Source organism: Nocardia otitidiscaviarum, assembly GCF_007362295.1.
Classification (GTDB): Bacteria; Actinomycetota; Actinomycetes; order Mycobacteriales; family Mycobacteriaceae; genus Nocardia; species Nocardia otitidiscaviarum.
Genome location: NZ_CP041695.1, coordinates 1,434,867 through 1,492,537, shown reverse-complemented (window position 1 = coordinate 1,492,537; position 57,671 = coordinate 1,434,867). Strand labels below are relative to the sequence as shown.

Here is a 57,671-nt window from a genome sequence, read left to right as displayed (position 1 = left end):
TCCACCACGCCGATCACACTGAAGATGAGCGCGGCGAGCAGCACCACCCCGTTGACCAGCCGCCGCGGCTCCCGGACGACCAGGACAACGAATACCCCCAGCAGAGCGAGACCGAGCAGCAGCGCTATCACTCCGCCACGGTAACCGCGCCCGAGCTCGCCGCCCCGGCTCGGCGCGCCGCACTACGGAACGGTCACCGGGAATTCGCGCGGCCGCATACCCGGCAATATCGGAGCGTAAGCCGCATAGCGGACAACATATTCCAACTCGACCGAAGAAAACCGGAATCCGACCTAGGCTCGATTCCAGCAACCCCGAGTGTGCTGATCATTTGCTATGCGCTCGTACCGGGATCGGCTATCGTCGGGAAGGCCGGTCGGGAATCGTGTCGACCGGTAGCGGTCAGGAGGTGCTGTGGTCACGATCATCGGCGGCGGAATCGCCGGAACAGTCCTGGCTGGAGCGCTGGCCTGCCACGAACGGACGGCCCGGGTATTCGAGCGGCGCACGCCGGGCGGCGACGGGTCATTCCTTGTTCTGGACCGGCATGCTCATGATGTGCTGGCGGAACTCGAAGTACCGTCGGCCGCACTGATGGCGGCGTCGTATCCGGTCTCCGGGTTCCGCTTCCACTACCTGGCGCCGGGCCGGGGCGAACTGAACAGTCGCGGGCATCGGCTGTATCGGCGCCCCGAACTCATGCGCGCGCTCACCGAATTCGCCCGGGGCGCGGGCGCCGATCTGCATTTCGACACACCGGTCACCGATATCGATCCGACCAGCGGCACCGTGCGCAGCGGCAATCATGTCGTCGCCATCGACGATCTGGTGATCGCCGCCGACGGCGTCGACTCCGTGGGGCGCACCCGCCTGGAGCCCGAACGCACTCCCGAATACGCCGGGCAGGTCATCTTCTACGGCACCACGACCACACCCGTCCGCCTGTCGACCGAACCGTCGGTACTGCACTTCGACGGCCGCCTCGGCGCGGGCATCCTGCCGACCAGCAGTTTCGGACACCTCTGGAACGACGAGGCCGCCTTCTGGTTCGCGCGCCTGACCCGACCGCCGATACCTCAGCGGGAGACCGGATTCCATCCGGTCTCGGTCTGGGCCGAGCACATTCGCGCCGCCGCACCCGATACCGACATCATCGACCAACTGCTCGATCACACCGAGACCCTGCACGTCTCCAATGCTCGAACGGTCCCCTTCGACACCGCGAAGCCGCCGCAGCCGCCACTGATCCTGTGCGGTGACGCCGACCACGCCATCACCCCTGCCGCCGGGCGCGGAGCCTGCGAGGCCATCGACGATGCGGACGCACTGCATCGCGCCATCCTCACCGGGTCGGATCCGGCCGCGGCCATGGTCGTGCGGCGGCGGCGCATCGCGGCCGAGCGGGAAGAGGCGCAGCGGCTGTACGCACGGGCGCGCTCGTAGGGAGCAGGGCGTACGTTCTCCCGGTGGAGAGGAGTCGGTCGTGCGGGTACTGGTGACGGGGGCCGAAGGCTATGTCGGGCGGGCGGTCGTCGCGGCATTGCGGAGCAGCGGATTCCAACCGGTCGCGATGGTACGCAGGCGGCCGACTGCCACCTCGGAAGCGGTGCGCGAGCTGCCGACGGAGTGCACGGATATCCGGATCGCCGAGCTGCTCGACGCGGCCGCGGTACGGGAGGCCGTGGAGAGCGTCGATGCCGTCTGCCATCTGGCCGGACTGGGGCGCGCCCGCGAGTCACTGACCGATCCGCTGCGATATTTCCGGGTCAACACCGGGGGAACGGTCACCCTGCTGGAGGCCATGGCCGATGCCGGTGTGCGCCGAATCGTGTTGGCCTCGACGGCTTCCATCTATGGGTCACCGGAGCTGCAGCCCATGGGCGAGGCACTGCCGGACGCGCCGCCGCACCCGTACGCGAGCAGTAAGCTGGCGGCCGAACTCGCCGTCGAAGCGCAGGCGAGCACCGGTCGGCTCGCGGCGGCCGTGCTACGGCTGTCGAATATCGCGGGCGGTGCGGATCCCGACCCGACCCGGCTGATTCCGCGCGCCCTCGCCGCCGCTCTCGACGGCACTCCCCTGACGATCAACGGCGACGGCACCGCGGTTCGCGACTACCTCCATGTGCGCGATGCCGCAACGGCTTTCGTAGCCGCGCTCGAGCATCTGCCGCTCCGGGGACCATCACGCCGCTACAACATCGGCAGCGGGAAAGGCTCGAGCGTTCTCGATGTGGCCGCCGCCGTCGAGCGCGTCACCGGACGCCGCGTCCCCCTGGTCCATGGCCCGGCCGTGCCCGAACCGCGCACGCTGATCATCGACCCCGGTCGCGCTGTCGGTGAAATCGACTGGGCACCACGTGCTTCCGATCTCGACACGCTCGTTCAGGACTGCTGGGAACAGCGTCGGAGGTAGGCCGCTGCCTCGTGTGGCCGCCACGGCGGCGCCGCTGGCTCTGTGGCCGCCACGGCGGCTCAGTGCCGCCGGCCGCCCCACAGCCGATGCCACCAGCGCGTCGGCGCATCGGTCCGGTCGCGGCCGGGTTCGTCGGAGTCGGCGCGGACGGCTCCGATGGCCGTTTCGGTCGCCGTCACCCGGTCGCTTCGCCATCGCGCGACCACCTCGTCCGCATCCACGGGCCGGATCGGCACGGCCGGTCCGACCGGCATCCGCAGCCACTCCACAATGCGCCGATTGAGTTCTCCGACCGTTTCGCGCACCTGGGCCTCCGAGTTCGCGTCGCGCACGCTCTCGTCGATCCGCTCGATATCCCGCCGCAGCAGCAGCGCGGGCGGCAGCAGCGCGTCCCCCGACACCCCCTCCCGTTTCAGATACCCGTGCAACCACCAGTTCTCGTCGACCGGCGTCCCCTCCCCCGGGATCGGCTTCCCCGCCCCTTCCAGATCGTCGAACTCACCGCGCTCGGTCGCCTCCCGAATCTGCCGATCGATCCAGGATTCGAACCCCATCCCCGCCGGTTTCCGCTCAACCATGCGAACCTCCCGCTCAGGCGCGCTGCATGCGCGCCCGCACCGCGGGCCGCCGCAACGGCGGCACGGTCTTGGGCGGCACCCGCCGCTCCGGCAGCGCGTCCAACAGTCGTTCGGTGGCCGCCGCGATCTCCGCCACCGCGGCGTCCACCGCCGCCCGATTGGTGTCGGACACGCTCGACAGCCCGCCGACCTTCCGCACGTATTGCAGCGCGGCGGCATTGATCTCCTCCGGCGTAGCCGCCGGTTCCAGCCCTCGCAGGGCGGTGATATTTCGGCACATAATCCGAGGCTAGCGCGCCGCACCGACACCCGGCAGCCCGTGATTCGAGCTGCTCGGTGCCGGTCGGCGCGGCCTTCGCTATTCGAGTGCGACCCGCGCACCCCCGGAGAACATCGAGTCATGGAACTCGATGGCAGTGATCCGGGAGCCGACCGGGATATCGAAGATGATCGTCTTCGATATCGTCAGGCCAGGGTTGAGTTCCTTGGGTCCGGAATCGATGGTCAATTCCGCCATCGTGTCATTGGTGAATTCCCGGCCCTGGTCGTCGATCGCCTTCTGGTTCTCACCGAAGTAGCTGCGCGGCTCGCCGCCGGTATTCGTGATATCGACATAGACGAGCAGGTATTCACCCTGGGCCGTCTCGGCCAGGTAACCCTCGCCGACCGTCGGTGTGCGCTCGGTGCCCGTCACCACGAATTCGAACTGCCCGTCCCGAACGGGCGAACCGGCGGGCGCGGCCGAGGTGCGGCGCTCCTCGCTCTTGGCCACTTCGTTGGCTGTTGTGCTGAAGAGTGCCACGCAGCCGCCGACTAGGGCGACGAAGGCCAGAAATACGGCGAGCAGCACCCACGGCCAGACCTTGCGTTTCCGCGGTGGCATCGGGTACGGCGCGCCAGCAGGCTGCTGTGCCGGGATAGGATAGCCCGGAGGCGGTGTGGTCATTGTTTCCCCACATGGTCGGGGCAGAAGGAGATCCTTCTGCGAAAATCTATACGGCGGGTTTGCCGTACCGGTGCTGAGACATCCGCCCGGACCGGAGCAGTCGTTATCCACGTCCGAGCGGCTGGCACGGGACGTCAGTGCAAACGACGCGGAATGGCGAATTCCTGGCTCAGGAAGTCAGCAGAGCTTTGTACAGAACACGATGTGTGACCGGTTTGCCCATTTGTGCGCCGACATACCGAAGACGAGATATGTAACGGGTCCTCGTCCACCGTCGAAACCCAGTGCACCGCAGTCTGAATTCGAAGGGTGAAACGGTGACGTCAGCAATGCTGTCCAAAGGTCAGAATCTGCCCCTGCCCGAGGATGTGGAACGCATCGATGTCGTCATCGGATGGACGGAATCGGAGATCGACGTCGACGCGTCGGCGCTATTGCTCGGCGCCGACCGGAAGGTACGCGGCGACGGCGACTTCATCTTCTACAACCAACCCGAATCGGCGGACGGCTCGGTACGCATGCTGGGCACGAGCGCGACCGAGGAGGGCGCGCAGACCCGCATCGCGATCGATCTGACCGCCGTGCCCGAGGACGTCCACACGGTGGCGCTGGCGGGCAGTCTCAGCACCGGCACCTTCGGCGATCTGGGCAAGATCGCGTTCCGCATTGTGGACGGCACCGGGCATCCGGTGGCGGAATACCTGTCGGGCGATGCCACATCGGAGTCGGCGTTCCTGTTCGGCGAGGTGTACCGCCGCGCCGACACCTGGAAGGTGCGCGCGGTGGGACAGGGTTGGGATTCCGGGCTCGCCGGTCTGGCAACGGATTTCGGCGTCACCATCGACGACGATCAGGAACCGGAAGCACCGGTCGACGCGGCGGCTCCCTCGGATGCGTGCGCGCCGTCCGGCGAAGCGGCCGCGCCATCCGACGGAGCGGTCACGCCGGAGGTCGGTTCCGCAGCCGCCGACACGGTCTCGAAGCCGACGCGACCCCGGGGCGTGCGCACCACCAAACGTGTCGCCAAGAAGGCCAAGCCGATCGAATTCCGGCTCGCCGAGAGCGATACCTGGCAACCGGCCCGACTGTTCTCGGTCGTCGGCGTGGGTGCGAGCGAGGAGCAGGAACGCCGCGCCACCTCCGCCCTGATCGCCACCATGCAGGCGGTTCGCCCCTTCGCCCGTGCGCTCTGCGCCCGGATGGGCGCTCCCGCAGGCGCTTTCGAAGGCTATGTCGAGGTGCAGTACGAGCGGGGTGATTCCAAGGTCATCCCCGACGCGGTTCTCAAGGTCGTGCGCGGCAACCGAGTGTGGACGGGCCTGCTGGAGGTGAAGACCGGCACCGGCAAACTCAAGCGTGACCAACTGGAGAGCTACCTCGATGTGGCACGCCGGAAGAAGTACGACGCGGTCGTGAGCCTGTCCAACGATGTCCCTGCGGGCCCCGGCGAACTGCCGGTCGAGGTGGACCGCCGCAAACTCGCCAAGGTGGACCTGCGGCATCTGTCCTGGGCCGAGATCGCCCACGAGGCGCGCATGCTGCTGTCCCACGGCGGCATCGACGACGAACTGCGAACCTGGATCCTCGGCGAATTCCTGCGCTACCTCGAACATCCCCGTTCCGGAGCCACCGAATTCACCGATATGGGCCGCCATTGGGTCGCCGTGCGCGACGCCGTCACCGCGGGCACCCTGCGCGCCGGCGACCAGAAGGCGCTGACCGTCGCCGAACGCTGGGTGTCCCTGTCCCGCCACCTCGCCCTGCGCCTGACCGCCGAACTCGGCGTGGCCGTCAAACATCAGCTGCCGCGTCGGCACCGCACCGATCCCGCCGCCCGCAACACCGCCGTCGCCGAACGCCTGGCATCCGACGGCACCTTCGAAGCGACCCTGCGCATCCCCGACACCGCGGGCGACCTGATCGTCGTCGCCGACATCCGCACCAACAAGATCCGCTGCCGCACCACCCTGAACGCCCCCAACGAGGGCACCGCCGGACGCCGCCTGTCCTGGCTGCTCAAACAACTCACCGACGCCCCCGGCCAAGTCCAGGTCGAAGCGGTGTTCTCCGAGAAGGGCATGGAGACCTGCGAACACCTCGACACCATCCGCGCGAACCCGAAGATCCTGACCGACGGCCGTGCCGGAGAGATCGTCTCCTTCTCCCTGGAACAAACCTTCCCTCTCGGCAACCGACGCTCCGGCACCGCGGCCAGTTTCATCACCAGCGTGACGACGGCGACCGACGCCTTCTACGGAGCGGTGGTGCAGCCGCTGCGGGGGTGGGTGCCCGCGGCCCCGAAGCAATCGGACCAGCCGCAGGGCGACGGGCCGGACCCGACGTGAGGCGCGCCGATGCCGCCGGTTCTCACCCCGGCGGTACGAGCGGCCGTCACGGCTTGGGCAGCGCGGCCTTGACAGGCTTGTCCTGGACGTAATCCGACAGGCACAGCAGGTCCGCCAACGACACCTGATCATCGTTCTTAGCGGGATCGTCCCCGAAGATCGCCTGAATGACCTGCAACTGAGCTGCCTTGTCCAGCTTTGTGAACTGCCCGCACGTAACGCTCAGCGGATCGTCCACCGGCGCGGGTGGCGCTGCCTGCGCGGACATCTTCGTGGTGGTCGTGGTTGTACTGGTCGCGGCGACAGCGGTGGATGTCGAAGTCGATGCGGACGCAGGCGTCGCCTCATCCGTTGAACAGCCCCCCACCACGATCACCGCGAGAACCATCGCGGACAGGGCACATGCCGAACGTGCTGTTTTCATGCGGCTCATCTTGCCCGAGGTGCGGGCGGCTTGCCGCCCCGGCCGGCAGGGCTCGACTGTCTCCGCGAGTACCGGATTCATGAATGCTGAAGAGTTGCTACAGCAGTACTACTACCCCTCGCCACGCGCCCTGACCAGCGCTGCAGCAATCCGTACCTACCGGCTATCCTTCGAGAGCCATGCTGAGAATGCCTGGAGAGGAGTCGCCGTGGCCATGTTCGAAGCTGATATCGAGCAGATCAACGGGCTTGCGCGCACTCTCGACGAGGTTGCCGCCACGATTGACGCGATAGACGTCCGCACCTCGGCGCAGTCAGTTGCCGCGGCATTGCCGGGAACTCCACTCGGTGCGGCCTGCGAGTTGGCAACCGAATACACCGAAGGTGCGTGGCTACGCGCCTCGCAGCGAATCGCGCAGATCTCGGCAGCGATGACACAGGTCGCGAATGACGTCGCGGCCACCGATGACGCGTTCCGCCGACGGTTGGAATCGATGAGTTTCCACACCGGGGGCCGCTGATGAGCGGATGGGCACTGACTCGGCTGAACGTCGTGAACTGGAATCCCGCCGCACTGTCGGAGTTGGCCAGCGTGGTCGCGAGCGGGAATGCAACCTACAACTACCAGGTCGACCGGATGCCTCGGCACTTCGCCGACATCGACGGTGCGTGGTCGGGGAAGGCGCATCTCGCCGCATACAACCGGGTCGGAGAAGATCACTGGCAAGCTCGCAAAATCGAGAACGAGGTGGCCGACCTGGTCGCTGTCCTGCACCAGGCCGCTGGGCGACTGTTCAACGAACGAGACGTCCTCTTGGGCAAGGTTGCCGACGCCGAGGACCCGCACGCTGCCGTCGCCGGTGAGGTGATCCGCGTCAGTGATCGATGGGAGGTCGACGTCACCTATCCACCGAGCACCACTGCCACCGATCGACGAGCGCGTGGCCGGTCAGCAGGGCCTGGTCAACGCCGCGTTCTACGGCCTGCACGATGCCGTGACCCAATTCGACCAAGCGATCCGAGGTGCTGCGCAGCAGGTCCGCGACGCAGGCAGCAATTTCGGCGACGCCATCGACGCACCGGTAGCACCCGGCACCACCATCCCGGCACCAGCCGGCTCCGATCCCCGAACCGTAGCCTCGGCGGCGGCGTTCACCCAGATGTTCGGCCGCCCACCAGTCACCGATGTCGATTGGGCGACCGCGGCGGTGCTCAACCCTTACAGCTATGACCCAAAGTATCGAGAGGTCCCTCCAGAAATTCGGGTCGTGCGGATCAATCCGGTAGAAGGCCAGGGGCTGGTCCGGACCTCGCACTTCATCGAACAGCGCGATGTCAGCAATCCGCAATGGAACAACCCTGGTGGTCGCGATCGAGGCGATGACCGCGGCGCCGATCCGAACTTCGATCCCGAACACGCCCGAGTCACCACGTACATCGACTACGACAACGGCATTGTCGTGATGCGGCAGAACCCCTCCGTCGTTCAGAACGCCGACGGTACTCCGGGCGAGGTCCGTGTCAGCGCTCCCGCAGGAGAGGTGTGGCAAGCCGATGATGGTTCGATACGTATCCGATACAGCGCGGGCAATCCCTTCGCACCGGGGTTGGCCGCGGACCCACCGATACTCGATGGCGACGGTACGACGGTCAACCTCGACGACCACAAAATGACCGTCAACGGCGACCTGGTCTTCACGCCCGGCCGCGACGGGGTCACGCTCGCGGGCACCCGCACCGATTACCCGTCACTGGAGGCCTACCAGGATCTGCCCTCCGGCGCGACGCGCACCATCGCCATCGATCCCGCGGCTACCGGCCGATCGTGGGGTCCGGCTGTCAACCTGCCCTTCCACCACGACATCGGTAATCCCGACACCGTGTTTCCCAGGTTCCACGACTGGAACTACGAATATGACGTGCCAGGAAATCCGACACAGTCGACACCGTTCGGACCCGTCGACACTCCACCTCACGTACCACTGCCGAAGGGAATGATCTGATGGGGCACAGCGCAACTGGTTCCGATCACCGGTACTGGACGGCGGCGACGTGGAGTGTCGCCGGGTGGTTCGTCGTGAACACACTGGTTCTGCTCATCGCCGGGCGGCTCATCGACTCCGAGGCCACGGAGATTCCATTGGGAGCCTTCGTCATTGCCGCAGCAGTGTCGGCGGGATACGCGGCAGTGCTGCGGTGGTGGGGATCGGGATCCGTTCGCGCCGTCGCCACAGCCGCCGTGGTAGCTGCATCTGCCTGGAGTGCGGCTGCGGTACTTATTGCGCTGCTCTACATTTCGGCAAAGTAGGACAGGGGCCGTCGCAATGGTGAATACCGATCGACCCAACTCGGGAGTGACTGCTTGGTTCGGCCCGGCGTCCGTGTCCGCAGCGACGATCACCTTGACGATCAACCTGTTCCCGGTGACGATCGTCCCCTCGCTCGTCTTCCTCCTCGCTTTCCTCTACGTCGCCGAACTCATCGCCGCGGCCATCCTCTGTTTGTCGGGCGGCCGTGCACGCCATACAGGAGCCGGCCTGCTCGTCGCCGTGATCGGCACACTGCTGTGCTTCGCGGCAGCAACGGTGATCAGTCAACTCTGGTGAGCTGAATGGATCGGCTTCGCCAACAACCAGTGGTGCGTCCGCCAGCACCAGTACCGCCAACGCTGTGGGACGACTTGGCCGGACTTCGACAGGACCGGTCGACGAAACATTCGGCGGTGAATTCTCGAGGCTTCTTGGTGCGGGTCCGATCAGTGGACCAAACGAATAAGGCCCCTGACCATGCCTACTGGTCAAGGGCCTATTCCTGCTCCCCCATCTGGACTCGAACCAGAAACCTGCCGATTAACAGTCGGCTGCTCTGCCAATTGAGCTATAGGGGATTGTTTCCCGGTCCGGCCTGGCGGGCCGAACGGATTGAAACTTTAGCGTACGTTCGCCGAAGTTCCCAAATCGCCCCTCTACCTGCGGACATGTGGTGGGTTGGGGGTGGGGTGCCGGATCGACAGGGGGTGGGGGGTTCGGGCAGGATGTAGGCGCGGACTGGCCTACGGGAGGAGCACTTCTCAATGCTGCGGTTGATCATCGGCGTCGCTGCCGGGTATGTGTTGGGCGCGAAGGCCGGGCGGGCTCGGTATGAGCAGATCAGCAAGACGGCGCGGGCGATCAATGAGAGTCCGGTCACGCGGAAGCTGGTGTTGGTGAGTCGGCAGAAGCTGGCGGACAAGTTGAGCACGCAGCCGAAGTTGGAGCCGATGGTGCCGCTGGACGAGCGCACCACCGTGATGGTGCCGCAGGATCAGCTGCGGCGCTGAGAGAGGGCTCGGCTGCGCCGTCGCGCCCTGGGCGGGAGCCGCGCCTCAGCTGCCGATGGCGAAGTCGTCGGAGTTGCCCATGGCCTGGGTGAGCAAGCTCTTGCGGTACTGCTCCAGGGCTACCAGGTCGCCGAAGAGCTCCATGTAGGCGTCGGTCTGCTCGGTGGAGGAGATGCGCTGGAGTTTGGACTTCAGCTGAGCGATCTGGCGGCCCACCCAGGCTTCCTGGGTGCGGGCCAGGACGCCGGTGATGACGCGGGGGACGTCGTCGGCGGATTTGACCGGGAGGGGTTCGGCGGCCAGTTCGGAGACCAGGGCGCGCAGCGTCAGGTCGGGGGTGTTGTCGGCGACCAGGGTGACCCATTCGGCGCCGCCGATGCCGCTGGAGACGCCCCCGGCGTCGGTGATGGCGGTGCGGACGGCGATGTAGGCGGGGTGGGTGAATGCCTCCGGGTCGAGAGTGTCGAAGAGCGGACCCGCCAGGGCCGGGTATTGCAGTGCGGCGGCCAGGGATTGGCGCTGCGGGAGCAGGGTCGGGTCGTTGGGGTTGGGGCGGGCGGCGGGATGCGCCGTGACCTCCTGCGCCGCTTCACGCCCCGGGATGCCGGGGCGCGCGCCGCCGCGGGCGATCTTGCGGGCCTCCTCGCCGACGCGGCGGACGACGAGCTGGATGTCGTCCCAGCCGACCCAGCCCGCGAGTTTGGTGGCGTACGCCTTGCGTAGGGCGTTGTCCTTGATCTGCGCGACCACGGGGACGGCGCGGCGCAGGGCGTCGACCTGCCCCTCGGGCGAATCCAGGTTGTGTTCGGCGAGCAGGCCGCGAATCACGAACTCGTACAGGGGAACCCGGCGGGCCACCAGGTCGCGGACCGCGCCGTCGCCGGAGCGCTGGCGCAGCTCGCACGGGTCCATGCCGTCGGGGGCCACGGCGATATAGGTCTGCCCGGCGAGCTTCTGGTCGCCGCTGAACGCCTTGAGGGCGGCGGCCTGCCCGGCCGCGTCGCCGTCGAAGGTGTAGATGATCTCGCCACGCCAGAAGTTGTCGTCCATGAGCAGGCGGCGCAGCACGGCGAGATGTTCGTCACCGAAGGCCGTACCACAGGATGCCACCGCGGTTTTGACGCCCGCCAAGTGCATGGCCATCACATCGGTGTAGCCCTCGACCACCACCGCCTGATGCCCCTTGGCGATGTCGCGTTTGGCCAGATCGAGGCCGAACAACACCTGAGACTTCTTGTACAGCACCGTTTCCGGGGTGTTGATGTACTTCGCGGTCATCTGGTCGTCGTCGTAGAGCCGACGTGCGCCGAAGCCGATCACATCGCCGCTGAGATTGCGGATGGGCCACAGCAGTCTGCGGTGGAAGCGGTCGATGGGGCCCTGGCGGCCCTGCTTGGACAGGCCCGCCGCCTCCAGCTCCTTGAACTCGAAGCCGCGGCGCAGCAGATGTTTGGTGAGCGCGTCCCAGCCGCCGGGAGCGTAGCCGCAGCCGAACTGGCGGGCGGCGGCCGCGTCGAAATTGCGGTCGGTGAGGTACTTGCGGGCGGCCTCGGCTCCGGGCTCGCCCAGCTGCGCCATGTAGAACTCGTGGGCGGCCTGATTGGCTGCCACCAGGCGGCTGCGGGTGCCGCGGTCGCGCTGGACCGAGGTGCCGCCGCCCTCGTAATTGATCTTGTAGCCGATCCGGTCGGCCAACTGTTCCACGGCCTCGACGAATCCGACGTGCTCGATCTTCTGCAGGAAGGCGAAGACGTCGCCGCCCTCACCGCAGCCGAAGCAGTGGAAGTGGCCGTGCTGCGGACGCACGTGGAACGACGGGGACTTCTCGTCGTGGAACGGGCACAGGCCCTTCATCGAGAGCGGACCGGCCGCCTTCAGGGCGACGTATTCGCCGACGACATCCTCGATCCGGACTCGTTCACGAATCGCTGCGATATCACGATCAGGGAGTCGTCCGGCCACGCCGCGAGTCTAGCCGCGTCACGGCGACACGCGAGACCCGGACGCACCCGGAGATCGGCCCCGGCCCCCGCACCTCGGGAAAGGGTGGGCCGCATGCCACCATCTAGCGGTGCTCAGCCTCTATCACGACGCCCGGACGCCGGTGCATGCCGTGCCCGCCGGAGCGAAGCTGATCGTTTTGGCGACCACGGGCACCACCCTGTTCTTCGTCACCTCGCCGGTGTGGCTGGCGGTGGCGCTGGGCGTCGTACTGGCCCTGTACGCGCTGGCACGAATTCCCTGGCGAGCGACCGGGCGGCAGGTGCTGGCCATCGCCCCCTTCCTGGTCCTGATCGCCATCGCCCAGCTGATGTTCACCGGCTGGGTGAGCGCCGTACTGGTGAGCGAACGGATCCTGGCGCTGGTGCTGCTGGCGAATCTGGTGACGCTCACCACGCGCACCTCGGCCATGATCGACACCATCGAACGGGCATTGGGTCCGCTGCGACCGGTCGGCGTGCGCCCCGAGCGGGTGGGCCTGCTGGTGGCCATGACCATCCGCTTCATTCCGGTCATCCGCGAACAGGCCGAGCTGGTGCGGGCGGCGCAACGGGCGCGCGGCGTCGAGCGCAGCACCGCCTTCCTCGTTCCACTACTCATCCGCACCCTGCGCATGGCGGACAATCTCGGTGAGGCCCTCGACGCCCGCGGGTTGCAGTAGCGCCGCGGCAAGCGAGACCGCCGTACCAGATCACACCCGCCCCTCCCCTACGATGCTCCGGTGCGTAGTAGGGATTTGGCGCAGGTGGCGCTGTTCACGGCGATCATGGTGGTGCTCGGGTTCTTCCCGCTCATCCAACTGCCGGGGGCCTTCGCGCCGTTCACCTCGCAAACCCTGGGCGTGATCCTGGCGGGATCGATCCTCGGCGCGAAGCGCGGCACCCTGGCCATGCTGTTGTTCGTCGTGCTGGTCCTGGTGGGCCTGCCGGTACTGCCGGGCGGACGCGGCGGACTGTCGGTGATCCTCGGTCCGACGGGCGGCTTCGTCCTCGCCTATCCGATCGGCGCGCTGGTCATCGGTCTGCTGACCGAGCGGCTGTGGCGGCGCTACAGCCTGCCCGTCGCGCTGGCGATCAACTTCTTCGGCGGGGCGATCGTGTTGTACGCCATCGGCATTCCGTGGATGGCCGTCGCGGCCGATATCCCGCTCGGCAAGGCCATCGTCACCTCCGCGGCCTTCCTCCCGGGTGATGCGGTGAAGACGGTGATCGGCTCACTGGCCGCCGTCGCCGTGCGTCGGGCCTACCCCCTCATCCCGGCCCGCGCATGATCGAACTCGAGGGTGTCGGCCATCATTTCGGTGAGCGCGACGTGCTGCGCGAGCTGAATCTGACGCTGAGCGAGCGCCGCATCGGCGTCATCGGCTCCAATGGCTCGGGCAAGTCCACCTTCGCCCGATTGCTCAACGGCTTGCAGATCCCGACCGAGGGCCGGGTGCGAGTGGACGGGCTGGATACCCGCAAGCGGGGCCGCGAGGTGCGCAAACGGGTCGGCTTCGTCTTCCAGGACCCCGATGTGCAGATCGTCATGCCGACCGTGGCCGAAGACCTGGCGTTCGGGTTGAAACACCACGGGCTGGCCAAGCCGGAGATCGCCGCCCGCGTCACCGAGGTGCTCGCCGAGTACGGATTGAGCGACTACCGCGACCACCCCGCCCATCTGCTCAGCGGCGGACAGAAACAGCTGCTCGCCATTGCCGCGGTACTCGCCGTGCGACCCGACCACGTCGTCTTCGACGAACCGACCACGCTGCTGGACCTGCGCAACAAGCGCCGCATCACGCGCTTGCTGCACACCCTGCCGCAGCGCGTGGTGGTGGTCTCCCACGATCTCGATCTGCTCGCCGACTTCGACCGTGTCCTGGTGTTCGACGGGGGCCGCGTCGTCGCCGACGGGTCGCCCGCCGACAGCGTCGCCCACTACCTCGCCATGCACCCGTAGCCGAATCCGCGCGTCAGCCGTGCGAGTTGGCGGCGAACCGTGGTGGCGCGGCCCGGAATTCGACGGTCGATTCGACCGCCATGGTGACGGCGACCCGGCCCTTGGCGGCATGCGGGGACCACAGCCGATGCGCGGCGGCGCGCACCTGCCCCGCGGTGGCGGCCTCGGCCGCACCGCCGACCGTCAGCAGTACCGAATTCTCCCGGGGCGGCACCTCCCACCAGTGTCCGGCGGAGTCCTCGATCAGCAGGCCGCACAGCAGGTCCGGCAGCAGGAAGGTCAGGAAGCCGGTGTCGCCGTGGACGGCGGTATCCGGTGTGCAGTGCCGGTCCGGCTCCGGGCAGGCGTGCACGAGCTGCGGGCGCACCGCCGTCACTCGACCGACCCAGCGGTCGAAGTGATCCTCCGGATATCCCAGAGCCGAGGCGAGCGCGGCGAGCAGATCCGGTGACAGTGCCGCGAGGCCGCGCGCCCAGTCCGAGACCGACTGGCGCAGCGGGGCGGTCACGACATCGTCGGGCAGGTGCGCGACATCGATCACCCCCGAGGCGGCCGCGTGCGCACAGAATTGCCTGGCCGCCGTGAGAACGTCGACGAGTGGGAGTTGCCGAATCTCGACGCCGATCAAATAACAGATACCGGTGTCCGCCAATGCGTCTCGGAGCCGGGTGCCGAAATCGGCCCGGTCCATTCGCAGGCCGGCCACATCGAGCGTTGGTACGCGGAATCTATCGCCCACGGCGATCAGCCCCCTCTGAATGCAGCGCACCCGAAAAAACCAACTGGAACGAATCATTCGCGGGGGAATGATTCCGGGTGGAGAATGACACAGCCGAATGACGCTCGCCAAATCCTCGTCCCACGATTCGGAACCTCATGGTCGCCCCTCCGCACCGAACCGGCGGCGACGGGCTTCCTCGCCGAGGGTCCGCCCGGGACGGGAATGGAAATCCATGGTCGCGCTCACCCGGGGCACCGGCCCCCGGCTCGGCGTCACCCGGTGCACCGACAGCCTGCCCGCGTGCAGCATCAGCGCACCGGGCAGGGTGGGCAGCACCCGCACCGAATGTCGGCGCGGACCGGCGATGAGCTGGGCCGGAAACGATTCCCCGGTCGCCCAGGGCAGCGGCACGTACTCGAACATGCCGCCGTACTCCGGGGCCAGGACATGCAGGGTGAGCGTGTAGTCCGCGGCATCGAAATGCCAGTTCTCGTCGGCGGGTTCGTGACCGTGCACCGTCACCGCCGCGCGGTCGTCCGCGGACCGGTACGCATGCTCGCCGACCACACCGGAGACGAAATCGAGCAGTGGTTCCCAGCGGTAGAGGAGTTTCAGTGGCGAGGATTCGGGTATTCGGTCGTAGGTCAGCGTGGTGACACCGACGGTCGAGTCCGCCACGGAATCGTCCGATTCCACGACCATCTCGGCTATTTCGATAATGGCTCCCCTTTTCAAGAAGTCGCGCAGCAGTACCGTGCCCGTGGATTCGAATTCCGCGCGCCACTGTGCCATCAGGGTTTTCAGGACCGCGGGGTCACGGCGGTCCAACGGATACCGATCCAGGTCGACGGCTGATTCGAGTCCCATCGGCATCGTGTCCCCTGCTCGCCGAATTACCGCCGCGGGAACGATTGGGCGCGACGGTCTCACCTTCCAGGGTGACATATCGTCCGGCGGCGGTTCGAGGTTTCGCGACCGGTTAGGGGTGCGCTAGGGGATCGCGGCCGCGACGCGCTCCAACCGGCTCTCGGTGTAGGACGCGATCTGATCCACGATGACGCGCACCCGGGCGGTGTCGTCGGCGGCGACCTCCCACCAGGGCAGCAGTACCGGATCCAGCCCGCGCGGCGCGGTGGCGAGCAGGTGGTCGGCGACCGACAGGATGCGTTCGCGCTGGTCACGCTGGCGGTCCTGGTGGCCACGGTCGGACATGACGTAGCGCAGGGCGACCGTCTTCAGCACGGCGACCTCGGCGGCGACGATCGGCGGCACCGCCAGGTCGGCGGCGTAGCGACACAGTCGGCGACCGCCCCACGCCTCCCGGGTGGCCTCCACCGCGGCGGTGGCGAAGCGGCCGACCAATTCACTGGTGAGGCGTTTGAGCGCCACCGAGGCCGCCAGCGACGCGTCGTAGTCGCAGGCGGCGGCCACCACCGGCAGCTCGGACAGGCGCTGCGCCGCGGCCACGAGCTCTTCCGGATCGAGTGAACGGTGCTGTGCCGCACCGAGTTCGGCGAGGGCGGCCTGCTCCACCGGATCGCCCAGGGCGCGCAGATCGATGCGGCCCGCGATCACACCGTCCTCCACGTCGTGGACGGAGTACGCCACATCGTCGGACCAGTCCATGATCTGGGACTCCAGGCACTGGCGGCGCTCCGGGGCATTCCGGCGCACCCACTCCAGCCGCTCCATGTCCACGTCGTACGCGCCGAACTTGCCGCCGGGAGCGGTTCTCCCCCACGGATACTTGATCACCGCGTCGAGGGCGGCGCGGGTGAGGTTCAGACCCGCGCTCACCCCGTGCTCGTCGACGACCTTCGGTTCCAGGCGGGTGAGAATCCGCAGGTTCTGGGCATTGCCCTCGAATCCACCGTAGGCGTCGGCGAACTGGTCGAGGGCGTGCTCACCATTGTGGCCGTAGGGCGGATGGCCGATATCGTGCGCCATTCCGGCCAGATCGACCAGATCCGGATCGCAGCCCAACCCGTCGGCGATACTGCGGCCGATCTGCGCGACCTCGAGCGAATGGGTGAGCCGGGTGCGCGGGGTGTCGCCCTCACGCGGACCCATGACCTGTGTCTTGTCCGCCAGTCGCCGCAACGCGGCGGAATGCAGCACACGCGCGCGGTCGCGAGAGAAATCGGTGCGGCGCGCCGGAGTCGACGACCAGCTGAGTCCGGCCGTCTTGGCGGATTCGGTGACCAGGCGGGCCCGGTCGTCGTCGGTGTACGGATCGGCGCTCATGGCTCACTGCTCCGCGGTGTACTCGAAATCGGCCGAGTAGTGCGTGATCCGGTACCAGATCAGGGCGAAGGTCTCCCGGAAGATGCCGTGCGCCTGCGACTCCCGGGTGTAGACGGCCGGACCGGTGCGCGTGGGTGCGGTCCACGCCTCCAGCCCCGCGTCGCGGGCCATGGTGCGGGTACGCAGCGAATGCCACGGATCGCTCACCAGCACCGTCGACGTCTTGTCCCGGGCCCGGAGGGCCTTGGCGACGGCCTCCACGCTCTGCAGGGTGTCCGAACCGGTTTCCACGGCCAGGATGCTGTCGGCCGGGACACCACGGGACTTCAGGTAGTTCTTGCCCGAGGCGGCCTCGGTGTAGTTGTCGCCCAGCTGTTTTCCGCCCACGGTGACGATCAGCGGGGCCACGCCGCGCTGGAACAGCCGATACGCCTGGTCCAAGCGCGCCTCGAAGACCGTGGACGGGGTGCCGTCGTATTGGGCCGCGCCCAGCACCACGATGGCGTCGGCCTTCGAGTAGTCGCTGATCCGGGCGACCTGCCAGACCCGCACGGCCGTCCCGCCGACCACGACCAGCCCGGCCAGCACCGCCCCCACCAGCAGCCGCGCGGTCCAGCGCCAGATGCCGCGCGCGCAGCCGCCTCGCTCGTCGGCGGCCGCCCGCCGCATCGGGTCGGGGTAGCCGCGCTGCTGGATATTCACCAACCGCGTCGCCGCCACTCGGGCAACTGCGGACGTTCCGCGCCGAGCGTGGTGTCGTCGCCGTGGCCCGGGTAGACGACCGTGTCGTCACCGAAACGGGCGAACAGCTTGGACTCGACATCGCCGAGCAGGGAGGTGAAATCCGCGGGGGTACCGGTCTTGCCGACACCGCCCGGGAAGAGCGAGTCACCGGTGAACAGATGGGTGCGCCCCGCGCCGTCGGTGAGGGCCAGCGCGACCGACCCGGGGGTGTGGCCGCGCAGATGGATCACCTCGAGGTCGAGTTCGCCGATGCGCACCGTCTCGCCGTCGGCGAGCAGCCGGTCCGGGGGCACGGGCAGGGCGGGGGCGTCGAGTTCATGGGCGGCGGTGGGGATCTCGGTGGCCGATGCCACCTCCTTCAGCGCCCACCAGTGGTCCGGGTGCTGATGCGTGGTGACGATCAACTCGACCCACCCGGGTGCCTCCTGCCCGATGAGTTCCAGCAGGCGTTCGGCTTCGTTGGCGGCGTCGATCAGCAGGGTCGCGCCGGTGGCGGTGCACCGCACCAGATAGACGTTGTTGTCCATCTGGCCGACCGACATCTTCACGATGCGCGCGCCCGGGACCTCCCGCTGCTGCGGATTGCTGCCGGGGGCGACATGGCCCGTATAGGGCGAATCGATCGTGATCACACTGCCGATGGTAGTCATGGCCGCCGACACGGGTGGTAGGAAGAAAACTCACGCACCCCTTCCCTGCGGATAGATTCGAGACCATGGCGCCACCGAAGCCACTGATCCTGGTCCTGACCGGCTTTCTGCTGGCCTTCACACTGCTGGCCGGCCAGCCCGCGGTGGCGCGCGCGGAGCAGCCGACGCGGCTGCCCGGGTACGTCACCGACACCGCGCGGGTGTTGAGCGACGCGCAGGAGGCCGAGGTCGCGGCGGCCGTGGAGGAGCTGTACGGCGCCGAACGCGAACGGCTGTGGGTCGTCTATGTGCGCGACTTCGCCGGAATGGACCCCCGGGAGTGGGGTGAGCGCACGGCGGCGGCCTCCAATCTCGGGGATCGGGATGTGCTGCTGTCCGTCGCCGTGGACGACCGCGCCTACGCGTTCACCGGCAGCCTTCCCCAGGATGTCGGCGAGAGCGACCTGGACCGCATGCTCACCGAAGACGTGGAACCCAGACTGCGCGCCGAGGACTGGGCCGGGGCCGCGGTGGCGACCGCGCACGGGCTGTCGGCGGCCATGAATCCGCCCGGGACCAACCCGCTGCCGCTGCTGATCGTCGCGGCGGTGGTGGTGCTGCTGGTGGCGGGGCTGTGGTGGTGGTCGCGGTCCCGGCGGGCCGAGCGGGAGCGGCGGGAACTGGAGCGGGTGCGGGAGATCGACCCGACCGACACCGCCGCGCTGACCGCACTGCCGCTGCCGACCCTCGACACGCGCTCGCGGGAACTGCTCGTGGACATCGACAACGCGATTCGCACCAGCACCGAGGAATTGCGTTTGGCCACTGACGAATTCGGCAACACCACCACCGCGCCCTTCGCCGCCGCACTGGAGGCCGCGAAACACGCATTGGCCACAGCGTTCTCGATCCGCCAGCAGCTCGACGACGCGATCCCGGAGTCCCCGGATCAGCGCCGCGGCATGCTGGTGGACCTCATCGCCACCTGCGGGCGCGCCGACCGGGAACTCGACGCCAAGGTCGACGAATTCGACGCCATGCGCAATCTGCTCATCAATGCCGGAGACCGGCTGGACGCGCTGACCCGGAGCCTGGTGGAGCTGACGGCGCGGATGCCGGGCGCGGAGACGACGCTGGACACGCTGGTGCGGGAGCATCCGGCATCGGTGATCGCGCCCATTCGCGACAATGTGAACATGGCGCGCGAGCGAATCGCGTTCGCGGAGCACAATATCGAGCAGGGACGGGCTGCGGCTGCCCGGCCGGTGGGTGAGCAGGGCGCCGCGGTCGGAGCCATCCGCGCCGCCGAATCGGCGGTGGACGCGGCGCGCACGCTGCTGGACGCCGTGGACACCGCCGCCACCGATATCGCCGCCGCGCGTTCCGGACTGGCCGCGATGGTGGCCGAGCTGCGGCGCGATCTCGCCACGGCCGAAACCCTCGGCGCCCACGGCGGAACCGAACTGCCCGCGGCGACCAGCGCGGCGCGCGACGCCCTGGAGGACGCCACCGCCAACGGCGACGCCAACCCGCTCGGAGTCTTCCAGCGGGCGGTGGCCGCGGACACCGCCCTGGACAAGGCGATCGCCGCCGCCACCGACCGCAAGCTGGCCGCCGACGATCTGGCGCGACGCCTCGATCAGGCCATGACGGCCGCGCGCGGACGCATCAATGCCGCGGCCGATTTCATCAGCACCCGGCGCGGCGGCGTGGACGCCGAACCCCGCACCCGATTGGCCGAGGCCCAACGCCATCTGGACCGGGCGCAGGAGCTCGCCACCACGAACCCCGGCGAGGCGCTGCAATCGGCCCAGCGCGCAGTGGAACTCGGGGCCAGCGCCCTGCACACCGCCGAGGCGAACGTGCGGTCCTGGCAGGCCAGCCACACACCCACCGGCGGCTCGCAGACCGGCGCGGTGCTGGGCGGCATTCTCATCGACGGCATGCTGCGCGGGATGGGCACCGGGTACCGGCGCGGCGGTGGGTTCGGCGGCGGATTCAGCCGTGGTGGCGGCCGCGGGATGGGGCCCGGGTCCTTCGGCGGGTCGCAGGGTTCGCGGCGCATCAGCCGCGGCGGGCGTTTCTGACGTCGGCTCCGACTTGCGGGCATGCGCACCGTTTCGCAACCGGAGATCGGAGACGCGGACTAGCGTGGGTTCATGACAGCCGAGCATGGTTACGCCAAGTTCGAGCACGGATTTCCGCTACCCGCACATGCCAGCCCGGCCGCGATCCGGTCCTGTCTGGATCCGGCGGATGTGCAGCGCTTCGATCGCGAATACTCCGACGCCCTCGACGTGGCGCGCGAAAGTCTCGACCTCACGGGATTGTTCGACACCCTGGCCACCTGGCGGCACACCGCCGATCGCGCGCTGCTGCCCGACGGCCGGGTGCCGGTGCGCTGCGTGCTGCTCTTCGGCGACGAGGCCCGTCTCGTCACCCCCTGGCATCTGGGCCGGGATCTGCTGCGCCTGCCCGCCTCGGTGATCGCCCGCGCCTGCGATATGCCCGCCAACGAACTACCGGGGCGCTACTTCACCGCCACCGGGGACCGCGACAACCTGCACGACTTCCGCTTGGTCAACGATCCGCGGCTGTGATCCGCCGCGGGCCGTCCGGCTCAGGCGTCGACCGTGACCCGGTGCAGACCGCCCGGGCCGAGCGGATACGGCGGGCGCACGTCGGCGTCCTGGACCTCGCCGGAGCGGCTGGTGACGCGGGCCTCCACGGTGTGCGGGCCGGGTGGGAGGTCGACAACGGTGCGCCAGCGCCGCCACGCGGCCGGGGCGAGTTCGGCGCCGAGTTCGACCGGGAGCCATTCGGTTTCGTCGATGCGGATCTCGACGCCCGCCACGCCGTGCGGCGGCGCCCAGGCGACGCCCGCGACGGTGCATTTGCCGGAACCGGGACTGCCGACCGAGGCGACGTCGATGCGGGCCTGCGGGCGCACCCACAGCGGCTCACTGGTCCAGCCGCGCTTCCACCAGTAGTCCAGGTGGCTGTCGTCGGTGAGTTCCAGTTCGGTGAGCCACTTCGCGCCGGTGTACTGACCGTACAGGCCGGGCACGAAAACCCGGGCCGGGAAACCGTGTTCGGGGCTGAGCGGTTCACCGTTCATGCCGATGACCAGGTACCCGGGCCACTCGCCCGTGCGCAGCGGAGCCAGCGGCAGCGAGATGGTGAATCCGTCGCTGGCGCGGGTGACCAGGCGGGTGGCGCCGGTTTCGGGCAGGGCGTGATCGAACAGCGTGGTCAGCGGCACCCCGAGCCAGCGGGCGTTCCCGGCGCGCCCGGCGGCGACGGTATTGTGCACGCACACCATGACCGCGTCGAATTCCTCGGCCTGCTCGGCCAATTCACGCAGCGACAGGCGCAGCGAGTGCGCGACCATACCGCTGATGGACAACCGCCAGTGTTCGGGATCGAGCCGGGGCGGGCGCGAATTCACGTCCGCCACATAGAACTTCGTGCTCGTGGTGATGAGCGGTGACAGACCGCGTTCGATGCCGAGGCCGTCGTCGGGGATCGGCTGGTGGGCGCCCATGGGACCGACCCGCTGCGCGCGCTCGCGGTAGCGGCGGTCGGCCCGGCGCAACAGGGTCTCCGCACCCGCGAGGAGACCGGCACCGGCGGTGGCCCAGAGCAACCGGGCGCCCGGCCCGCGTGGCGGACGCCGCAGTCCGGCGCCGAGCACGGCGGCCGCGGCGACGCTCCCGGCGACCGCGGACCCGGAACGAGTCGGCCGCCGCAGCGACAGCGCGCCGACCCCGGCCCCGGCGGCGAGCGCGGCGGGGACGCGCAACCGTTCGGGCAGCGCCGACAGTCCGGCCGCGGCGGCGACACCGCCCAGGACGGTGCCGACGCGGGTGGTCTCCTTGTCGTGTTCCCCCGACATGGCCACGGTGGCCTCGACCACCGGGGTGGGCGCGGTGTCGACCAGCAGCCGACTCACTCCGTCGATGAGCGAACCCCCGCCGCTCGCGGCAATCAGCTCACCGGCGCCCAGGGCACCCAGTCCCACCGCGGCGGCCCCGAACGCCCGGCGCTTCCCGTTCCTCGACACAGTCGAACCTGCTTCCCACACGATCGGTCGTCTCGGCCCATTGTTCCCCAACCCGGGGAGCGCCTCGCGGGGTTCGCCACCATCGGCCGGAAATCCGGTGCATACTCAGTCTCGCGGTGCCGACGGTGAGCGGTGGCCCGCCAGGTACGCGTCCACCCGCGGTCCGATATCGGCCAGCGCCTCCGGCGTGATCAGCCGGTTGTGTTCGAAATCGAGCGTGACCTCGTGTATTTCGCCGTCGACATACGGAATCCAGGTATCCACGTTGGGTTCGGGCGGCCCGGCCGCGGCGGTGAAGAACAGCACGTCGCCGTCGAAGACCTCGGGGCGGTGGGCGCCGATGCGGTGGAGCAGGTGGCGTAGGTCACGGTAGAGGCGGTCGAGATCGGCGGCCGTGAGGGCGCTGGCCGCGCCGGTGGTCGAGCGCAACAGTTCGGCCGCGCGTTCGGCGGTCAGGGCGACGCCCTCCGGGACGTCCACCCCGCCGAACTCGGCGAGCAGCAGTTCGGGGGCGGGCATGCGATCGTCGGTGACCTCGACGTCGGCGCGGGCGTCCATCATGATCAGCGAGGGCACCGGTGCGCCGCGGCGGCGCAACTCCACCGCCACGGCGTGGGCCAGCAGCCCGCCCGCCGAATAGCCGAGCAGATGGTAGGGGCCGTTCGGTTGGGTTCGCTGGATCTCGTCGGCGTAGCGGGTGGCGAGATCGCCGACCGTGCCGCCGTCGGGAATGCCCGGTGACTGGATGCCATGGACGGGCCGCGCCGGGTCGATGTACCGCACCAATCCCGCGTAGCACCAGGCCAATCCGATGGCGGGGTGGAGGCAGAACAGCGCCGGTGCGGTGCCGGTCGACCGCAGGGGCAGCAGTATGTCCGCGGCGGAATCGGGGGTGCTCTCGCTCAGGCGGCGGGCCAGTGCGGCCGGGGTGGGTGCGGCGAACATCAGGTGCAGCGGTACGGCGTCGCCCGTGCTGGCACGCAACCGCTCGGCCAGTCGGACCGCCGCCATGGAGTTGCCGCCGTGGTCGAAGAAGTTGTCGTCCAAGCCGATTCGCGGATTCTCCAGTACGGCCTCGAAGGCGTCGACGACCAGTCGTTCCAGTTCGGTACGGGGTGCGCGGTAGGGACGCAGCGGGACCGGTTCGGGGCGGCCGTGCACCGTCGGGACAGCGGTCGCCGTGGCCACGCCGGTCCAGCCGGTGAGTTCGGCGAGGGTGCTCTCGGGCGCGGTGGTCGCCGCCTCGATCAGGCGCTCGAGGCCATCGGCCATGGTCTGGGCGGTGGTGCGGTCGAACAGGTCGGTGGCGAAGATGAGCGAGCCGGTGATGCCGGCGGGCTCTCCGGCGGGGCCGAAGTGTTCGGCGAGCATCCATTCCAGATCGAACTTGGCGCCGGGGACCGCGGTGTCGAGTGGTCGAACGTGCAGACCGGGCAGCGCGGTCGCCGCCGGGGGCAGGTTCTGGAATGCCAGCAGCACCTGGAACAGCGGATGATGCGCGGTGTCGCGGGTCGGTGCCAGGGCCTCGACCACCTGCTCGAAGGGGAGGTCGAGATTGCCGTAGGCGGCCAGGTCGGCGCGGCGGGTGTCGGACAGCGCGGCGGTGAAGCTCAGTGCCGGGTCTAGATGGGAACGCAGCACGACGGTATTGACGAACATGCCCACCAGATCGTCCAACTCCCCGTCGCCGCGGCCCGCGACCACCGAGCCGATGGCGATATCGGGGACACCGGACAGGCGGGCCAGCAGGACCGCGAGTGCGGTGTGCGCCACCATGAACGGGCTCGCACCGGCTGCCCGGGACAGCACGTGGACGCGGTCGTGCACCTCGGCCGGAATGGTGAAGGCGATGCGGTCGCCGCTGCCCGAGGGGGTGGCCGGGCGGGGCCGGTCGGTGGGGATGGCGTGCCGTTCGGGCAGGCCGTCGAGGGTGGTGCGCCAGAACTCCAGCTGGCGGTGGGCGAGACCGGCCGGATCGTCGGCGGCGCCGAGCAGATCGTGTTGCCAGAGCGCGTAATCGGCGTATTGCAGGGGCAGCGGCGTCCACCGGGGCGGTTCACCGGACAGGCGGGATGCGTACGCGGCCAGCACATCTCGAGCCAACGGTCCCATCGACCAGCCGTCGGCGGCGATGTGGTGGACCGCCATGGCCAGCACGGCGTGTTCGGGTGCCAGGCGCAGCACCCAGACGCGCAACGGGGTCTCCCGGGTGAGGTCGAAGCCACGGGACAGCCGGGCCGCCAGCATGTCGTCGAGTTCGTCTGCGGCCACCTCGAGTTCGCGCACCGGGGTCATTCCCGGTGCGGGAGCCAGGATCTCCTGCCGGGGCAGGCCGTCCGCGTCGACCGGGTAGCGGATGCGCAGGATCTCGTGCCGTGCCACCACATCGTCCAGCGCGGCGCGCAGCGCCGAAATGTCCAGTGCCCCGGTGATGTCGAAGGCGGCGGGGATGTTGTAAGCGGGCGATTCCGGGTCGTAGCGGTTCAGGAACCACATGCGCCGCTGCGCTGCCGACAGCGGGATGCGTTCCGGACGCGGCCGCGGACCGGGCCGGGTGCGGCCGGACGTGGCACCGGAGGTGACGAGTTCGGCCAGCTCCGCCACCGTGGGAGCGTCGAACAGTGCCCGCACCGGTACGGCGGCGTCCAAGGCCGCGCCGAGGCGGGCCACCACGCGGGTGGCGATGAGCGAATTGCCGCCGAGGGCGAAGAAGTCGTCGTCGAGCCAGACCCGTTCGACCGCCAGCACCTCCTGGAACGCGGTCGCCACCGCGCGCTCGGCGGCGGTTTCGGGGGCCCGGCGTTCGACTGCGGTGTGCTGCGGCGCGGGCAGTGCGTCGAGGTCGAGCTTGCCGTTGGCGGAGCGCGGCAGGGAGTCAAGCACCACGATGGCCGAGGGCACCATATAGGACGGGAGTCGCTGCGCGACAGCGCGTTTCAGCTGCGCGACATCCGGCGGCCCGGCCGCGCCCAGCACGTAGGCGACCAGCGCGTCACCGCGACCGTCGGCACGGACGACGGCCACCGCGTGAGCGACGGCCGGGTCGGCGGTCAGCGCCGCCTCCACCTCACCGAGTTCGATGCGCAGGCCGCGCAGCTTCACCTGATTGTCGGTACGGCCCAGATATTCGAGCTCGGTGCCGCGCCGCCGCACCAGATCGCCGGTGCGATACATGCGCTCCCCCGCGGCGCCGTACGGATCGGCGACGAAACGAGCCGCGGTCAGGTCGCCGCGCCCGATGTAGCCACGGGCGAGGGTGATCCCGGACAGGTACAGCTCCCCCACCACACCATCGGGGACCGGGCGCAGCCGGGCATCGAGAATCACGGCCCGCACGCCGGGTGCGGGCGTGCCGATGGTGACGGTGTCCCCCGGATGCAGTGCGGCGCTGCCGGTCGCCCACACCGTCGCCTCGGTCGGGCCGTAATCGTTGTAGTGCGCGCGACCCGGGGCCGACCAGGCGGCCACCAGCTCCGGCGGGCAGGGCTCGCCGCCGTTGATGATCACCCGGAGTGCGTCCAATCCGGCCGGATCGACCGTGGCCAATGCCGACGGGGTGAGCGCGATATGCGATACCTGTTCGCGCGCCAGCAGATCCGCGAGTTCGCTGCCCGCGAAGACGGTCGGCGGGGCCACCACCAGGGTCGCCGCAGCACTCGCCGCCATGACCAATTCCAGTACCGAGGCGTCGAAACTCGGTGAGGCGACGTGCAGTACCCGCGAGTCGGAGGTCAGGTGGCACCGCTTCCGCTGTGCGGCCGCCATATTCGCCAGTCCGGCGTGGGTGACCAGCACGCCCTTCGGGGCACCGGTCGAGCCGGAGGTGAACAGCACGTACGCCGGGTGCTCGGGGCGGATCCGAGGCGGGGGTCGGTGCTGCTCGGCGGCGGTCGGCCCGATGTCCGCGTCGTCCGGATGCCGGCTGTCCAGGTTCCACCAGTGCACGGTGGCGGGCAGGCGGTCTCGGCAGGCGGGCACGGTCAGACCGAGGCGCACCCCGGCCGTGTCGATGATGTGCGTGATCCGCTCGGGCGGATAGGACGGGTCCACGGGGACGAAGGCGGCCCCGGTGCGGGTGACGGCCCAGACGGCGAGGACCGATTCGAGCGAACGCGGAATACCCACGGCCACCACGGTTTCCGGTCCCGCACCCGCGCGGGTCAACTGCCGGGCCAGCCGTTCGGCGCGAGTGTCGAGTTCCCGATAGGTGAGCTGGCGGTCCGCACAGCGGACGGCCACGCCGTCCGGGTTGGCGGCGACGGCCTCGGCCAGGAGATCCGCCAGCGGACGCGGCGTCGCCACGGGCGGGGTGTGCGTGCGCTGGCGGCGCAGTTCCGTCTCGGTGCACAGCTCGATATCACCCACCGGTCGGGCCGGATCGGCGGTGACAACGGTGAGCAGTCGCACCAGTCGCCGCAGGAGCATGCGCACGGTGGTGGCGTCGAACAGGTCGGTGGCGTAGTCGCAGCGCAGCTCCATGCCGTCCGCGCCGCCGGAGACGGTGAGGCTCAGGTCGAATCGGCTCACGGTCCGGGGCAGCTCCAGGGGTGCCACCCGCAGGCCCGGGAGGGTGAACTCCGGGTGGGTGAGGTTCTGGAACACCAGCATGACCTGGGTGATCGGGTGCCGGGCTGCGGACCGGGCCGGTGCCAGCTCCTCGACGAGGCGCTCGAAGGGCAGGTCCGCGTGGCCGAACGCCTCCAGGTCGGTGCGGCGCACGCGTTCGAGCAGTGCGCCGAAGCCCTCCTCGGCGCGGATATCGGTGCGCAGGGCAAGGGTGTTGACGAACATGCCGACGAGGTCGTCCAGTTCGCGGTCACCGCGTCCGGCGATGGGCGTGCCGATCACCACGTCGCGGGCACCGCTGAGCCGGGCCAGCAGGACCGACAGCGCGGCGTGCAGGACCATGAACGGGGTCGCGCGCCGGGTTCGGGCGCAGTGGTCCATGGCCGCCGTCAGGTCGGCGTCCAGGCGGTCGGAAACCTCGGCGGCGCGATGCGAAGCACGGGCCGGGCGAGGTCGGTCGGTGGGCAGGTCCAGCTGGTCGGGTGCGTCGGCGAGGACGTCGGACCAGTATCGAAGCTGGTGGTGCAGCAGGGATTCCGGGTCGTCGGCGGCGCCCAGGCGGGTGTGTTGCCAGAGCGCGTAGTCGGCGTACTGCACGGGTAGCGGCTGCCACGCGGGTGCGGCGCCGCGCACGCGTGCGGTATAGGCGGTCACCACATCCCGGACCAGTGGTGCCATCGAGTACCCGTCCAAGGTGATGTGGTGGGCGACCACCACCAGGACGAAGTCGTCGGTCCCCTCGACCCGGAACAGCCTCAGCCGCAGGGGAACCGAGGCGGTGACATCGAACCCGGTGCCGACGGCGGCCGCCACCGCCGCGCCGATATCGGCCGCGCGCACGGGGATCGGGGTCAGGTCGAGTTCCACCGCCGCGGCCGCCACGATGCGCTGGCTGCCGACGCCATCGATGTCCGGATAGACGGTGCGCAGTGCTTCATGCCGTTCCAGCACGTCGGAAAGTGCGTGACGCAATGCTGTTCGATCGAGGTCGCCCGAGAGTCGCAGGGCCAGCGGAATGTTGTAGGCCGGGGATGTCGGGTCGTAGCGATTGACGAACCACATGCGCTGCTGGGCCGGGGACAGCGGTATCCGGTCGGGCCGTGGGCCCGATACCAGCGGCGGTGGGGCGGCCGTGGTCGCGGTGTCCAGACGGCGGGCGAGATCGGCCACCACGGGTGCCTCGAACAGGGTGCGCACCGGGACAGTGGTGTGCAGGGCCGCGCTCAGCCGGGCGGCAACCCGGGCGGCGAGCAGTGAATCGCCGCCGAGAGCGAAGAAGTCGTCGCGGGCACCCACGTGGTCGGCGTGCAGCACCTCGGCGAAGGTATCGGCCACAACGGCCGCGGTACCGGTCGGAGCCACGTACTCCGTGTGCGGCGCTTCGGGTTCGGGCAGGGCGCGTAGGTCGACCTTGCCGCTCGCGGTGCGCGGCAGCTCGGGCAGCACGGTAATACTCGACGGCACCAGATAGCGCGGCAGCCGCGCGGACAGCCACGCGGTCAGCTCGGTGACCGACGGTGGCACGGCAGGCGCAGCGTCCTGCGATGGGACGCTCGGCTCGGCGTCCGACGGCGACACGGCAGGCTCAGCGTCCTGCGATGGGACGCTCGGCTCGGCGTCCGACGGCGACACGGCAGGCTCAGCGTCCTGCGATGGGACGCTCGGCTCGGTGTCCGACGGCGACACGGTCGGCGCAGTGTCCGACAGCGGCGCGGCAGACTCGGCGACCTGCGGCGGGAAGGTCGGCTCGGTGTCCGACAGCGGCACACTCGACCCAGTGCCTGACAGCGGCACGCTCGACCCGGCGAACAGCGGAGGCTCGGCGGCTGTCGGGGTGCGGAAGGTGATGTAGGAGCACAGTGCGGTCGTGCCCGCGCGGGTGGGCCGGGCCACCGTGACGGCCGACTCCACCTGGGGATGCGCGGTGAGCGCGGAATCCACTTCCCCTGGCTCGACCCGGATTCCGCGCACCTTGACCTGGGAATCGCCGCGCCCCACGTATTCCAGGGCACCGGGCGCGGTATGGCGCACCAGATCGCCGGTGCGGTACAGCCGTTGGCCCACCGTGAACGGGTCGGCTACGAAGCGGCTCGCGGTCAGGGCGGTGCGCCCGGCGTATCCGCGGGCCAGGCCCGGGCCGCGCACGTACAGCTCGCCGACCGTGCCCACCGGAACGGGCCGCAGCCAGCGGTCGAGCACCAGCAGGGTGGCACCCGGTACCGGCGCGCCCACGACGGCGGCGGTGTCGGGGGTCATGGGGTCGCCGAAACTCACCGCCACCGAGGTTTCGGCCGGGCCGTAGGAATTCACCAGGGCGCGAGTGGAACCCAGCCGTGCGACCAGCGCGGGCGGGCAGAGTTCACCGCCGACGATCGCCATCGCCACGCCGCGCAGCTGTTCGTCGCGCAGGGTGGCGAGGACGCCGGGCGTGCAGATCAGGTGGGTCGGCGCACCGGTCGCGATGGCGTCGGCCAGTTCACCGCCCGCACTCGCCTCGAGCGGGGCGATGACGAGCGTGGCCCCGAGAGCGAAGGCGCTCAGCCACACCAGGATCGCGGCGTCGAAACTCGGGTTCAGGGCGTGCAACAGGCGGGAATCGGGGCCGATGCGGCCGTTGGACGCCGCGGCGGCGACCAGGTTCACCAGGCCCGCGTGTGTGACCACCACGCCCTTGGGGGTTCCGGTGGAGCCGGAGGTGAACACCACGTAGGCCGGATGCTCGGGTCGCAGCGGTGCGAGCCGGGCGGTGTCATCGACGGCAGCGCCCGATACGGCGGCGGTGGCCGCGCCGGTCTCGGGATCGTCGAGCAGCAGCCAGCGCACCGAATCCGGGAGTGCCGCATCCGCTCCCGCCGCGCTGACGCCCAGAACCGCACCGCATTCGGCGGCGATGGCGGCCGTCCGCGCGGCGGGCTGCTCGCAGTCCACCGGCACGAACGCCGCGCCGGTCTTGGCGACCGCCCACAGCGCGATCATCTGGTCGACCGAGCGCGGCAGTGCGAGCAGCACGGTACGCTCCGGTCCGGCACCGGCCCGAATCAGCACGCGGGCAAGGCGATTGGACAGCTCGTCGAGCTGGGCGTAGGTAACCGCCGTCGTACCGAACCCGTCGCCGCCGTGAACATTCGAGCCTGGCGTCGCGTGCCCGCTCGAACCCGGCTCCACGCCTCCGCCCCGACCGACGTCCCCAGCGACGGGCTCGCCGCGCCGCGCGGGCACGGTCGGATTCGGGGTGGCCATGGTCGCGGCGAGGGCGTCCGGTGACCCGGTGGCGGTCAGGAGATCCGGTAGGAGACGTGGCGGAAGTGCGGGAGAGCCGGACCATTCCGTGTGTCCGCGATCGGCTGTGCCGCGTATCTCGGCGGTGCGGAGGTTGTCGCCGTCGGCCAAGGTGGTGAGGATGCGGGACAGGGCGCGGGCCATCGACTCGGCCTGGTCGGCGTCGAAGTGGCGGGGTGAGCGGCTGAGGACCAGGCGCAGGCCGTCTCCGGCGTAGGTGGCCAGGGCCAGCGGGTAGTGGGTGCCGTCGTGGCCGCGGATGCCGGTGACGCGCAGGCGGGCCTGGCGGGTCGCGGCGGTGAGGGCCGCGGCGTCGACCGGATAGGACTCGAAGACCGTCGCCGTATCGAAGAGCGGGCCGATCCCGGCCAGCGCCTGGATCTCGTCCAGCCCCAGCGTGTGGTGTTCGGCGAGGGCGCTCTGCTCGGCTCGGACACGGGTGAGCAGGTCGGTCACGGATTCGGCGGGTCGCAGGGTGATGCGCACCGGGACGGTGTTGACCAGCATGCCGATCATGCGATCGGAGCCGGGCAGCTCCGGCGGGCGGCCGGAAACCGTTGCGCCGAAGACGATATCGGTGTCACCGGTCAGCTCGGCGAGCAGCAGCGCCCACGCCACCTGCACCAGGGTGTTCACGGTGACCTCGCGGTCGGCGGCGGCGCGGCGCAGCCTCGCCGCGCAGCCCTCGGGCAGCGGCACCTCGTGGGCGACGGGCGCAGTGGCCGCCTCGCCCCGGGGCGCGGACGGTGCGGCCAGGGTGGGGCCGTCCAGTCCGGCCAGGGCCGAGGTCCAGGCGGCGCGGGCCGGGTCGCGCGGACGGGCGGCGAGCCATTCCAGATAGCGGCGCGGCGCGGGCGGCTCCGCGAATCCGGTGTCACTGCCACCCGTTTCGTAGAGGGCGACGAGGTCACCGAACAGCAGCGGCATGGACCAGCCGTCGAGAATCAGGTGGTGGTTGGTGATGACGAGCCGGAACCGGATCGGGGCCACCGCGATACAGGCGAAGCGCAGCAGCGGTGGGCGATCCACCTCGAACGGGATGCGCAACTGCCGTGCCGCGAGCTCGTCGAGTTCGGCGTCGGTGGCACCGTGCGCGTCCAGCTCGGTCCAGGGCACCTCCACGTCCGAGACGATCACCTGCACCGCCGTTTCCGCGGTCTGCACGAAGGCCGCCCGCAGGGCCGGATGGCGACGCACCAGGGCGGCGGCCGCGGCGGCCAGCCGATCGCGATCGAGTTCGGCCTCGATATCGATCACGGCCTGCACCGAATAGCCGTCCAGCCCGTCCGGGGCGAGCTGCGCCTGGAACAGCAGGCCGCGTTGCAGCGGCGTCAGCGGCCACACATCGTCCAGGTGGCCGAAACGCGCCTCCCAGGAATCGATCTCGGCCTGCGTGGTGGCGACCAGCGGAAGGTCGCTCGGCGTGCGGCCGCCCGCCTCCGGCTCGGTCAGCCGCCGCGCGATCTCGGTCACCGCCGCCAGCCAGTCATGGGCGAGTTCGTCGGCGGCCTCGTGGTCGATGGCCGCGCAGGCGTACTGCCAGACGGCGTGCAGTCGGGTGCCCCGCTCGGTCACCAGGGCGGCGGCGTCCACCGACAACACCGCGGCCAGCGGCATATCCGGATGCGCGTGCCCGCCCAGCCGATCCGTCATCCCCACCGGCATCCAGTCGGCCTCGACGGCGGCACCGGGAATCTGTCCGAGGTAGTTGAAGCCGATTTGCGGCTCCGGCAACGCGGCGAGGTCTCCCCCGGCCGGGTTCAGATATCGCAGCAGACCGTAGCCGACACCGCCCGCGGGTACCGAGCGCACCTGCTCCTTGACGGTCTTCACTACCGCCGCAACGGTTTCCGCGGCGGGCCCGATCCGCAGTGGCACCTGCCGGGTGAACCAGCCGACCGTCCGCGACAGCTCCGCGCCGGGAGCGACGGCCTCGTCCCGGCCGTGCCGCTCCACGGTCACCACGGTCTCGGCATCGGGCCGCCCGCGGCGCGCGCGGAACCGCGCCAGCGCCAGCACCAGCCCCGCTAGCAGTGCCTCCTCCACGCCGCAGCGGTAGGCCGCCGCCACCCGCGTGAGCAGCACCTCGGTCTCGGCCTCGGGCAACTCCACGCGAATCCGGCCCGCCGTCCGATGCGTGTCCACGGCCGGGTCGAGCCGACGGCGACCGAGGACCGGGTCCGGAGCCAGGACGGCACGCCAGTGCTCGAGGCCGCCGAACCGGTCGGCGAAACCCTCCGGCAGCCCGTCCGCGTCCTCATCGACAGCCAGGGCATGCAGGACATGCGCCCAGGTGCGTACGGACGTTCCCGTCTCCGGCAGGTCGGCGGCATGTCCGGTGCAGGTTCGCGACCACGCGGTCATGAGATCCGGCAGCAAGATGCGCCAGGAGACGGCGTCGCAGGCGAGATGGTGAGCGGCGACGATCAGGCGTCCCGACGCCGCCGGCCCCGGATCCAGCCAGGTCAGGGCGAGCATCCGGCCGCCACGGGGATCGAGCCGCCGCACGGCCTCGGCGAGTTCGCGGTCGACGCGCGGGTCGGGATCACCGCACGGCACCCGGGTCAGCAGCCGTTCCGCGTCGGCGACCTGCGGCGGCGGCACTTCGAGCACCGGTCCCGCCACCGATTCCACCACCCGGGCGCGCAGCATATCGTGGCGATCCAGCAGTCCCTGCACCGTGCGGGCCAGGGCCGCGGGTTCGATGCCGATGGGTAGCCGCACCACCATGGACTGGGCGAAACGCTCCCAGCCCGGACGCGCCAGCAGCCAGGCGGCGATGGGGGTGAGCGGCATGCGACCCACTCCCCCACCCGGCAGCTCCGGGAGGCGACGCGGCGCATCGGACGTCCGGTGCGCGGCGGCGGCCAAGGCGGCAGGGGTGCGGTGTTCGAACACGTCGCGCGCGGAGAACACCAGCCCGGCGGCGCGGGCGCGCGACACCAGGCCGATGGCCATGATGGAATCGCCGCCCAGGGCGAAGAAGGAGGACTCGGGGTCCACCGGCCCGGAACCCAGTACCTCGCCGAACAATTCGCACAGCAGACGCTCGGCCTCGGTGGCCGCCGCGCGCCGCCGCACCGGCGACGCCACCACCGGTTCCGGCAGGGCCGCGCGGTCCACCTTGCCGTTGCCGGTGAGCGGCAGCGCACCCAGCACCGTCACGGTGGCGGGCACCATGTACGGGGGCAGCCGCCGGGCGGCGTGCTCGAGCAGTTCCGGCTCACCGATCCGGGCGCCCGCCACCGGCACCACATAGGACGCCAGGGCGGTCCCGGCGCCGATCGGGCGCGCCACCGTCACCGCGATCTCCACACCCGGGTGGGCATCCAGAACGGCGTCGATCTCACCGAGTTCGATCCGCATCCCGCGCAGCTTCACCTGGAAGTCGCCGCGGCCCACGTATTCCAGGACACCGGGGGCGGTCCAGCGCACCAGATCGCCGGTGCGGTAGACGCGTTCGCCGGACGGCGCGGCCACGAAACGCTGCGCGGTGAGTCCGGGCCGCCCGGCATAACCGCGCGCCACGCCCGCACCGGCCACGTACAGTTCACCGACCACGCCGATCGGGACCGGGCGCAGCAGTCGGTCCAATACCAGCACCCCCACGCCGGGGATCGGATTCCCCAGGCCCGCAGGAACTCCCGGCAGCAGCGCGGCGGTGTAGGTGACGGCCACCGTGGTCTCACTGGGGCCGTAGGAATTCAACAACCGCCGCCCGGGACCGAAGCGGGCCACCAGCTCGGGCGGGCACGGCTCCCCACCGGTGGATACCGCCCGCACCCCGTCCAGCGCACCGGGATCCAGGGTGGCCAGCACGGCGGGTGTCGAACACACCTGTGTCACACCGTATTCGCGCACGATACGGGCCATGTCGCCACCGAGCACCGGGTCGGCGTCGGCGACCACGAGCGTCGCCCCGGCCGCGAACGCCTGTAGCCATTCGAGGACGGCGGCGTCGAAACCCGGGTTGAGACATTGCAGTACACGTGAGCCGGGGGTGACGTCGTAGGCATCGACGATCGCGGCGGCCAGGCCGGCCAGGCCGCGGTGGGTCACGACCACGCCCTTGGGGACGCCGGTCGACCCGGAGGTGAACACGAGATAGGCGGAATTGTCGATGCGGGCGCGGGACAGCGGCCCCTGCGGCTCCGCACCCCGCGACCCCCAACTCTGCGGCTCCGGGCCACCCCCTGCGACCTCGACTGGTTCGCCGGAATCGGCTTCCAGCACGAGCCAGCCGACCGAACCAGGCAGTCCCGGAAGCGTTTCCGCGACCGTCAGGCCCAAGCGCGCATCGCACTCCCCGGCGATCCGCAGCACGCGATCACCGGGTAGCGCGGTGCCCAGCGGCACGAAGGCGGCCCCGGTCTTGGTGACCGCCCAGACGGCGACCACCGCGGCCACCGAGCGTGGGAGGGCCAGCAGCACAGGTGTTTCCGGTCCCACCCGCACCCCGGTCGCGGCACCCGCGGCGATCAGCCGGTGCGCCAGGCGATCCGAGAGCGCGTCGAGTTCGCCGTAGGTGAGCCGACGGTTCCCCGACACCACCGCCACGGCGTCGCGCCCGGCGCGACGCAGACCGTCCCGCAGGATGTCCGGAAGCAGCCGCGGCCGCGGCGGTCGCGGACCGAACGCGCCCCGCGACACCGCCTCGTCGGCCAGACTGCGGTAGGCCAGCTCCGACAGCGGCGTCGCCGGAGCCGCGTCGAGCAGCGATTCCAGCAGTGTCAGGAAGCGACCGTGGTGGCGGCCGAGCGAATCCTCGTCGTAGAGGCGGGGATTCGCGGCGAAATCCACATGGATCGGCGCGTCGGCGCCGTGCTGGTAGAAGTTGACGAACAGATCCTCGATGGGTCCGGAGGTGAGCACGTGCAGGCTCGACTCCACCCCCTCGAAGTCGATCCCGCGCGGGAACAGCATGATGTTGACGACCGGGCCGACCAGACCCCGGCCGAACTCGGGCTGATCCTCCGCGCCGTCGCGCATATCCTCGTGCCGGAAGCGCTGATGGCGCAGCGCACCCGACGCCGCCACCCGCAACGCCTCCATGACGTCACCGACGGTGCCGCGGTCGGGAACCGGGACCCGCAGCGGCACCACATTGGCGATCATGCCGCCCGACCGCCGCAGCAGCGCGGTGGTACGACCGGAGACCGGCAGGCTGATGACCACCTCGTCCATGGCGGTCAGCCGCGCGTAGTACAGCGCCAGCGCCGCCATCACCAGGGTGGCGGAGCTGGCGTCGAAGCGGCGCGCCGCGGCCTCGAGCCGCGCGGCCCTCTCCGGCGACAGTTCACCGCGCTGCTCCCGGGCCAGCGCGCGGGCCGGTGCGGTCGCCGAGACCAGCGAGCAGCGTTCGGGCATACCCGCCACGATCTCGCGCCAGTACCGCTGATCCGCGCGGTAGCGGCTCGAATTCCGGTACGCGACTTCGGCTTCGTGCACCTCGAGCAGCGAGGCGGCGCTGCTCGGCGGCGCCGACTCCCCGCGCGTCGCCGCGTTGTACAGCTCGGCCACCCGATACAGCATGCTCACCGAGCCGAAGCCGTCGATGAGGATGTGGTGCGCCCGCGAGTACCAGAGGTGATGGTCGGCGCCGACCTTCAACACCACCGTCATCCCGACCCGGTCGCCCAGCAGGTCGATGGGCTCGGCCACCTCGGCGCGCATCCACTCCAGTGCCGCCGCCATCGGATCCGGCCGCCCGCTGAGGTCGAGGTAGCCGACCGCGGTCTCCAGGCTGGGGTCGACCACCTGGTGCGGCTCCCCGTCGATCTCGACGAGACGCAGCACCCCCGAACCGAATTCGCGAGCGGCGGTGATCGCGGCCGTGCGCAGCCGCTCCCGATCCAGTGGTCCGCGCATCTCGATGTACTGGGCCTCCGAGAGCGGAACGCTCGGGTCCAGCTGCTGTGCGTACCACATGCCGGACTGGGCCGGAGACAGCGGAAATACCGTGGCGGTCGCCTGCGCCGTGACTTCGCGCGTCATGGCCGGTCACCGGGCGGGCAGCGGGCAGGCGGAATCCTCCGGCTGCACCTCGTAGGCGGGTACCGGTGCGTCGGCGCGGGAGGTCAGGCGTCCCACCACCACCGATCGCACATGCGCCGGAATCATGGGCGCGAACTTGCGGACGTAGGCGTCCATCCATTCCGTACGGCCGAGTAGGAATGGGAAATCGGTGGTCATCATGGTGCGCACCACCAGCATGGGCAGCGGTGCGTCCAGGGGCCGAAATTCCTTGTTCCACAATCCCGGTTGATCACAGCCGGGATAGAACTGTCCCAGCATGAATCCGCGTTCCACGAAGCTGCTCTTGAATTCCGCGTGCAGATCGTCGATCAGCGAATAGTCCCCGAGGTTCGGGAACACCGTGATCAGTCCGCGCAGCACCGAGGTGGAACTGCCGTTCCCGGTGGGTAATTCGGGATAGATTTCCAGGGCGTCCTCGATGATCGTGCGCATCCAGCTCAGCCGCGGCCGGACGGCCGGGACCTGTCCCAGCCAGAGCAGATCACGTCGGATGGAGGGCCGGACGTACGGACATACCGGTCCGTCCCGACCCAGGTCGTCGCAGGGCTGGGTCAGAAAACGATCCGCCCAGGATTTGAATGAAGTTACAGTGGACCGCGCCGCGGTACACATGGATAATGACTTGTCCCCCAATGAGACCCATTGCAGGCCCGAGCGGGGACCGATTACTCGCTCGCTCATGACTCACCTCAGGCAGATAGAGCTACAGCGTCAGGCGCCGATGCCCACACACATAAATAGTGCGACGGTCATGGGTTGTTAACACGAGTAGTCGCATACCCGAATTTCTGCGTGTGCCCCGAATTTTTGGGGCAAAAAGCAAAAAGAAAGGACCGGTCGATTTCGACCGATCCTTTCCTGTGACCTTATTCAGGCACCCAGCAGCCGCGTGGCCAGGTAGTTCTCCACCTGATCGAGGCCGATCCGCTCCTGCGCCATGGAATCCCGTTCCCGAACCGTTACCGCCTGGTCCTCCAAGGTATCGAAATCGACAGTGATACAGAACGGGGTACCGATCTCGTCCTGGCGGCGGTAGCGGCGACCGATGGCCTGGGCGTCGTCGAACTCGACGTTCCAGTTCTTGCGCAGCCGTGCCGCGAGATCCTTCGCCTTGGGCGAGAGGTCGGCATTGCGCGACAGCGGCAACACCGCCGCCTTCACCGGCGCGAGGCGGCGATCGAGCCGCAGCACGGTGCGCTTCTCCAGCACGCCCTTGGCATTGGGCGCCTCGTCCTCGCTGTAGGCGTCGATGAGGAAGGCCATGAGCGAACGGGTCAGGCCCGCCGCGGGTTCGATGACGTACGGGGTGTAGCGCTCACCGGTGGCCTGGTCGAAGTAGTTCAGATCGTTGCCGGAATGCTCGGAGTGGGTCTTCAGATCGAAGTCCGTGCGATTGGCGACGCCCTCCAGTTCACCCCACTCGCTACCGGCGAAGTGGAAGCGGTACTCGATGTCGACCGTGCGGGTCGAGTAGTGCGAGAGCTTTTCCTTCGGATGCTCGTAGAGTCGCAGGTTCTCCGGGGCGATGCCCAGATCGGTGTACCAGGCCAGCCGGGTGTCGATCCAGTACTGGTGCCACTCCTCGTCCTCGCCCGGCTTGACGAAGAACTCCATCTCCATCTGTTCGAACTCGCGGGTGCGGAAGATGAAGTTGCCCGGGGTGATCTCGTTGCGGAAGCTCTTGCCCATCTGGGCGATGCCGAACGGCGGCTTCTTGCGCGCGGTGGTCATGACGTTCGCGAAGTTCACGAAGATGCCCTGCGCGGTCTCCGGCCGCAGGTAGTGCAGGCCCTCCTCGGACTCGATCGGGCCCAGGTAGGTCTTGAGCATCATGTTGAAGTCGCGCGGCTCGGTCCACTTGCCGACGGTGCCGCAGTCCGGGCACGCGATGACCTCCATGGACACGCTGTCCGGGTCGTCGATGCCCTTCTTCTCCGCGTAGCCCTCCTGCAGGTGGTCCTGCCGGTGCCGCTTGTGGCAGTTGAGGCATTCCACCAGCGGGTCGTTGAAGACCGCGACGTGACCGGAGGCGACCCACACCTGCCGCGGCAGGATGATCGAGGAGTCCAGGCCGACCACATCCTCGCGGCTGGTGACCATGGAACGCCACCACTGCTTCTTGATGTTCTCCTTGAGCTCGACTCCCAGCGGGCCGTAATCCCACGCCGACCTGGTGCCGCCATAGATCTCACCCGACGGGTACACCAGGCCCCGGCGCTTGGCCAGGTTGGCGACGGTGTCCACCTTCGACTTGGGTGCCACTCGAGATTTCTCCATCCGGTCCGGAAGATTGCAAGGGATTGGCTCCAGACTATCGGCACCGACCAAGCGGATTTGCACCCACTCGCCTCCGATGTCGCGGCCCCCACATATCCTGCCGGTGCCGACTCTCCGCGCGCCTGTTTGACATGCGCACCTGTGCATACCAATAATGGCAGTGGTTTCCAATAAGGAGTTGGTTCGATGACCGCCGACAGCGGCGCCCCCACGCGGCGATCCCGCGTGGACACCGAAGCGCCGACCGCGATCCCGCACGACCCGTACCCGTACCGGTCGCCCACCCCACCTGCCGTCCCGCCGCGCGGCATCCTCGACAATGCCGGGGAACTGCTGCGCGCACTGGCCGCACCCGTGCGCATCGCCATCGTGCTGCAACTGCGCGAATCGCCGCGCTGCGTGCACGAACTGGTCGACACCCTGGGTGTCACCCAGCCCCTCATCAGCCAGCACCTGCGGATTCTCAAGTCCGCGGGCGTCGTGCGCGGTGAGCGGACCGGGCGCGAAGTGATCTACGAACTCGTCGACGAGCATCTGGCGCATATCGTGGTCGATGCCGTGGCGCATGCGGAGGAAGGGTGATCGTGGCGGGGAAGTCGGAAGCCAAGACGGTCGGGGTCCGCAGCACCCGTCAGCGCAGTGCCATCTCGGCGCTGCTGTCCGATATCGAGGAGTTCCGGTCGGCGCAGGAGTTGCACGACGAACTCCGCAAACGAGGCGAGGGCATCGGGCTGACCACCGTCTACCGGACGCTGCAGTCGCTCGCCGACGCCGGGCACGTGGACGTACTGCGCACCGACTCCGGCGAATCGGTGTACCGGCAGTGCTCCAAGGGCCACCACCACCATCTCGTCTGCCGCCACTGCGGGCGCACGGTCGAGGTGGAGGGGCCGACCGTGGAGGCGTGGGCGGACACCGTCGCGGCCGAACACGGATTCAGCGATATCAGCCATACGGTGGAGATCTTCGGCTGCTGCCGAGCGTGCGCCAACGGCAAGCGCTGAGCGCGATCGCGACAGCCGCCACGCCGCGAGGTCGAACGCACATCACGCGACGGCGCAGCGCCCGCTCCCGGAGGAGCGGGCGCTGCGCCGATGTCGCCGGGTGATCCGTCAGGCGGCGACCGGGACCGGGGCACCGACCGGGGCCTCGACCCGGCGGGCACGCACGGCACCCAGTCCGAGCAGGGCCAGGGCCGCGGCGGCCCAGACCAGCAGGACGGTCAGCGGTGCCGCCGCACCGGCGCCGTCGAAGAACGCCACCGAGCGGAGCAGGCTGGCCGCCGCGCCGGGCGGCAGCAGCTGACCGAGGGCGCCCCAGGGCTGCGGCAGGAGTTCGGGAGCGGAGGTGGCCCCGGAGAAGGGGTTGCCGATCAGCAGCAGGGTCAGCGCGGCCAGTCCGATACCCGCGCGGCCGACGGCGGTGGCCAGTCCGACCACGGTTCCGGCGACGGTGAAGGAGACCAGACCGGCGATGGCGGCGAGTGTCCAGTAGGACCCGGGCAGGATCGACAGCCAGCCCTGCACGATGGCCATGCTCAGCAGTCCACCGGCGACGGCGAAGCTGAACAGTCCCGTGACGCGTCCGCCGACCGCGGGGATCAGCAGGGACAGCAGCACCCCGGCGGCGAGACCGGACATCACCAGGGGCAGCACCATCGCGCCGAATCCGGCACCGCGCGGATCATCGGGATCGGCGGCCACCACATCCTCGACGGGAGCGGCGGGGGTGCCGGCGAGCTGCTGACCGATGGCCGTGAGCTGTTGCGCCACCGCGGGACTCGCGCCGGAGGCGATCAGCACCCGGGGTTGTCCGTCCCCGGTCACGATGGCGCCGTACACCTCGCGCTCGTCGATGGCGGTGCGGGCGGCGGATTCGTCCGCGACGGTGATGATCTCGAAGGCGTCCGCGTCGCGCTGGGTGAGTTTGTCGGCCACCACGGCCGATTGCGGTCCGGCCACGGCGATGGGCAGCTCCCGCGCCCCGATATTGACGGCGGGCCAGGCGAAGGCGATGAGCATGACGGCCTGGATGAGGGCGGCGGCGATCCCGAGGGCGATGGCGCGCTGGGTGGTGTTCATCAGGTGGCTCCCAAGAAAATCGGAGGCTCGTTCTCTTTTGATGGGACAACCCTGACATCCGGTTGTCAGCTTGTCAAGAACGGATATTCGTTTTACTTTTGAACCATGCCCAGAGTCAGCGAAGAACACCTGGAACGCCGCAGGCAGCAGATCCTCGAAGCCGCCCAGACCTGCTTTGCCCGCAAGGGCCTGCACACCGCCACCATGCAGGACGTCTTCGCCGAGGCCGGACTCTCCGCGGGGGCCGTCTACCGCTACTTCAAGAGCAAGGACGACATCGTCGCCGCGCTCATCTACCAGGCCAGCAGCGGACTGCGCGAGTCGCTCACCGCCGCGGTGCACCGCGATCCGCTGCCCACTCCCCCGGAGCTGGTGCGCCTCATGGCCGAGACGATCACGCAGCAGGCCGGACCCGGCGGTCCGGTACGACTGCTCCCCCAGGCGTGGTCGCTGGCGCTCACCAACCCGCACATCGCCGACTTCGTGCGCACCAATATCGGCAGTATCCGCGGGCTCTGGATGGAATACGCCCGCCGGATGCGCGACGTCGGCTGGCTACCCGAGAACGCCGACACCGAGGCCGTCGCCAAGACGCTCATGGGCATCCTGCCCGGCTACATCCTGCAGCACCTCATCATCGGCGACACCACGCCAGAAGACATCGCCCGCGGCACCGAACTACTGTTCCCGCAGTACCGGGCCGACGAAATCGCTCCCGCCTGAACGGGATTCACGGCGGTGCGCTCAGTCCACGGGCTCGTCCGGCCGTAGCATGGGCACCAGGAAGCGCCGCGCGATCTCGGCCAGCCGCTCGTCGTCGTCCAGATCGACGATCCGGCTCGGGATCGCCAGGAACGACGCGCAGGTGCGCACCATGAGTTCGGCCACCAGATCGATCTGAACCGCCTCCGACACCGTGCCCGCCCGCTGCTCCTGACGCAACTGACCGGCCACGAATTGACTCACCATGGCCACCGTGCGCCCGTCGTCGCCGATGAGCGAACTCACCAGGTGGTTCGGCTCCGCGGCGATCAGACCGCCGATCAGCGGGTTGTTCCGAATGGTGCGCAGGGAACTCACGAACCCGAGCACCACGCGGTCGGCCGCGGATTCGGCGGGCGCGATATCCAGGAAGAACTGGCGGAAGTACCGGCGGAACTCACGCAGTATCACCTGTTCGACCAGCAGGTCCTTGGTGGCGAAGCGGCGGTAGAGGGTGATGCGGGAGACCCCGGCGCGCCGCGCCACATCCTCCATGGTCGAGCGCTGGATGCCCAGCCAGCAGAACTGCTCGAAGGCCGCGTCGAGCAGTTTCGCCCGGGTGGGGTCGGTGTCGTCGACGCGCGCGACGACCTGCTGATAGGCGCGTTCGAGCAGCGTCTCCGCATTCGGGTCCGGATTGTGAACGGGCAGCGCAGATTCCACGTGTCCTCCTGAGAGGGACAATGGTACACAGATGCGGCAGCTGTTTCATTACGTCACGGCCGCCGTATCCGAATCGCTACGGCAGCAGCCCCTGCCGGGCGCGCCCCGCCCCCGACAGCACCAGCAGCAGCATGGTCGCCAGCGCCTCATCGTCCAACCCGGCCGCCGGGAAGGTGTAGCGCAGGATGACATCGGCCTGCTTGTCGTGGCCGATCACCGTGATGGAACCGAACTGGAGCCCGGCATTGCGCTCGGCGACGCGCTTGTGCAGCTGCGGTTTCAGCGGCCGGTCCCAGGCCAGCACGCAGGTCAGGGTGAGCACGTCCAGGCCGGGAGCCAGGTTCACCCCGCGCAGTGAGCAGAGCGCGCCGTCGTATTGGAAGCCCAGACCGCCGTCCTCCACCTGCACCGAGACGTCGTAGCGCTCCAGGCACGCACCGGCGCGGGCCTGGAGTTCCTCGGCGGTGGTCGTCTCGCTCACTTCACCCCACCGAACCGGCGATCGCGCTTGGCGTATTCGAGGCACGCGGCCCACAGATTGCGGCGGTCGAAATCCGGGAAAAGCGTGTCCTGGAAGACGTATTCGGCGTACGCGGACTGCCACAGCAGGAAGTTGGAGCTGCGGAACTCACCCGAGGGGCGCAGGAACAGGTCCACGTCCGGCATATCCGGCTCGTCCAGGAACCGGGCGAAGGTATCTTCGTTGATCTTCTCCGGATCGATCTCGCCCGCCTGCACCCGGCGCGCGATTTCCCTTGCCGCATCGGCGATCTCGGCGCGACCGCCGTAGTTCACGCACATGGTCAGGGTCATCACCGTATTGTCCCTGGTGAGTTCCTCGGCGACCTCGAGTTCCTTGATCACGCTGCGCCACAACCGCGGTCGCCGCCCCGCCCAGCGCACCCGCACCCCCATCTCGTGCATCTCGTCGCGCCGCCGCCGGATCACATCCCGGTTGAAGCCCATGAGGAAGCGCACCTCATCGGGGCTGCGCCGCCAGTTCTCGGTGGAGAACGCGTACGCCGACAGCCACTTGACCCCGATCTCGATACAGCCCTCGACGGTATCCATGAGCACGGCCTCACCCCGCTCGTGCCCCGCGGTCCGCGGCAAACCCCGCTCCTGCGCCCACCGACCGTTGCCATCCATCACCAGCGCCACATGCCGGGGCACGAACTCGGCCGGAATCTTGGGCGGCGTCGCCCCCGACGGATGCGGCGACGGCGGACGCACGGCAGGCATGGCTACGGAGGACTTGCGATTACCGATCACGCCCCCAATCCTGCACCACGCCGCACAGCGCCCGACCGAGACCGTCGCTATCTCCGCCAACTCTCCACAAGTCGGCCGCGCCGCTCGCGGTCAGGAGCGCTGGCGGACACCGAGGGTCGAAGGTCAACCCACCTGGGATGCCGCCGAGGCTTCGAGGGGTTCGTGGGGGCGGGTGCGTTCGATGAGGGGAAGGGTGCGGAGCTGGCGTTCCAGGTGCCATTGCAGATGGGCGGCGATCAGGCCGGTGGCCTGGCGGCGCAGGTGGTCGGGGACGGTGTCGACCACCGACCAGTCGCCGCGCTCGAGGGCGTGCATGTGGTCGAGGACGCCGAGGGCGGGGGTGGCGGCGCCGGGTGGGCGGCAGTGCACGCAGACCGCGCCGCCGGCGGCGACGTGGAAGGCGCGGTGCGGGCCGGGGGTGGCGCAGCGGGCGCAGTCGGTGAGTGCGGGGGCCCAGCCCGCGAAACCCATGGCGCGCAGCAGGAAGGCGTCCAGGATGAGTTCGTGCGGGCGGTGGGCGGCGGCGATGGCGCGCAGGGCGCCCGCGGTGAGGGTGTGCAGGCGGGGGGCGGGGGCGCGTTCCTCGCCCGCCAGCCGCTCAGCGGTCTCGAGCACCGCGCAGGCGGCGGTGTAGCGGCCGTAGTCGGCGACGATATCGGCGGCGAACGCCTCCACCGTGTGCACCTGGGTGATGGTGTCGAGGGTGCGGCCGGGATACAGCTGCACGTCCACGTAGGCGAACGGCTCCAGCCGCGCCCCGAACTTGGACCGGGTGCGCCGGGCCCCCTTGGCGACCGCGCGCACCAGCCCGTGCTGGCGGGTCAGGAGCGTGACGATGCGATCGGCCTCGCCCAGCTTGTGCTGGCGCACCACCACGGCATGGTCCCGATACAAACGCACGCGGGTAAGTCTCCCACGTCGCCCCGACGAATCGCGATGTCGGCCGGAGCCGAGTCGCGACGCGGGCGGGAAGGACAGCGTGGCGGAACCGGACCTGCCGACTGCGGGCGCCGGCTGGGTTCGTTCGCGGCAGCGGATCGGGCGGGGGTTCCGGACGGGCACCGCGGCACGGCGATCGTGATCACGGGGCGGCGGGGCTGGCCGGATAACGAGACGAATTCGCTCCGGCAACGCGGAGCCGCCGTCATTCGGCCCACCGTCCGCCGGGGCCTCATCCAAGGGAACGACATGTCTTATTCCCGCCAGTCATGCGGTTGCCGGGGCGGCAGAGTCGATGGGGAACGACGAGTGAGAGGAGACGGTCATGACCGTCTACACGACAATGGACAGCCCGCTCGGCGAGCTGCTGCTGGTTGGAGAGCCGGTGCCCGGGGGCGTCGCGCTCGCCTCGGTGTCGGTGCCGGGACAGAAGGGCGGGGCGATCGTACTACCCGAGTGGACCCCGGACGAGGCGGCGTTCGACACGGTCGCCACGCAGTTGCGGGAGTACTTCGACGGGACGCGCACCCGGTTCGAGCTCGAATTCGGCGGCGGTGGCAGCGAATTCCAGCGGCGGGTGTGGCGGGCCGTCGAGGAGATCCCGTACGGCTCCACCGCCACCTACGGCGAGATCGCGGCGCGGGCGGGGGAACGGCGAGAGCGGGTGCGGGTGGTCGCCGCGGCCGTCGGCGCGAACCCGCTGCTCATCGTCCGCCCCTGCCACCGGGTGATCGCCGCGAACGGGGCGTTGACCGGGTACTCCGGTGGGCTACAGCGCAAGCAGCGGCTGCTGGAGCTCGAGCACGTGTTGCTACCGGCATGACCGCGGCCCGGGTCGATACCGCCGCGCAGCGGGAATACGCGGTGGCACAGTACGCGGTGGCACAGCAGGATTGGGCCGATATCGCGGCCGAACTCGACGCGTACGGCAGCGCGCTCACCGGGCCGCTGCTGGACGCCGACGAATGCCGGGCACTCACCGGTCTGTACGAGTGCGACGAACTGTTCCGCACCACCGTGAACATGCAGCGCCACCGGTTCGGTTCGGGCGAGTACCGGTACTTCACCCACGACCTGCCCGCGGTGGTGCGGGAGCTGCGGGAAGCGCTGTATCCGCGTCTGCTCCCCATCGCCCGGGAGTGGGCGCGGCGGCTGGAACTGCCCGCGCCCTGGCCGGATTCGCTGCCGGAGTGGATCGCGATGTGCCACCGCGCGGAACAGTCGCGGTCGGCGCAGATCCTGCTGCGCTACGGCCCCGGCGACTGGAACGCCCTGCACCGAGACGTCTTCGGCGACATGGTGTTCCCGCTCCAGGTGGTGATCGGCCTGGACCGCCCCGGCGTGGACTACACCGGCGGCGAATTCCTCATGCTCGAACAGCGCCCGCGCGCCCAGTCCCGCGGTTCGGCGACCGCCCTGCCGCAGGGCCACGGGCTGGTGTTCACCACCCGCGACCGGCCGGTGCGCTCCAGCCGGGGATGGTCGGTCGGCCCCATGCGCCACGGCGTGAGCACCGTGCGCTCGGGTCGCCGCCACACTCTCGGCCTGGTGTTCCATGACGCGGCCTAGCGGTGCATCGCCCGCCCGTCGCCGCTGCATACCGCCCCTGCGCCCGCTGTCTGCCCACCGCCTACCGGCGCTGGAAGATCGCGCACCGTTAACAGCACCCCGGCGAGTCGCGCTCCTGTTCGCGAGGGGGAACTGGTGGCGGGACCTTCTTGCGCGATGCCGCCACCGGTTCCCCCTCGGCGCGCGGGAACGGGAGGGCGGACGCATTGGACGTGTGACCAGAATCGCGCTACCTTGCGAATGGGATATCAGGGAGACGGGAATCACATGACGATGGCGGCCGTGGGCGAATTGGGCTTGGTGGAACTCGCGGCGGCGCTGGCCGCCGGACAGGTCGGCTCGGTCGAGGCGACCACGGCCGCGCTGGATCGGATCAACGCCAGCCAGCCCACGCTCAACGCGTTCCGGGTGGTGGTGCGCGAGCGGGCGCTCGCCGACGCGGCGGCGGCGGATCGGCGGCTGGCCGCCGGGGAGCGGCTGCCGCTGCTCGGTGTGCCCATCGCCATCAAGGACGACACCGATCTCGCCGGTACCCCAACGGCTTTCGGCTGTGGCGGCGACTTTCCCGCCAAGACCGAGGACGCCGAATCGGTGCGGCGACTGCGCGCGGCCGGAGCGGTGATCGTCGGCAAGACCAATACCTGCGAACTCGGACAGCTCCCGTTCACCAGCGGAGACGCCTTCGGGCACACCAGGAATCCGTGGAGCGCCGAGCATACGCCGGGCGGCTCCTCCGGTGGTTCCGCCGCGGCGGTGGCAGCCGGATTGGTTCCCGCCGCACTGGGTTCCGACGGCGCGGGTTCGGTGCGCATCCCCTCGGCGTGGAACAACCTGGTGGGCATCAAACCGCAGCGCGGACGCATCTCCACCTGGCCGCTGGCCGAGGCGTTCGAGGGGCTCACCGTGAACGGCCCCCTCGCCCGCACCGTGGCCGACGCGGCGCTCCTGCTCGATGCCGCCGCCGGGCCGCATCCGGGTGACAAGCACGTCCCGCGCGCCCTGCGCGTCTCCGAGGCCGTGGGCCGCGATCCCGGCCGCCTGCGCATCGCGCTGTCCCTGCGCATACCCTTCACCGCCACCAGGACCGCACTCGATCCGGAGGTGGCGGCGCGCGTCCACGCCCTGGCGGACACCCTGCGCGCCCTCGGCCACGAGGTGACGGTGGCCGATGTGGATTACGGCGTCCTCCTGGGCGCGAGCTTCCTGCCCCGCTCCATGGTGGGTATCCGGCACGCGCTCGACCGACTGCCGGGCGCTGCCGTCGACCCGCGCACCAGGCACAATGCCCTGCTCGGCCGCGTGCTCGGCCCGGCCCTGTTCGCCGCCCGCGCCGCCGAACCCCTGCTGCGCATGCGCATCGGCGCCATGTACGACAGGTTCGACGTGGTGCTCTCCCCCACCACCGCCACCCCACCCCCGGGCGTCACCGAGATCGACGGCATCGGCACCATGGCGACCGACGCCCTCATCACCGCCGCCTGCCCGTATACCTGGCCGTGGAATGTGCTGGGCTGGCCCAGCGTCAACGTCCCCGCGGGCTTCACCGCCGCCGGACTGCCGGTGGGCGCGCAGCTCATGGGTCCGGCCAACTCGGAGGAGCTGCTGGTTTCGGTTGCGGCCCAACTGGAGTCGGAGCTGAAGTGGTACGAGCAGCGGCCCGCGCCGTGGTGGCTGGAGCATCCGGCGGCGTGAGCACCGCGCGGGCGGGTTTCGGCCGGAATCGTCGAAATCCGGCCGTTTCGACGGCGCTGCGGCCACGGCTACGGACCCCCGATCAGCACCGGCACCGCCGCGATGACACCGGCACCGCCGCAACAGCACAGCACAGCCACGCGACACCGGCACAGTCACCGACAACACCGCAACTACATCGGCAACCCCGCGCCCAGGGTGACTTTCCGCAAGACCGCGCCCAAAGCGACCTTCCGCAACCCCACGCCCAAGCGACCCTCCGCAACCCCACGCCCAAGCGACCCTCCGCAACCCCACGCCCAAAGCGGCGTGCCTGCTGGGAGATCAGCGTCCCGCCCGGTAGCGTCCGCACGACCGGGGCCCCGGGCCGGGTCGCCGATGGGCCACCGGGCCCAGGGTCACCGCGACCGGTGCCCTGAGACCACCACGTCGCCGAGGCCGGGGCACAGAGCCTGAGACCAGGTCGCCTAGGCCGAGGCACCGAGACCGACTCCCTACCTCGAGGAGGCTGTTGTGCTGGCAGTCGTACAGATCCTGGCCGCGCTCGCGGGCTTGGTGCACGTGGGGATCTTCTACATGGAGGCGGTGCGGTTCACCGATCCCAAGGTGCACCGCGGCATCTTCGGCGTCGCCGAGGACGAGGTGGCGGCCACGCAGCCGTGGGCGTTCAACCAGGGGTTCTACAACCTGTTCCTCGCCATCGGCGCATTCGTCGGCGTGGCCCTGGTCCGTGCCGACGCCTCGGCCGGTTGGGCGCTGATCCTGATGAGCTGCGGCTCCATGCTCGCCGCGGCCGTGGTGCTGGTCGCCCGCTACCGCGACAAGGCCAACGCGGCCGCCAAGCAGGCTCTCTTCCCGGCCCTGACGCTGCTGGCCGCGCTCACTCAGCTGTAGGCCCGGCCGTCAGCCGGTGCAGCGCGGTCCGGCTCTCCTCGTCGGCGGCGCGATAGATCACCAGGCACTGATCCGGATCCTGCAAGGGCATGAGCTGCTCGTAGCGCACGGTGAGCACGCCGAGTTCGGGGTGGTGGAACACCTTGTGGCCGCGACCGTTCACCCGCACATCCCGCTGCGTCCACCAGTGTTCGAACTCCGCACTCCCGGAACGGAATTCCTCGATCCGTTCGACCAGCACCGCATCATCGGGATGCGCGGCCCAGGCCGCACGCAGCCCCGCGATGCCCTCGCGCATGGCGCGCTCCCGGTCACCGAAGAACTCCCGCAGGTCCGGGTGGAGCACGCACAGCCACATGGTGTTGCGCTGTCGCGGCGGCAGGGCGTCGAAGTCGAGCAGCAGCAGCGACATCTCGCGGTTCCAGGCGAGGATGTCGTAGCGATGGTTGACCACCATGGCCGGTAGCGGCGACAGATCCGCCACCAGCAGCGCCAGTTCCGGAGCCGCCGTGGTGGCGGACTTGCCGTCGTCGGGGCGCCGCTGCCGGGCCAGGTCGAACAGGTAGTCGCGCTCCACCTCGTCCAGACGCAGCGCGCGGGCCAGCGCCTCCAGCACCTCCGGGGACGGCCGCAGGCCGCGGCCCTGCTCCAGCCGCACCACGTAGTCCGTGCTCACCCCGGCCAGTTCGGCGACTTCCTCGCGCCGCAGGCCGGGGGTGCGCCGGTGCTGTCGCCGCGGCGGCAGGCCGAGATCGCGCGGGTCGAGACGTTCGCGCCGGGAGCGCAGGAAGGCGGCGAGTTCCCGGGTCGTATCCACGGTGCCAGTCATCGCCCTCGATCCTACGGCCAGGGTAGGACGGGCGTTCCCAGGAAGACTCCTCCCTTACCGCCCGGTGGCCGCCGCCGCAGACTCGTTGTCGACCACGACCGACGAGCACAGGAGGACCGATGACCCTCACCCTCGACACCTACCGGACGCTGGGCCGCTCCGGACTGCGGGTTTCCCCGCTCGCCCTGGGCACCATGACCTTCGGTTCGGACTGGGGCTGGGGCGCGGAGGCGAGCGAGGCGCGCAAACTGCTCGACATCTACACCGAGCGGGGCGGCAACTTCATCGACACCGCCAGCATGTACACCGGCGGCAGCTCCGAGCGGCTGCTCGGCGAATTCACTCGCGACAACCGCGAAAGTCTGGTGCTGGCAACCAAATACACCATGCTGCGGCGGCCGGGCGACCCGAATTCCGGTGGCAATCACCGCAAGAGCATGTTCGCGTCGGTGGAGGCCAGCCTGCGCAACCTGCGGACCGACTACCTCGACCTGCTGTACCTGCACGCCTGGGATTTCCTGACCCCGGTCGAGGAGATCCTGCGCGGCATGGACGATCTGGTGCGCCACGGCAAGGTGCTGTACGTGGCCATCTCCGACGCCCCGGCCTGGCAGGTGTCACGCATGCAGACCATCGCCGACCTGCGCGGCTGGTCCCCGCTGGTGGCGTTGCAGATCGAGTACAGCCTCATCGAGCGCACGGTGGAGCGCGATCTCATCCCGATGGCCCGCGAGCTGGGCTTGGGCGTGATCCCGTGGTCGCCGCTGGGCAGCGGCGTGCTCAGCGGTAAATACAGCCGAGCCGATCTGGATGCACAGGGTGTGGGTTCGCCCGAGGGCACCCGCAAGAACGTCGCCCTCGCCAGTGGCGCGCTCACCGAACGCGGGCTCGCCATCGCCGAGGTGGTGAAGGAGGTGGCGGCGCAGCTGGGCCGCACCCCGGCGCAGGTCGCACTGGCCTGGACGCTGCGCAACCCGGCCGTCACCGCGCCGATCATCGGCGCGCGGACGCCCGAACAGCTCGAGGACAATCTCGGGGCGCTGACCGTGGAGTTCGATGCCGGGCAGGTGGCGCGACTGGAGGCGGCGAGCGCCGTCGACCTGGGCTTCCCGCACGAGTTCCTGGCCCGCGAGATGACGCGCACCGTGACGACCGGCGGACTGACCGTCCAGGCGCGGCGGTAAGACCGCCGCGCGACCGGCTCAGAAGCCCAACTTGCCCAACTGTTTCGGGTCTCGCTGCCAATCCTTGGCGACCTTGACGTGCAGGTGCAGGTAGATACGGGTGCCGAGGATGTGCTCGATCTGCTTGCGGGCGTTGGTGCCGACCTCTTTGAGGCGGGAGCCGCCCTTGCCGATGATGATCGCCTTCTGGCTGGGACGTTCGACATAGAGGAGGGCGTGCACGTCGAGCATATCCTTGGCGGACTTGGCATTCGGGTCGTCGGCGTCCACCTCGCGGGGCAGGATCTCCTCGATGACCACGGCCAGGGAGTGTGGGAGCTCGTCGCGCACGCCTTCGAGGGCGGCCTCGCGGATGAGCTCGGCCATGAGGGTTTCCTCGGGCTCGTCGGTGAGCTCGCCGTCGGGGTAGAAGGCCGGGCCCTCGGGCATCTTCGAGGCGATCACATCGACGAGGGTTTCCACCTGCTCGCCCTTGACCGCCGATACCGGCACCACGTCGGCGTCGGGCCCGAGCAGTTCCGAGACCGCGACCAGCTGGTGGGCGATCTGGTCGCGGCTCACCTTGTCGATCTTGGTGACCACGCCGAGCAGGGTGGTCTTGGGGGCCATGAGCTTGATCTGCTCGATGATCCAGCGGTCGCCGGGGCCGATCTTCTCGTCGGCCGGAACGCACATGGCGATCACGTCGACCTCGGAGTAGGTGTCGCGCACCAGGTCGTTGAGCCGCTGCCCGAGCAGGGTGCGGGGCCGGTGCAGGCCGGGGGTGTCCACCAGGATCAGCTGGGCGTGCTCGCGGTGCACGATACCGCGAATGGTGTGCCGGGTGGTCTGCGGCCGCGAGGAGGTGATGGCGATCTTCTGCCCCACCATGGCATTGGTGAGCGTGGACTTGCCGGTATTCGGCCGTCCCACGAAACAGACGAAACCCGAACGGAATTCACTCATTCGAACACCTCGGATCCGGATTGTGCGTCGGAGCTCTCCGGTACGCCGGAGCGCTGGGCGGGATCGCCCTCCACGGGCCCGTCGACAATGTCGAAGACCTTGCCCTTGGCATCGGAGAAGATGATCTTCGCCGTCTCCGACACCTCGCGTACGGCGGCCACCCCCCGGTCGGAGAACGGGCTGCCGACCACCACCGCCGCCTCGAAACCCTCGGCGCCGCTGGAGATCGCGGCCGCGACGGCGGCCTGCAGCGCGGTCAGCCGCAGGGCGTGCAGCGATACCTCACCGGCGGCGTAGGTGCGCCCGTCGGTGTCCCGGATCGCCGCCCCGCCGGACCCCCCGGTGCGGCCCATGGCCCCGCGCGCCAGGATCAGCAGCTTGTTGTCCTCGGCATCCAGTTCAATCATCGGCCTCTCCATCCTCATTCGCGCCGGACCCGCCGACGCCGTTCGCTCCGGCCGATTCGCCGTCGGCCCGTTCCGATGCGGCCCTACCGGCATCGGATTTCTCGGCACCGGCCTTGTCGGCGGCCCGCTTCACCACGACCGTGTGCACCCGCACCCGGCCGCGGGCGTCGGATCCGCCCTCCCCCTTCAGCACCAGTCCGTGCGCCACCGCTTTCGAACCCGGCAGCGGCACGCGCCCCAATTCGTGTGCGAGCAGCCCGCCGACGGTGTCGACGTCCTCCTCCTCGATCGCCATGCCGAACAGCTCGCCCAGGTCCTCGACCGACAGTCGGGCGGAGACGCGGTATTTGCCGTTGCCGAGGTCCTCGACGTCGGGCACCTCGTTCTGGTCGTACTCGTCCACGATCTCGCCGACGATCTCCTCGAGCACATCCTCGATGGTGACCAGTCCGGCGATGCCGCCGTATTCGTCCACCAGCACCGCCATGTGATTGCGACGGCGCTGCATCTCGTCGAGCAGATCGTCGAGCGGTTTGGAGTCCGGCACGAAGACGGCCGCGCGCATCACCTCGTGCACGCGGACCTTCCGGCTGCGATCCGCGTAGGGCACCATATCCTTCAGGTACACCACGCCGACGATGTCGTCGACGTTCTCGCCGATCACCGGAATCCGGGAGTGCCCGGAACGCACCGCCAGCGACATCGCCTGCGCCACGGTCTTCTCCGACTCGATCCACACCATTTCGGTGCGCGGCACCATGACCGCGCGGGCCGCGGTGTCGCCGAGTTCGAAGACCGACTGGATCATGCGGCGTTCGTCGTCGGCCACCACGCCGCGCTCACCGGCGAGGTCGACCACCTCGCGCAGTTCGATCTCGGAGGCGAAGGGGCCGTTGCGGAATCCCTTACCGGGGGTGATGGCATTGCCGATCAGGATGAGCAGCCGGCTCACCGGACCGAGCAGGGTGCCGATCGCCTGCAACGGCAAGGACGCCGCCAGCGCGAGCGAATACGCGTGCTGGCGACCCAGCGTGCGCGGCCCGACCCCGATCACCAGGTAGTCCACCAGCACCATGACGGCGGCGGTGACGACCAGCGCCCACAGCTGATCCATCCAGTCCAGCAGCACCGCGGCCAGCAGGACCGTCGCGGTGATCTCGCACAGCACCCGCAGCAGCACCATGAGGTTCACATAGCGGGGCCGATCGGTGATGATGTGCGCCAGCCGCGCCGCGCCGGGCCGCTCGGCCCGCACCATATCGTCCACCCGGGCCGCCGAAATGGTGTTCAGCGAGGAGTCGAGCGCCGCGAAGATGCCACCCAATGGCACCAGCACGATCGCCAGCGCCAGCAGAAACAGTGAATTCACGCCGGGTCCAAGGGATCTCCGGGCGCGGTGAAGCCGGTCTTGCCGAGCAGCCGCGCATCCCGCTCGGCCAGTTCGGCGCGCCGCTGGGCCTCGCGCACACTCTCGTACCAACCCTCCAGCAGCGACGCCTGCAGGGCGAACATCTCCTTCTCCTCCTCCGGCTCCGCGTGGTCGTAGCCGAGCAGGTGCAGGACGCCGTGCACGGTCAGCAGCGCCAACTCGTGGTCGACGGAATGTCCGGCCTTGGTGGCCTGCTGGGCCGCAAATTCGGGGCACAGCACGATATCGCCCAACATGGAGGGGCCGGGCTCACCGGCGTCGGGACGCCCGCCCGGCTCCAGCTCGTCCATGGGGAACGACATGACGTCGGTGGGACCGGGCAGGTCCATCCAGCGCATGTGCAGATCGGCCATGGTGTCGAGATCGACCAGCACCATCGACAGTTCGGCCGCCGGATGCACGTCCATCTGGCCGATCACGAAACGCGCGACACTGACCAGCTCCTCTTCGGATACGTCCATACCCGATTCATTGGCGATCTCGATGCTCACCCGCTCAGCCTATCGGCCGAGTTCAGCGCCGCTCCGCTCGGCTCGCGGCACGCCGCTGCGCGCGATTGCCCGGATAGTGCGCCGTCACCTGCGGGCGCGTCTCCGCCTCGAACCGGTCGTAGGCGTCCACGATCTGCCCGACCAGCCGGTGGCGGACCACATCCGCGCTGGTGAGCTCGGAGATATGGATGTCCTCGATGCCGTCGAGGATCTCCGTCGCCGCCCGCAGCCCCGACCGCGCACCACTGGGCAGATCGACCTGGGTGATGTCACCGGTCACCACGATCTTGGAACCGAAGCCCAACCGGGTGAGGAACATCTTCATCTGCTCGGCCGTGGTGTTCTGCGCCTCGTCCAAGATGATGAAGGAATCATTCAACGTTCTACCGCGCATGTACGCCAGCGGCGCGACCTCGATGACGCCCGCGGCCATGAGCTTGGGAATGGCCTCGGGATCCATCATGTCGTGCAGGGCGTCGTAGAGCGGGCGCAGGTACGGGTCGATCTTCTCGTTGAGCGTGCCCGGCAGGAAGCCCAGCCGCTCCCCCGCCTCGACCGCGGGCCGGGTCAGGATGATGCGGTTGACCTGTTTGGTCTGCAACGCCTGCACGGCCTTGGCCATGGCGAGGTAGGTCTTGCCGGTACCGGCCGGACCCACGCCGAACACGATGGTGTGCTCGTCGATGGCGTCGACGTAGCGCTTCTGATTGAGCGTCTTGGGCCGGATGGTCTTGCCGCGCCGGGACAGGATGTCCAGGCTCAGCACCTCCGCCGGGGAATCCGAGGAACCCTCGGTGAGCATGGAGTACGTGTGCCGGACCGCCTCGGGGGTCACCACCCGGTTGCGCGCGGTGAGCGCCACCAGTTGGGCGATGACGCGCTCGGCGAGAGCCACGTCGGCCGGTTTGCCGGTGAGGGTGACGGAATTGCCGCGGACATGGATGTCGGCGTCGAGCAGGCGTTCGAGTTCACGCAGGTTCTCATCCGCCGAACCCAGGAATCCGAACACCGATTCCGGTGCGAGTTCGATGCTCGAACGTACGGTCCGCCCCGCCGGTCCGGACCCGTTGCCGCCGGCCCCGATGCCCGCGACGGGAGTGGTCTGGTCGCCGTTTTCGCCTGGTGTTCTCAAAAGTGGCTATAGCCTGCTTTCCGGTCTCGAACGTCACCTTCGTTGATGAAAGTTTAGCGCCGTCCACCGACAGCGCCCAGTGAATATGCTGCTACCGGCAGTGCCGCTGCGAGACCGTCACCCGGTCGAGGCGGGCTGGTGACCGGGGCGCGCCGCCGCCCAGTCGAGGGTGAAATCGCGGAACCGCCGCACCGCCTCCGACGGCGCGGCGCCGGGCACCCAGATCATGCCGACGGTGCGCAGGGCATTCGAATCGGTCAGCGGCAGCAGCGTCAGCCCCGGCTGGAGGCCGGTGATACGCGGGTCCTCGAGCGGCAGCAGCGCCACCCCGAGACCCACCGCGACCAGACCCGCGATGGTGCCGAGATTGCTGCATTCGAAGCCGATGCGGGGGCGGAAGTCGGCGGCGGCGCACAGGTCGTCGAGCACCCGACGCATGCCGAAACCCGGGTGCATGGCAATGAATTCGGCATCGGCGGCATCGGCCAGGCCGACCTGTCGCCGCCCGGCGAGCCGATGGTCGGCGGGCACCGCCAACGCCAACTGCTGGCGCAGCAGCGGCCGCCAGCCCAGTCCGGGCGCGGCCGGTTTGGGCGAGACCAGGCCCAGATCTGCGCGGCCGTCGAGCACCGCCGCGGTCACCACATCGGCCGCGTCCTGGCTCAGGGTGAAGGTGATGCGCCCGGTGCGGCGTCGGAAGCCCGCGATCAGTTCGGGGACCAGACGCGCGCCCAGAGAATGCTGAAAGGCCAGCCGCACCACGCCTTTGGCGGGGTGTGCGAGGTCGGCGAGTTCCCGCTCCGCGGTCTCGAGTTCGGCGCGGGCGCGTCGTGCGTGCTCGTAGTAGACGCGCCCGAAGTCGTTGAGCGTGAGGCGTTTTCCGTGCCGGTCGAACAGGTGCACACCGAGGCGGCGTTCCAGGCGGGCCAGCATGCGCGACAGGGTCGGCTGGGTCAGGTGCAGGCGTTCGGCGGCCGCGCCCACCCGCTCGAGTTCGGCGAGCGTGATGAACCAGTGCAGATCGTCACTGCCCATACTCGACCCTCCGCCGATTAGCTGCACAAATACCGATTCGGCATCAACTTCCGATTCATTATGCATTTCCTTTGTCATGCCCGGTGTGCGCATGGTGGGCAACATGAGCATCGCGGCGGCCACCGAGACCGCGTCCCGGGACAAGCGCATCATCCTCGCCCTGTTCGCGGCCGGTTTGACCACCTTCGCGTCCATGTACAGCGCCCAGGCGCTGCTGCCCAGCCTGTCGGCGGCGTTCGGGGCGGCTCCGGCGCATGCGGCGCTGGCGGTCTCGCTCACCACGGGACTGCTGGCGCTGGCGATCGTGCCGGTGAGCGTGCTGTCGAACCGATTCGGACGCACCCGGGTGATGCGGGCGTCGGCGGTGGCGAGTTGTGCGATCGGGCTGCTGCTGCCCTTCGCGCCGACGCTCGACGTGCTGCTGGTCGGGCGCGCGCTCCAGGGGCTCGCGCTGGCCGGGGTGCCCGCCGTGGCCATGGCGTATCTGGCCGAGGAGATCGGCGGGGCCGGATTGGGCGCGGCCATGGGTGTGTACGTGTCCGGGACCAGCGTGGGCGGTCTGGCCGGGCGGCTGATTCCGGCGGTGACCTTGGAGGCGGCCTCGTGGCGCTGGGCGGGGGCGGTGCTGGCGGTGGCGGCGGCGCTGTGCACGGCGTGGTTCGTGCGGGTGCTGCCGCCCTCACGGCACTTCACCCCGGTCGCCACCGATATCCGCACGCTCGCAGCGGATCTCGCGGGCCATCTGCGCCACCGCACCCTGCTTCCGCTGTTCGGCACGGCCTTCGTGCTGGCGGGCGGATTCACCGCCATGTACAACTTCCTGGGCTTCCGCCTCACTCGACCGCCGTTCGAATTGTCCGAGTCCGTGGCGGGTTCGGTCTTCGCCATGTATCTGGCGGGCACCGCGGCGGCCACCCTCGCGGGCCGCTGGGCCGACCGCCACGGCCGGCACCGCGTCCTGGTCGCGGCGATCCTGGCGATGGCGGTGGGCGTCGCATTCACCCTGCCCGACCGGCTACCGTTCCTCCTGCTCGGCGTATTGCTCTGCACCGCGGGCTTTTTCGGTGCACACGCGGTGGCCAGCGGCTGGGTGGGCACGGCCGCCGCCGGCAACCGCGCCGCCGCGTCGTCCCTCTACGTCTTCGCCTACTACCTGGGCAACTCGATCATCGGCGGTGCGGCGGGCCTCGCCTTCGGCCACCGGGGCTGGGCCGGGCTGGCCGGGTACGTGGCCGTACTCATCGGCGCGGCCGCGCTGCTGGCGGTGCCGCTGTGCCAACGCCCGTGATCCGGCTACCAGCGGGGTGTCAGCGCGCCCAGTGCGCCGAGGGCGACGGCCGCGGCGGTGGAGGTGCGCAGCACGGTGGGGCCGAGTAGGACGGTGTCCGCGCCCGCGGCGGCGAGGGCGGTCAGTTCGGTGTCGTCCAGGCCGCCTTCGGGGCCGACGATGAGCACGATCTCGGGTGCGTCGGCGAAGGGCAGGCGGGTGAAGCGGCCGGTGCCGGATTCGTGCAGGGCGGCCACCACCGCGCCCGCCGCCTTGGCCGTGCGGACCAGGTCCAGCACGTCGGCGGTGCGGTGCAGGTCGGCCACGTCGGGGATGTAGGCGCGCCGCGACTGGCGGGCGGCCTGTTTGGCGGCGCTGCGCCATTTCTCGACGGCCTTGTGCGCCTTGGCTTCCCAGTTGGAGACGCAGCGGGCGGCCTGCCAGGGGACGATGGCGTCCGCGCCCGCCTCGGTCATGAGTTCCACGGCCAGTTCGGAGCGGTCGCTCTTGGGCAACGCCTGGACGACCGTCACCTGCGGGGTCGCCGGATCGGCG

At 69.6% G+C, this 57,671-nt stretch carries 50 protein-coding genes and 1 tRNA gene (2 of these 51 cut by a window edge); 22 read left to right on the top strand and 29 right to left on the bottom strand.

Annotated elements, in window-relative coordinates; translation table 11 throughout:
* A protein-coding gene (locus FOH10_RS06275; RefSeq protein WP_143980007.1) for a YdcF family protein crosses the window boundary here: on the bottom strand, positions 1–131 show its start. 883 nt of this gene lie to the left of the window's left edge; the window shows 131 of its 1,014 coding nt (coding positions 1–131); its start codon is at positions 129–131; its stop codon lies beyond the left edge, outside the window.
* 283 nt (positions 132–414) lie between these two features.
* On the opposite strand from FOH10_RS06275, the gene FOH10_RS35185 reads away from it, so the two are divergent.
* Together FOH10_RS35185 and FOH10_RS06265 are read left to right on the top strand one after the other, a co-directional pair.
* On the top strand, positions 415–1,443 hold the full coding sequence (locus tag FOH10_RS35185; RefSeq protein WP_143980006.1) for an FAD-dependent oxidoreductase: 1,029 nt from the start codon (positions 415–417) through the stop codon (positions 1,441–1,443).
* Between the two features lie 40 nt (positions 1,444–1,483).
* The gene (locus FOH10_RS06265; RefSeq protein WP_221937931.1) at positions 1,484–2,413 is read left to right on the top strand and encodes an NAD-dependent epimerase/dehydratase family protein; all 930 of its coding nucleotides are present in this window, start codon (positions 1,484–1,486) and stop codon (positions 2,411–2,413) included.
* Between the two features lie 59 nt (positions 2,414–2,472).
* Here the strand turns inward: FOH10_RS06265 and FOH10_RS06260 are convergent, their stop codons facing one another.
* The 3 genes from FOH10_RS06260 to FOH10_RS06250 form a co-directional block, all read right to left on the bottom strand.
* On the bottom strand, positions 2,473–2,991 hold the full coding sequence (locus FOH10_RS06260; RefSeq protein ID WP_143980004.1) for a DnaJ family domain-containing protein: 519 nt from the start codon (positions 2,989–2,991) through the stop codon (positions 2,473–2,475).
* Between the two features lie 13 nt (positions 2,992–3,004).
* A complete protein-coding gene (locus FOH10_RS06255; protein ID WP_143980003.1) occupies positions 3,005–3,271 on the bottom strand; it encodes a DUF2277 domain-containing protein in 267 nt (88 codons plus the stop codon).
* Between the two features lie 78 nt (positions 3,272–3,349).
* Positions 3,350–3,841, bottom strand: coding sequence for a DUF4352 domain-containing protein (locus tag FOH10_RS06250; protein WP_244961705.1), 492 nt, complete (start codon positions 3,839–3,841; stop codon positions 3,350–3,352).
* 413 nt (positions 3,842–4,254) lie between these two features.
* On the opposite strand from FOH10_RS06250, the gene FOH10_RS06245 reads away from it, so the two are divergent.
* Positions 4,255–6,282 (top strand): TerD family protein, encoded by a 2,028-nt coding sequence (locus FOH10_RS06245; protein WP_143980002.1) that lies wholly within the window; start codon positions 4,255–4,257, stop codon positions 6,280–6,282.
* 46 nt (positions 6,283–6,328) lie between these two features.
* Here FOH10_RS06245 and FOH10_RS06240 read toward each other — a convergent pair whose 3' ends face one another.
* Entirely contained in the window at positions 6,329–6,550 is a 222-nt protein-coding gene (locus tag FOH10_RS06240; RefSeq protein WP_143980001.1) for a hypothetical protein, read from the bottom strand.
* 4 nt (positions 6,551–6,554) lie between these two features.
* On the opposite strand from FOH10_RS06240, the gene FOH10_RS06235 reads away from it, so the two are divergent.
* The 4 genes from FOH10_RS06235 to FOH10_RS06220 all read left to right on the top strand — a co-directional run bounded on the left by FOH10_RS06235 (position 6,555) and on the right by FOH10_RS06220 (position 9,311).
* Positions 6,555–7,226: a hypothetical protein gene (locus FOH10_RS06235; RefSeq protein WP_143980000.1), complete on the top strand. Its 672-nt coding sequence runs from the start codon at positions 6,555–6,557 to the stop codon at positions 7,224–7,226.
* Positions 7,227–7,646: 420 nt separating this feature from the next.
* Positions 7,647–8,708, top strand: a complete 1,062-nt coding sequence (locus FOH10_RS06230) for a hypothetical protein (RefSeq protein ID WP_143979999.1) — start codon at positions 7,647–7,649, stop codon at positions 8,706–8,708.
* Between the two features lie 74 nt (positions 8,709–8,782).
* Positions 8,783–9,013 carry a hypothetical protein gene (locus FOH10_RS06225; protein ID WP_143979998.1) on the top strand — a complete coding sequence of 77 codons (231 nt, stop codon included), beginning with the start codon at positions 8,783–8,785 and terminating at the stop codon, positions 9,011–9,013.
* 16 nt (positions 9,014–9,029) lie between these two features.
* Positions 9,030–9,311, top strand: a complete 282-nt coding sequence (locus FOH10_RS06220; RefSeq protein ID WP_143979997.1) for a hypothetical protein — start codon at positions 9,030–9,032, stop codon at positions 9,309–9,311.
* A 208-nt stretch (positions 9,312–9,519) separates the two neighbouring features.
* Here FOH10_RS06220 and FOH10_RS06215 read toward each other — a convergent pair.
* Positions 9,520–9,592, bottom strand: a tRNA-Asn gene (locus FOH10_RS06215).
* A gap of 186 nt (positions 9,593–9,778) precedes the next feature.
* Here FOH10_RS06215 and FOH10_RS06210 point away from each other — a divergent pair.
* Positions 9,779–10,024 carry a hypothetical protein gene (locus FOH10_RS06210; protein ID WP_029932092.1) on the top strand — a complete coding sequence of 82 codons (246 nt, stop codon included), beginning with the start codon at positions 9,779–9,781 and terminating at the stop codon, positions 10,022–10,024.
* A gap of 45 nt (positions 10,025–10,069) precedes the next feature.
* On the opposite strand, the gene dnaG is transcribed toward FOH10_RS06210, so the two are convergent.
* Positions 10,070–11,986 (bottom strand): DNA primase, encoded by a 1,917-nt coding sequence (dnaG, locus tag FOH10_RS06205; RefSeq protein ID WP_143979996.1) that lies wholly within the window; start codon positions 11,984–11,986, stop codon positions 10,070–10,072.
* 109 nt (positions 11,987–12,095) lie between these two features.
* Here dnaG and FOH10_RS06200 point away from each other — a divergent pair, with 109 nt between their 5' ends.
* The 3 genes from FOH10_RS06200 to FOH10_RS06190 are packed head-to-tail and all read left to right on the top strand — an operon-like array spanning position 12,096 to position 13,966.
* The gene (locus tag FOH10_RS06200; protein WP_143979995.1) at positions 12,096–12,686 is read left to right on the top strand and encodes an energy-coupling factor transporter transmembrane component T family protein; all 591 of its coding nucleotides are present in this window, start codon (positions 12,096–12,098) and stop codon (positions 12,684–12,686) included.
* 60 nt (positions 12,687–12,746) lie between these two features.
* Positions 12,747–13,295, top strand: a complete 549-nt coding sequence (locus FOH10_RS06195) for a biotin transporter BioY (protein WP_143979994.1) — start codon at positions 12,747–12,749, stop codon at positions 13,293–13,295.
* Positions 13,292–13,966 (top strand): energy-coupling factor ABC transporter ATP-binding protein, encoded by a 675-nt coding sequence (locus FOH10_RS06190; protein ID WP_143979993.1) that lies wholly within the window; start codon positions 13,292–13,294, stop codon positions 13,964–13,966. Before FOH10_RS06195 ends, FOH10_RS06190 begins: the two co-directional genes overlap by 4 nt.
* 13 nt (positions 13,967–13,979) lie before the next feature.
* Here FOH10_RS06190 and FOH10_RS06185 read toward each other — a convergent pair whose 3' ends face one another.
* The 5 genes from FOH10_RS06185 to FOH10_RS06165 all read right to left on the bottom strand — a co-directional run bounded on the left by FOH10_RS06185 (position 13,980) and on the right by FOH10_RS06165 (position 18,325).
* The gene (locus tag FOH10_RS06185; RefSeq protein WP_186000737.1) at positions 13,980–14,672 is read right to left on the bottom strand and encodes a 2OG-Fe(II) oxygenase family protein; all 693 of its coding nucleotides are present in this window, start codon (positions 14,670–14,672) and stop codon (positions 13,980–13,982) included.
* Between the two features lie 168 nt (positions 14,673–14,840).
* On the bottom strand, positions 14,841–15,554 hold the full coding sequence (locus FOH10_RS06180; RefSeq protein ID WP_143979991.1) for a HalD/BesD family halogenase: 714 nt from the start codon (positions 15,552–15,554) through the stop codon (positions 14,841–14,843).
* A 123-nt stretch (positions 15,555–15,677) separates the two neighbouring features.
* Complete coding sequence (locus FOH10_RS06175) at positions 15,678–16,931, bottom strand: deoxyguanosinetriphosphate triphosphohydrolase (RefSeq protein ID WP_143979990.1); 1,254 nt, start codon at positions 16,929–16,931, stop codon at positions 15,678–15,680.
* A 3-nt stretch (positions 16,932–16,934) separates the two neighbouring features.
* Entirely contained in the window at positions 16,935–17,600 is a 666-nt protein-coding gene (locus tag FOH10_RS06170; RefSeq protein WP_143983888.1) for a YdcF family protein, read from the bottom strand.
* A gap of 29 nt (positions 17,601–17,629) precedes the next feature.
* Positions 17,630–18,325, bottom strand: coding sequence for an MBL fold metallo-hydrolase (locus FOH10_RS06165; RefSeq protein WP_143979989.1), 696 nt, complete (start codon positions 18,323–18,325; stop codon positions 17,630–17,632).
* Between the two features lie 65 nt (positions 18,326–18,390).
* On the opposite strand from FOH10_RS06165, the gene FOH10_RS06160 reads away from it, so the two are divergent.
* Both FOH10_RS06160 and FOH10_RS06155 read left to right on the top strand, forming a co-directional pair.
* Positions 18,391–20,391, top strand: coding sequence for a TPM domain-containing protein (locus FOH10_RS06160; protein WP_143979988.1), 2,001 nt, complete (start codon positions 18,391–18,393; stop codon positions 20,389–20,391).
* A gap of 72 nt (positions 20,392–20,463) precedes the next feature.
* Complete coding sequence (locus FOH10_RS06155) at positions 20,464–20,904, top strand: DUF6247 family protein (protein WP_051037017.1); 441 nt, start codon at positions 20,464–20,466, stop codon at positions 20,902–20,904.
* A gap of 20 nt (positions 20,905–20,924) precedes the next feature.
* On the opposite strand, the gene FOH10_RS06150 is transcribed toward FOH10_RS06155, so the two are convergent.
* The 4 genes from FOH10_RS06150 to FOH10_RS06135 all read right to left on the bottom strand — a co-directional run bounded on the left by FOH10_RS06150 (position 20,925) and on the right by FOH10_RS06135 (position 38,510).
* A complete protein-coding gene (locus FOH10_RS06150; RefSeq protein WP_143979987.1) occupies positions 20,925–22,367 on the bottom strand; it encodes a molybdopterin-dependent oxidoreductase in 1,443 nt (480 codons plus the stop codon).
* A 105-nt stretch (positions 22,368–22,472) separates the two neighbouring features.
* Positions 22,473–36,206, bottom strand: coding sequence for a non-ribosomal peptide synthetase (locus tag FOH10_RS06145; RefSeq protein WP_143979986.1), 13,734 nt, complete (start codon positions 36,204–36,206; stop codon positions 22,473–22,475).
* Between the two features lie 6 nt (positions 36,207–36,212).
* Entirely contained in the window at positions 36,213–36,860 is a 648-nt protein-coding gene (locus tag FOH10_RS06140) for a DUF6875 domain-containing protein (RefSeq protein WP_342355917.1), read from the bottom strand.
* A 258-nt stretch (positions 36,861–37,118) separates the two neighbouring features.
* Positions 37,119–38,510, bottom strand: a complete 1,392-nt coding sequence (locus FOH10_RS06135; RefSeq protein ID WP_143979984.1) for a glycine--tRNA ligase — start codon at positions 38,508–38,510, stop codon at positions 37,119–37,121.
* A gap of 201 nt (positions 38,511–38,711) precedes the next feature.
* Here FOH10_RS06135 and FOH10_RS06130 point away from each other — a divergent pair, with 201 nt between their 5' ends.
* Positions 38,712–39,107, top strand: coding sequence for an ArsR/SmtB family transcription factor (locus tag FOH10_RS06130; RefSeq protein WP_228807276.1), 396 nt, complete (start codon positions 38,712–38,714; stop codon positions 39,105–39,107).
* 2 nt (positions 39,108–39,109) lie between these two features.
* Positions 39,110–39,529 (top strand): Fur family transcriptional regulator, encoded by a 420-nt coding sequence (locus FOH10_RS06125; protein ID WP_172544842.1) that lies wholly within the window; start codon positions 39,110–39,112, stop codon positions 39,527–39,529.
* 108 nt (positions 39,530–39,637) lie between these two features.
* Here the strand turns inward: FOH10_RS06125 and FOH10_RS06120 are convergent, their stop codons facing one another.
* Positions 39,638–40,606, bottom strand: coding sequence for a hypothetical protein (locus FOH10_RS06120; protein WP_143979983.1), 969 nt, complete (start codon positions 40,604–40,606; stop codon positions 39,638–39,640).
* Positions 40,607–40,711: 105 nt separating this feature from the next.
* Between FOH10_RS06120 and FOH10_RS06115 the strand changes: the two genes are divergently transcribed.
* Positions 40,712–41,329: a TetR/AcrR family transcriptional regulator gene (locus tag FOH10_RS06115; protein ID WP_143979982.1), complete on the top strand. Its 618-nt coding sequence runs from the start codon at positions 40,712–40,714 to the stop codon at positions 41,327–41,329.
* A 21-nt stretch (positions 41,330–41,350) separates the two neighbouring features.
* Here the strand turns inward: FOH10_RS06115 and FOH10_RS06110 are convergent, their stop codons facing one another.
* From FOH10_RS06110 to recO, 4 genes are all read right to left on the bottom strand, one after another.
* On the bottom strand, positions 41,351–42,031 hold the full coding sequence (locus tag FOH10_RS06110) for a TetR/AcrR family transcriptional regulator (protein WP_143979981.1): 681 nt from the start codon (positions 42,029–42,031) through the stop codon (positions 41,351–41,353).
* 76 nt (positions 42,032–42,107) lie between these two features.
* Positions 42,108–42,512 (bottom strand): CesT family type III secretion system chaperone, encoded by a 405-nt coding sequence (locus FOH10_RS06105; RefSeq protein WP_143979980.1) that lies wholly within the window; start codon positions 42,510–42,512, stop codon positions 42,108–42,110.
* Entirely contained in the window at positions 42,509–43,273 is a 765-nt protein-coding gene (locus FOH10_RS06100) for an isoprenyl transferase (protein ID WP_039811539.1), read from the bottom strand. The genes FOH10_RS06105 and FOH10_RS06100 overlap by 4 nt, the downstream gene beginning before the upstream one ends.
* Positions 43,274–43,426: 153 nt before the next feature.
* Positions 43,427–44,203 carry a DNA repair protein RecO gene (gene recO, locus FOH10_RS06095; protein ID WP_143979979.1) on the bottom strand — a complete coding sequence of 259 codons (777 nt, stop codon included), beginning with the start codon at positions 44,201–44,203 and terminating at the stop codon, positions 43,427–43,429.
* Positions 44,204–44,567: 364 nt separating this feature from the next.
* Between recO and FOH10_RS06090 the strand changes: the two genes are divergently transcribed.
* The 4 genes from FOH10_RS06090 to FOH10_RS06075 all read left to right on the top strand — a co-directional run bounded on the left by FOH10_RS06090 (position 44,568) and on the right by FOH10_RS06075 (position 48,397).
* Complete coding sequence (locus FOH10_RS06090; protein WP_143979978.1) at positions 44,568–45,065, top strand: methylated-DNA--[protein]-cysteine S-methyltransferase; 498 nt, start codon at positions 44,568–44,570, stop codon at positions 45,063–45,065.
* On the top strand, positions 45,062–45,811 hold the full coding sequence (locus FOH10_RS06085) for a 2OG-Fe(II) oxygenase (protein WP_143979977.1): 750 nt from the start codon (positions 45,062–45,064) through the stop codon (positions 45,809–45,811). The genes FOH10_RS06090 and FOH10_RS06085 overlap by 4 nt, the downstream gene beginning before the upstream one ends.
* Before the next feature lie 267 nt (positions 45,812–46,078).
* The gene (locus FOH10_RS06080) at positions 46,079–47,503 is read left to right on the top strand and encodes an amidase (RefSeq protein WP_143979976.1); all 1,425 of its coding nucleotides are present in this window, start codon (positions 46,079–46,081) and stop codon (positions 47,501–47,503) included.
* Positions 47,504–48,019: 516 nt separating this feature from the next.
* Positions 48,020–48,397 (top strand): DUF1304 domain-containing protein, encoded by a 378-nt coding sequence (locus FOH10_RS06075; RefSeq protein ID WP_221938009.1) that lies wholly within the window; start codon positions 48,020–48,022, stop codon positions 48,395–48,397.
* On the opposite strand, the gene FOH10_RS06070 is transcribed toward FOH10_RS06075, so the two are convergent.
* Complete coding sequence (locus FOH10_RS06070) at positions 48,384–49,226, bottom strand: helix-turn-helix transcriptional regulator (RefSeq protein ID WP_143979974.1); 843 nt, start codon at positions 49,224–49,226, stop codon at positions 48,384–48,386. The genes FOH10_RS06075 and FOH10_RS06070 overlap by 14 nt on opposite strands.
* Before the next feature lie 119 nt (positions 49,227–49,345).
* Between FOH10_RS06070 and FOH10_RS06065 the strand changes: the two genes are divergently transcribed.
* Positions 49,346–50,410 carry an aldo/keto reductase gene (locus FOH10_RS06065; protein WP_143979973.1) on the top strand — a complete coding sequence of 355 codons (1,065 nt, stop codon included), beginning with the start codon at positions 49,346–49,348 and terminating at the stop codon, positions 50,408–50,410.
* Between the two features lie 18 nt (positions 50,411–50,428).
* On the opposite strand, the gene era is transcribed toward FOH10_RS06065, so the two are convergent.
* The 6 genes from era to FOH10_RS06035 form a co-directional block, all read right to left on the bottom strand.
* The gene (gene era / locus FOH10_RS06060) at positions 50,429–51,355 is read right to left on the bottom strand and encodes a GTPase Era (protein WP_029932062.1); all 927 of its coding nucleotides are present in this window, start codon (positions 51,353–51,355) and stop codon (positions 50,429–50,431) included.
* A complete protein-coding gene (locus FOH10_RS06055) occupies positions 51,352–51,762 on the bottom strand; it encodes a cytidine/deoxycytidylate deaminase family protein (RefSeq protein ID WP_143979972.1) in 411 nt (136 codons plus the stop codon). Before FOH10_RS06055 ends, era begins: the two co-directional genes overlap by 4 nt.
* A complete protein-coding gene (locus FOH10_RS06050; protein ID WP_143979971.1) occupies positions 51,755–53,131 on the bottom strand; it encodes a hemolysin family protein in 1,377 nt (458 codons plus the stop codon). The genes FOH10_RS06055 and FOH10_RS06050 overlap by 8 nt, the downstream gene beginning before the upstream one ends.
* Positions 53,128–53,682: an rRNA maturation RNase YbeY gene (gene ybeY, locus FOH10_RS06045; protein ID WP_029932059.1), complete on the bottom strand. Its 555-nt coding sequence runs from the start codon at positions 53,680–53,682 to the stop codon at positions 53,128–53,130. The genes FOH10_RS06050 and ybeY overlap by 4 nt, the downstream gene beginning before the upstream one ends.
* A gap of 22 nt (positions 53,683–53,704) precedes the next feature.
* Complete coding sequence (locus FOH10_RS06040) at positions 53,705–54,766, bottom strand: PhoH family protein (RefSeq protein ID WP_029932058.1); 1,062 nt, start codon at positions 54,764–54,766, stop codon at positions 53,705–53,707.
* Positions 54,767–54,931: 165 nt separating this feature from the next.
* The gene (locus FOH10_RS06035; protein ID WP_143979970.1) at positions 54,932–55,849 is read right to left on the bottom strand and encodes a LysR family transcriptional regulator; all 918 of its coding nucleotides are present in this window, start codon (positions 55,847–55,849) and stop codon (positions 54,932–54,934) included.
* Positions 55,850–55,952: 103 nt separating this feature from the next.
* Here FOH10_RS06035 and FOH10_RS06030 point away from each other — a divergent pair, with 103 nt between their 5' ends.
* On the top strand, positions 55,953–57,137 hold the full coding sequence (locus FOH10_RS06030; protein ID WP_244961664.1) for an MFS transporter: 1,185 nt from the start codon (positions 55,953–55,955) through the stop codon (positions 57,135–57,137).
* A gap of 5 nt (positions 57,138–57,142) precedes the next feature.
* Here the strand turns inward: FOH10_RS06030 and FOH10_RS06025 are convergent, their stop codons facing one another.
* A protein-coding gene (locus FOH10_RS06025) for a 16S rRNA (uracil(1498)-N(3))-methyltransferase (RefSeq protein WP_143979968.1) crosses the window boundary here: on the bottom strand, positions 57,143–57,671 show its 3' portion. 212 nt of this gene lie beyond the right edge of the window; 529 of the gene's 741 nt are visible here — the last part of the coding sequence; its start codon lies off the right edge, out of view; the stop codon is at positions 57,143–57,145.

Bases quoted from the DNA above. Each gene is read 5' to 3' on its own strand.
- FOH10_RS06260 (WP_143980004.1), bottom strand. From the start codon at position 2,991: ATGGTTGAGCGGAAACCGGCGGGGATGGGGTTCGAATCCTGGATCGAT.
- FOH10_RS06255 (WP_143980003.1), bottom strand. From the start codon at position 3,271: ATGTGCCGAAATATCACCGCCCTGCGAGGGCTGGAACCGGCGGCTACG.
- FOH10_RS06240 (WP_143980001.1), bottom strand. From the start codon at position 6,550: ATGTCCGCGCAGGCAGCGCCACCCGCGCCGGTGGACGATCCGCTGAGC.
- FOH10_RS06220 (WP_143979997.1), top strand. From the start codon at position 9,030: ATGGTGAATACCGATCGACCCAACTCGGGAGTGACTGCTTGGTTCGGC.
- FOH10_RS06210 (WP_029932092.1), top strand. From the start codon at position 9,779: ATGCTGCGGTTGATCATCGGCGTCGCTGCCGGGTATGTGTTGGGCGCG.
- FOH10_RS06190 (WP_143979993.1), top strand. From the start codon at position 13,292: ATGATCGAACTCGAGGGTGTCGGCCATCATTTCGGTGAGCGCGACGTG.
- FOH10_RS06180 (WP_143979991.1), bottom strand. From the start codon at position 15,554: ATGGGACTCGAATCAGCCGTCGACCTGGATCGGTATCCGTTGGACCGC.
- FOH10_RS06175 (WP_143979990.1), bottom strand. From the start codon at position 16,931: ATGAGCGCCGATCCGTACACCGACGACGACCGGGCCCGCCTGGTCACC.
- FOH10_RS06170 (WP_143983888.1), bottom strand. From the start codon at position 17,600: ATGCGGCGGGCGGCCGCCGACGAGCGAGGCGGCTGCGCGCGCGGCATC.
- FOH10_RS06165 (WP_143979989.1), bottom strand. From the start codon at position 18,325: ATGACTACCATCGGCAGTGTGATCACGATCGATTCGCCCTATACGGGC.
- FOH10_RS06160 (WP_143979988.1), top strand. From the start codon at position 18,391: ATGGCGCCACCGAAGCCACTGATCCTGGTCCTGACCGGCTTTCTGCTG.
- FOH10_RS06155 (WP_051037017.1), top strand. From the start codon at position 20,464: ATGACAGCCGAGCATGGTTACGCCAAGTTCGAGCACGGATTTCCGCTA.
- FOH10_RS06145 (WP_143979986.1), bottom strand. From the start codon at position 36,206: ATGACGCGCGAAGTCACGGCGCAGGCGACCGCCACGGTATTTCCGCTG.
- FOH10_RS06140 (WP_342355917.1), bottom strand. From the start codon at position 36,860: ATGTGTACCGCGGCGCGGTCCACTGTAACTTCATTCAAATCCTGGGCG.
- FOH10_RS06130 (WP_228807276.1), top strand. From the start codon at position 38,712: ATGACCGCCGACAGCGGCGCCCCCACGCGGCGATCCCGCGTGGACACC.
- FOH10_RS06120 (WP_143979983.1), bottom strand. From the start codon at position 40,606: ATGAACACCACCCAGCGCGCCATCGCCCTCGGGATCGCCGCCGCCCTC.
- FOH10_RS06115 (WP_143979982.1), top strand. From the start codon at position 40,712: ATGCCCAGAGTCAGCGAAGAACACCTGGAACGCCGCAGGCAGCAGATC.
- FOH10_RS06100 (WP_039811539.1), bottom strand. From the start codon at position 43,273: ATGCCTGCCGTGCGTCCGCCGTCGCCGCATCCGTCGGGGGCGACGCCG.
- FOH10_RS06090 (WP_143979978.1), top strand. From the start codon at position 44,568: ATGACCGTCTACACGACAATGGACAGCCCGCTCGGCGAGCTGCTGCTG.
- FOH10_RS06085 (WP_143979977.1), top strand. From the start codon at position 45,062: ATGACCGCGGCCCGGGTCGATACCGCCGCGCAGCGGGAATACGCGGTG.
- FOH10_RS06080 (WP_143979976.1), top strand. From the start codon at position 46,079: ATGACGATGGCGGCCGTGGGCGAATTGGGCTTGGTGGAACTCGCGGCG.
- FOH10_RS06070 (WP_143979974.1), bottom strand. From the start codon at position 49,226: ATGACTGGCACCGTGGATACGACCCGGGAACTCGCCGCCTTCCTGCGC.
- FOH10_RS06065 (WP_143979973.1), top strand. From the start codon at position 49,346: ATGACCCTCACCCTCGACACCTACCGGACGCTGGGCCGCTCCGGACTG.
- era (WP_029932062.1), bottom strand. From the start codon at position 51,355: ATGAGTGAATTCCGTTCGGGTTTCGTCTGTTTCGTGGGACGGCCGAAT.
- FOH10_RS06055 (WP_143979972.1), bottom strand. From the start codon at position 51,762: ATGATTGAACTGGATGCCGAGGACAACAAGCTGCTGATCCTGGCGCGC.
- FOH10_RS06035 (WP_143979970.1), bottom strand. From the start codon at position 55,849: ATGGGCAGTGACGATCTGCACTGGTTCATCACGCTCGCCGAACTCGAG.
- FOH10_RS06030 (WP_244961664.1), top strand. From the start codon at position 55,953: ATGAGCATCGCGGCGGCCACCGAGACCGCGTCCCGGGACAAGCGCATC.